49 protein-coding genes and 1 pseudogene (2 of these 50 running past the window's edge) are annotated in these 57671 nt (G+C 65.9%); 24 read left to right on the top strand and 26 right to left on the bottom strand.

The window, feature by feature from the left end:
• The 4 genes from BLT71_RS03585 to BLT71_RS03600 form a co-directional block, all read left to right on the top strand.
• On the top strand, nucleotides 1–199 hold the final stretch of the coding sequence (locus BLT71_RS03585) for an L-idonate 5-dehydrogenase (RefSeq protein WP_091717653.1). It extends 908 nt beyond the left edge of the window; 199 of the gene's 1107 nt are visible here — the last part of the coding sequence; its start codon lies off the left edge, out of view; the stop codon is at nucleotides 197–199.
• Nucleotides 196–828, top strand: a complete 633-nt coding sequence (locus BLT71_RS03590) for a gluconokinase (protein WP_091717655.1) — start codon at nucleotides 196–198, stop codon at nucleotides 826–828. The genes BLT71_RS03585 and BLT71_RS03590 overlap by 4 nt, the downstream gene beginning before the upstream one ends.
• Before the next feature lie 126 nt (nucleotides 829–954).
• Nucleotides 955–1653, top strand: a complete 699-nt coding sequence (locus tag BLT71_RS03595; protein ID WP_231994513.1) for a TetR/AcrR family transcriptional regulator — start codon at nucleotides 955–957, stop codon at nucleotides 1651–1653.
• Between the two features lie 146 nt (nucleotides 1654–1799).
• Nucleotides 1800–2810 (top strand): DMT family transporter, encoded by a 1011-nt coding sequence (locus tag BLT71_RS03600; RefSeq protein ID WP_091717659.1) that lies wholly within the window; start codon nucleotides 1800–1802, stop codon nucleotides 2808–2810.
• A 175-nt stretch (nucleotides 2811–2985) separates the two neighbouring features.
• Here BLT71_RS03600 and BLT71_RS03605 read toward each other — a convergent pair whose 3' ends face one another.
• The 3 genes from BLT71_RS03605 to BLT71_RS03615 all read right to left on the bottom strand — a co-directional run bounded on the left by BLT71_RS03605 (nucleotide 2986) and on the right by BLT71_RS03615 (nucleotide 5152).
• Complete coding sequence (locus BLT71_RS03605) at nucleotides 2986–3285, bottom strand: DUF3040 domain-containing protein (protein ID WP_091717661.1); 300 nt, start codon at nucleotides 3283–3285, stop codon at nucleotides 2986–2988.
• A 102-nt stretch (nucleotides 3286–3387) separates the two neighbouring features.
• Nucleotides 3388–3918 carry a DUF488 domain-containing protein gene (locus tag BLT71_RS03610; protein ID WP_172829899.1) on the bottom strand — a complete coding sequence of 177 codons (531 nt, stop codon included), beginning with the start codon at nucleotides 3916–3918 and terminating at the stop codon, nucleotides 3388–3390.
• Nucleotides 3919–4105: 187 nt separating this feature from the next.
• A complete protein-coding gene (locus BLT71_RS03615) occupies nucleotides 4106–5152 on the bottom strand; it encodes an aldo/keto reductase (RefSeq protein WP_091717665.1) in 1047 nt (348 codons plus the stop codon).
• Nucleotides 5153–5511: 359 nt separating this feature from the next.
• Here BLT71_RS03615 and malQ point away from each other — a divergent pair, with 359 nt between their 5' ends.
• On the top strand, nucleotides 5512–7704 hold the full coding sequence (gene malQ, locus BLT71_RS03620; protein ID WP_091717666.1) for a 4-alpha-glucanotransferase: 2193 nt from the start codon (nucleotides 5512–5514) through the stop codon (nucleotides 7702–7704).
• Between the two features lie 20 nt (nucleotides 7705–7724).
• Entirely contained in the window at nucleotides 7725–8633 is a 909-nt protein-coding gene (locus BLT71_RS03625) for an SDR family oxidoreductase (RefSeq protein WP_091717668.1), read from the top strand.
• A gap of 10 nt (nucleotides 8634–8643) precedes the next feature.
• Here BLT71_RS03625 and BLT71_RS03630 read toward each other — a convergent pair whose 3' ends face one another.
• Both BLT71_RS03630 and BLT71_RS03635 read right to left on the bottom strand, forming a co-directional pair.
• Nucleotides 8644–11745, bottom strand: coding sequence for an alpha-amylase family glycosyl hydrolase (locus BLT71_RS03630; protein ID WP_407681232.1), 3102 nt, complete (start codon nucleotides 11743–11745; stop codon nucleotides 8644–8646).
• 238 nt (nucleotides 11746–11983) lie between these two features.
• Nucleotides 11984–13060, bottom strand: coding sequence for a lactonase family protein (locus tag BLT71_RS03635; RefSeq protein WP_172829900.1), 1077 nt, complete (start codon nucleotides 13058–13060; stop codon nucleotides 11984–11986).
• 231 nt (nucleotides 13061–13291) lie between these two features.
• Between BLT71_RS03635 and BLT71_RS03640 the strand changes: the two genes are divergently transcribed.
• Nucleotides 13292–14152 carry a methyltransferase gene (locus tag BLT71_RS03640; RefSeq protein WP_091717672.1) on the top strand — a complete coding sequence of 287 codons (861 nt, stop codon included), beginning with the start codon at nucleotides 13292–13294 and terminating at the stop codon, nucleotides 14150–14152.
• A gap of 88 nt (nucleotides 14153–14240) precedes the next feature.
• Here BLT71_RS03640 and BLT71_RS21000 read toward each other — a convergent pair.
• Nucleotides 14241–14450, bottom strand: a pseudogene (locus BLT71_RS21000) (hypothetical protein); the annotation flags it as partial.
• 16 nt (nucleotides 14451–14466) lie between these two features.
• Here BLT71_RS21000 and BLT71_RS03645 point away from each other — a divergent pair.
• Nucleotides 14467–15867, top strand: a complete 1401-nt coding sequence (locus BLT71_RS03645) for a recombinase family protein (RefSeq protein WP_091717674.1) — start codon at nucleotides 14467–14469, stop codon at nucleotides 15865–15867.
• Between the two features lie 164 nt (nucleotides 15868–16031).
• On the opposite strand, the gene BLT71_RS03650 is transcribed toward BLT71_RS03645, so the two are convergent.
• Nucleotides 16032–16808 (bottom strand): rolling circle replication-associated protein, encoded by a 777-nt coding sequence (locus BLT71_RS03650; protein WP_091717676.1) that lies wholly within the window; start codon nucleotides 16806–16808, stop codon nucleotides 16032–16034.
• A 351-nt stretch (nucleotides 16809–17159) separates the two neighbouring features.
• Between BLT71_RS03650 and BLT71_RS20315 the strand changes: the two genes are divergently transcribed.
• Nucleotides 17160–17405 (top strand): hypothetical protein, encoded by a 246-nt coding sequence (locus BLT71_RS20315; RefSeq protein ID WP_157693419.1) that lies wholly within the window; start codon nucleotides 17160–17162, stop codon nucleotides 17403–17405.
• Nucleotides 17406–17536: 131 nt separating this feature from the next.
• Complete coding sequence (locus BLT71_RS03655; protein WP_231994514.1) at nucleotides 17537–19138, top strand: GmrSD restriction endonuclease domain-containing protein; 1602 nt, start codon at nucleotides 17537–17539, stop codon at nucleotides 19136–19138.
• Between the two features lie 18 nt (nucleotides 19139–19156).
• Here BLT71_RS03655 and BLT71_RS03660 read toward each other — a convergent pair whose 3' ends face one another.
• From BLT71_RS03660 to BLT71_RS03700, 9 genes are all read right to left on the bottom strand, one after another.
• Nucleotides 19157–20830, bottom strand: coding sequence for an HNH endonuclease signature motif containing protein (locus BLT71_RS03660; RefSeq protein ID WP_091717679.1), 1674 nt, complete (start codon nucleotides 20828–20830; stop codon nucleotides 19157–19159).
• A gap of 655 nt (nucleotides 20831–21485) precedes the next feature.
• Nucleotides 21486–21884 carry a hypothetical protein gene (locus BLT71_RS03665; protein ID WP_091717681.1) on the bottom strand — a complete coding sequence of 133 codons (399 nt, stop codon included), beginning with the start codon at nucleotides 21882–21884 and terminating at the stop codon, nucleotides 21486–21488.
• Between the two features lie 123 nt (nucleotides 21885–22007).
• Entirely contained in the window at nucleotides 22008–22274 is a 267-nt protein-coding gene (locus tag BLT71_RS03670) for a GlsB/YeaQ/YmgE family stress response membrane protein (protein WP_015935712.1), read from the bottom strand.
• 132 nt (nucleotides 22275–22406) lie between these two features.
• Nucleotides 22407–23240, bottom strand: coding sequence for an aldo/keto reductase (locus BLT71_RS03675; protein WP_091717683.1), 834 nt, complete (start codon nucleotides 23238–23240; stop codon nucleotides 22407–22409).
• A gap of 59 nt (nucleotides 23241–23299) precedes the next feature.
• Nucleotides 23300–25855, bottom strand: a complete 2556-nt coding sequence (locus tag BLT71_RS03680) for a rhamnogalacturonan lyase (protein WP_091717685.1) — start codon at nucleotides 25853–25855, stop codon at nucleotides 23300–23302.
• Nucleotides 25856–25985: 130 nt separating this feature from the next.
• Nucleotides 25986–27002 carry a LacI family DNA-binding transcriptional regulator gene (locus BLT71_RS03685; RefSeq protein ID WP_091717687.1) on the bottom strand — a complete coding sequence of 339 codons (1017 nt, stop codon included), beginning with the start codon at nucleotides 27000–27002 and terminating at the stop codon, nucleotides 25986–25988.
• A gap of 19 nt (nucleotides 27003–27021) precedes the next feature.
• Nucleotides 27022–27873 (bottom strand): carbohydrate ABC transporter permease, encoded by an 852-nt coding sequence (locus BLT71_RS03690; protein WP_407681233.1) that lies wholly within the window; start codon nucleotides 27871–27873, stop codon nucleotides 27022–27024.
• Nucleotides 27874–27875: 2 nt separating this feature from the next.
• Nucleotides 27876–28856 (bottom strand): carbohydrate ABC transporter permease, encoded by a 981-nt coding sequence (locus BLT71_RS03695; protein WP_091717689.1) that lies wholly within the window; start codon nucleotides 28854–28856, stop codon nucleotides 27876–27878.
• A gap of 71 nt (nucleotides 28857–28927) precedes the next feature.
• Entirely contained in the window at nucleotides 28928–30250 is a 1323-nt protein-coding gene (locus tag BLT71_RS03700; protein WP_091723788.1) for an ABC transporter substrate-binding protein, read from the bottom strand.
• Nucleotides 30251–30475: 225 nt separating this feature from the next.
• On the opposite strand from BLT71_RS03700, the gene BLT71_RS03705 reads away from it, so the two are divergent.
• A complete protein-coding gene (locus BLT71_RS03705; RefSeq protein ID WP_091717691.1) occupies nucleotides 30476–32527 on the top strand; it encodes a beta-galactosidase in 2052 nt (683 codons plus the stop codon).
• Nucleotides 32528–32623: 96 nt separating this feature from the next.
• Entirely contained in the window at nucleotides 32624–34315 is a 1692-nt protein-coding gene (locus tag BLT71_RS03710) for a glycoside hydrolase family 53 protein (protein WP_231994436.1), read from the top strand.
• A 110-nt stretch (nucleotides 34316–34425) separates the two neighbouring features.
• Here BLT71_RS03710 and BLT71_RS03715 read toward each other — a convergent pair whose 3' ends face one another.
• From BLT71_RS03715 to BLT71_RS03725, 3 genes are read right to left on the bottom strand one after another with little or no spacing between them, the layout of a single operon-like run.
• Entirely contained in the window at nucleotides 34426–35481 is a 1056-nt protein-coding gene (locus BLT71_RS03715; RefSeq protein WP_091717695.1) for an SDR family oxidoreductase, read from the bottom strand.
• Entirely contained in the window at nucleotides 35475–36446 is a 972-nt protein-coding gene (locus tag BLT71_RS03720) for an aldo/keto reductase (protein ID WP_091717697.1), read from the bottom strand. The genes BLT71_RS03715 and BLT71_RS03720 overlap by 7 nt, the downstream gene beginning before the upstream one ends.
• 13 nt (nucleotides 36447–36459) lie before the next feature.
• Nucleotides 36460–37281, bottom strand: coding sequence for an aldo/keto reductase (locus tag BLT71_RS03725; RefSeq protein ID WP_091717699.1), 822 nt, complete (start codon nucleotides 37279–37281; stop codon nucleotides 36460–36462).
• A gap of 194 nt (nucleotides 37282–37475) precedes the next feature.
• Between BLT71_RS03725 and BLT71_RS03730 the strand changes: the two genes are divergently transcribed.
• Nucleotides 37476–38375 (top strand): helix-turn-helix domain-containing protein, encoded by a 900-nt coding sequence (locus BLT71_RS03730; RefSeq protein ID WP_231994437.1) that lies wholly within the window; start codon nucleotides 37476–37478, stop codon nucleotides 38373–38375.
• Nucleotides 38376–38491: 116 nt separating this feature from the next.
• Entirely contained in the window at nucleotides 38492–38701 is a 210-nt protein-coding gene (locus BLT71_RS03735) for a hypothetical protein (RefSeq protein WP_091717703.1), read from the top strand.
• Between the two features lie 100 nt (nucleotides 38702–38801).
• Here BLT71_RS03735 and BLT71_RS03740 read toward each other — a convergent pair whose 3' ends face one another.
• The 6 genes from BLT71_RS03740 to BLT71_RS03765 form a co-directional block, all read right to left on the bottom strand.
• Nucleotides 38802–39011, bottom strand: a complete 210-nt coding sequence (locus tag BLT71_RS03740; RefSeq protein WP_091717704.1) for a dodecin — start codon at nucleotides 39009–39011, stop codon at nucleotides 38802–38804.
• A gap of 62 nt (nucleotides 39012–39073) precedes the next feature.
• Nucleotides 39074–40360, bottom strand: a complete 1287-nt coding sequence (locus tag BLT71_RS03745) for a pectate lyase family protein (RefSeq protein ID WP_197676729.1) — start codon at nucleotides 40358–40360, stop codon at nucleotides 39074–39076.
• 36 nt (nucleotides 40361–40396) lie between these two features.
• Entirely contained in the window at nucleotides 40397–42457 is a 2061-nt protein-coding gene (locus BLT71_RS03750) for a pectinesterase family protein (protein WP_091717706.1), read from the bottom strand.
• A 91-nt stretch (nucleotides 42458–42548) separates the two neighbouring features.
• Entirely contained in the window at nucleotides 42549–43469 is a 921-nt protein-coding gene (locus BLT71_RS03755; RefSeq protein ID WP_091717708.1) for a carbohydrate ABC transporter permease, read from the bottom strand.
• Between the two features lie 10 nt (nucleotides 43470–43479).
• The gene (locus tag BLT71_RS03760; protein ID WP_056082505.1) at nucleotides 43480–44433 is read right to left on the bottom strand and encodes a carbohydrate ABC transporter permease; all 954 of its coding nucleotides are present in this window, start codon (nucleotides 44431–44433) and stop codon (nucleotides 43480–43482) included.
• Nucleotides 44434–44464: 31 nt separating this feature from the next.
• On the bottom strand, nucleotides 44465–45769 hold the full coding sequence (locus tag BLT71_RS03765; RefSeq protein WP_091717710.1) for an ABC transporter substrate-binding protein: 1305 nt from the start codon (nucleotides 45767–45769) through the stop codon (nucleotides 44465–44467).
• A 307-nt stretch (nucleotides 45770–46076) separates the two neighbouring features.
• On the opposite strand from BLT71_RS03765, the gene BLT71_RS03770 reads away from it, so the two are divergent.
• The 3 genes from BLT71_RS03770 to BLT71_RS03780 are packed head-to-tail and all read left to right on the top strand — an operon-like array spanning nucleotide 46077 to nucleotide 49554.
• Nucleotides 46077–46949, top strand: a complete 873-nt coding sequence (locus BLT71_RS03770) for a DUF6807 domain-containing protein (protein WP_157693420.1) — start codon at nucleotides 46077–46079, stop codon at nucleotides 46947–46949.
• Nucleotides 46946–48523, top strand: coding sequence for a glycoside hydrolase family 43 protein (locus BLT71_RS03775; RefSeq protein WP_091717714.1), 1578 nt, complete (start codon nucleotides 46946–46948; stop codon nucleotides 48521–48523). Before BLT71_RS03770 ends, BLT71_RS03775 begins: the two co-directional genes overlap by 4 nt.
• Before the next feature lie 17 nt (nucleotides 48524–48540).
• A complete protein-coding gene (locus tag BLT71_RS03780) occupies nucleotides 48541–49554 on the top strand; it encodes a LacI family DNA-binding transcriptional regulator (RefSeq protein ID WP_231994439.1) in 1014 nt (337 codons plus the stop codon).
• 87 nt (nucleotides 49555–49641) lie between these two features.
• On the opposite strand, the gene BLT71_RS03785 is transcribed toward BLT71_RS03780, so the two are convergent.
• Complete coding sequence (locus BLT71_RS03785; RefSeq protein ID WP_091717717.1) at nucleotides 49642–50346, bottom strand: FadR/GntR family transcriptional regulator; 705 nt, start codon at nucleotides 50344–50346, stop codon at nucleotides 49642–49644.
• Between the two features lie 173 nt (nucleotides 50347–50519).
• Here BLT71_RS03785 and BLT71_RS03790 point away from each other — a divergent pair, with 173 nt between their 5' ends.
• From BLT71_RS03790 to BLT71_RS03820, 7 genes are all read left to right on the top strand, one after another.
• A complete protein-coding gene (locus BLT71_RS03790; protein ID WP_091717719.1) occupies nucleotides 50520–52010 on the top strand; it encodes a four-carbon acid sugar kinase family protein in 1491 nt (496 codons plus the stop codon).
• 38 nt (nucleotides 52011–52048) lie between these two features.
• Nucleotides 52049–52948 carry an NAD(P)-dependent oxidoreductase gene (locus BLT71_RS03795; protein WP_091717721.1) on the top strand — a complete coding sequence of 300 codons (900 nt, stop codon included), beginning with the start codon at nucleotides 52049–52051 and terminating at the stop codon, nucleotides 52946–52948.
• A 150-nt stretch (nucleotides 52949–53098) separates the two neighbouring features.
• Entirely contained in the window at nucleotides 53099–54565 is a 1467-nt protein-coding gene (locus BLT71_RS03800; RefSeq protein ID WP_091717723.1) for a GntP family transporter, read from the top strand.
• The gene (locus BLT71_RS03805) at nucleotides 54565–55440 is read left to right on the top strand and encodes a class II fructose-bisphosphate aldolase (protein WP_091717725.1); all 876 of its coding nucleotides are present in this window, start codon (nucleotides 54565–54567) and stop codon (nucleotides 55438–55440) included. The genes BLT71_RS03800 and BLT71_RS03805 overlap by 1 nt, the downstream gene beginning before the upstream one ends.
• Before the next feature lie 46 nt (nucleotides 55441–55486).
• Entirely contained in the window at nucleotides 55487–55891 is a 405-nt protein-coding gene (locus BLT71_RS03810; protein ID WP_091717727.1) for a DUF1304 domain-containing protein, read from the top strand.
• Between the two features lie 121 nt (nucleotides 55892–56012).
• Nucleotides 56013–57377, top strand: coding sequence for an acyltransferase family protein (locus BLT71_RS03815; protein WP_091717729.1), 1365 nt, complete (start codon nucleotides 56013–56015; stop codon nucleotides 57375–57377).
• A gap of 15 nt (nucleotides 57378–57392) precedes the next feature.
• Nucleotides 57393–57671, top strand: partial view of a GNAT family N-acetyltransferase gene (locus BLT71_RS03820; RefSeq protein WP_015935736.1) — the 5' portion only. The gene runs 51 nt beyond the window's last position; the window shows 279 of its 330 coding nt (coding positions 1–279); the start codon lies at nucleotides 57393–57395; its stop codon lies beyond the right edge, outside the window.

Genomic DNA, 57671 nt, shown 5'->3' on the forward strand with positions numbered 1-57671 from the left:
CCGCTTCAACGACGAGATCGACGAGGTCATCGCCGCGCTGGCCGACGGCAGCCTGCACATCGAGCCCGTCATCACCCACGAGTTCCCGCTGTCCGAGGCCCTGCATGCGTTCGAGGTCGCCAAGGACTCCACCAGCTCCGGCAAGGTCCTGCTGAGCTTCAACGGCGGCGGTTCCGCGCAGGCGGCAGGCGGGCAGTGACCACGCCGGTTCCGCCGCTGGTGGTGATGGGTGTGTCCGGGTGCGGCAAGTCGACAGTGGGTGCCCTGCTGGCCGGGCGCCTCGGCGTCACCTTCCTGGACGGCGATGATTACCACCCCGCCGCCAACAAGGAGAAGATGGCCGCGGGCATCCCGCTCACTGACGCCGACAGGGGGCCCTGGCTCGCCCGCATCGGCCAGTTGCTGGCCGGGCAGGATCTTGCAGGGACGGATCTGGCTGCGCACCAACCGGCAGGGCATAAGTCCGCAGGCCAGGATCCTGCAGGGGCCGTCGCCGGGACCACGGGAAGCCACGACGGCGGCACACCGGTTGCACCCATCGTCGCCTGTTCCGCGCTCAAGCGCAGCTACCGGGACCTTCTGCGGGCGGCCGCACCGGACGTCGTTTTCGTGCACCTCTCCGGCAGCGCTGCAACCATCGCCGCGCGCATGGAAGCCCGGGCCCACGAGTTCATGCCCCGCACCCTGCTCGAGTCGCAGCTGGCAACTCTTGAAGCCCTTGAACCTGATGAGGCGTATGTCGTCGGCGATATCACGCTGGACCCCGGCGCCCTCGTGGACGCTGTGGTGCTCCAGCTGCGGTCACGCGCGGGCTCGGTCGCGGCATAGCCAGCGGATCTGGTGCAACCCCTCCTTGGGTAGGTAGACTGGTCTACCTACCCAAGGAGTCGCACCATGCCCGCCGACGCATCAGCCCCCTCCGCTGCAGCCCTGCCTGCTGCTTCGTCCGCCGCGATGCTGTCCGCTGCTGCTTCCGCTTCCGCTGCGCAGCTGCCCGCCCGTCGGCCTGCCCGGCAACTGCTGCTTGAAGCCGCCGCCCGGCTGTTCTATGCCCAGGGCGTGGGCGCCACGGGGATCGACACCATCACAACCGCGGCCGGCGTCGCGAAGAAAAGCCTCTACAACAACTTCGCGTCCAAAGCCGATCTGGTGGCCGCCTACCTCGAAGCCCGCCATGAGGAATGGCTGGAACTGTACCGCGACCGGGTGGCAATTGCCGCCACCCCTGCCGAACGGGTCCTCGCCGTGTTCGACGCCTACCTGGACCACGCCAATTTCGCTTACGAGCACGGCTTCCGCGGCTGCGGCCTGCTGAATGCGGCGGCCGAACTGCCCGTCGGCCATCCCGGGCGGCTGGCGGTCCGGCAGCATAAGGAAGAGGTGGAGCACCTGCTGGCCACGCATTTGGCTGACCACCTGGCCGGTCGTTCCGCGGCCGCCGCGTTTTCTGCCCGTGCTGAACGGACTACAGGGCTCGCGGAGCACCGTCCTGAGCCCGCCGATTCCTCGGATCAGGCTGAACGGGCTGCGGTGCTCGCGCAGCACCTCTCCTTCCTCCTCGAGGGGGCGATGGCGAGGGCCGGCCTCGAAGGCAACGACGCCAGCCTCCGGGACGCCAAACGCATTGCTCAACAGATGCTGGCAGGACTGTGACAGGCAGCCACCGGCCAGACAACGGCGCAGCTGGATTCCCTGGGAAAAGCACCCCTGCAACCCGGATGCACGGCATCGGGAGCCCCACAACCGTGAGCACGGGGACAGATTCCCCAGGGACAGGCAGCCCCGCTTCAGGCGTCGCTGTGCATGCCGGGCACGGCAACGCGCCGCTCTGGGGTGCCCTGTTCGTCGTCGCGGCTTCGATCCTGTGGGGCACCACCGGGACAGCCGCCACGCTCGCCCCCGGGGTGAGCCCGTTGGCCATCGGCGCCGTGGCGATGGGGGTGGGCGGGCTGCTCCAGGCGATGTCCGCGGCCCGGGCCATCAGGCGGCAGGGGCCCGGCATCCTGCGGCGGTGGCGGCTTGTGGCAGTCGGAGCGGCCGCGGTGGCCGTATATCCCCTGGCGTTCTACAGTTCCATGCACCTGTCCGGAGTGGCCGTGGGAACTGTGGTTTCCATCGGCTCGGCGCCCGTAGCTGCGGCCCTGATCGAACGGTTTACCGACCGGAAGCCGCTGACCCGACGCTGGATCATTGGTGCGTTCCTTGGCGTGGGCGGAGCGGCGCTGCTCTCGTTCGCCGGCCACAGTCCCGGGACCGCCGCCGGTACAGACGGCGAGGCCTGGGATTCCACGGCTGGAATTTTCCTGGGCCTGCTGGCCGGCGGCACGTATGCCCTCTACTCGTGGGCGGCGCACCGGCTCATCGGCGGTGGCATCCCGTCCCGGGCGGCGATGGGCAGCATCTTCGGGCTGGGCGGGCTGTTGCTGATGCCCGTCCTGGCCGTCACGGGTGCACCGCTGCTGGACTCCTGGACCAACTTCTCGGTGGGCGCTTACATGGCGTTGGTACCGATGTTTGCCGGCTACATCCTGTTCGGCTGGGGCCTGGCGCGGGTCCGGGCCAGCACGGCCACCAGCATCTCGCTGCTGGAAACGGTAGTGGCAGCTGTCCTGGCCGTCCTGGTAGTGGGGGAGCGGCTCCCGGCACTTGGCTGGCTTGGCGCCGCCGTCGTCCTCGGCAGCCTCTTCATCCTGACGCCGCGGACCCAGCGCACCCGGCTGCCTGCCGCCCCGGCGGAAACCATGCCGTCAGCGCCGGAGGCCGCAGGGACTCAGCCTGCAAGCGTCGGCCACCAGGACATCAGCCGGTAACCCGGCCACCAGGACATCAGCCGGTAGCCCGGCCCCGGGTACGTCAGCCGGTAGCCCTGTAGCGAGAACGGCAGCCGGTTGCCCGGTCCCGGAGACGGTAGCCGGTTGACCGCCACAGGAACGTCAGCCGTAACCCGGCCACCAGGACATCAGCCGGCAGCCCTGCCGCGGAAAGTCAGCCGGTAGCCTTGCCACGCTGCGTGCCGCGCCCGGTGGCCGGACGGTTCAGCAGGAGGCAGCCACCCAGCACCAGCAGCATAGCGCCCACCACCACGGCGGCCAGCTCCTGGCTGCCAATGCCTGCGGCGACGATCGCGAAAGCGAGCAGGCACACCAGACAGCCAGGCACGAGGCCCGGCGGAATGCGGCGGGACGGGTAACCGGAGAGCAGCTCCATGGCCAGATGGGGATCGTCGGCGATCAGTCCGAGCTCCAGCTCCTTGAGCAGCCTCCGCTCCTCTTCGGACATTGGCATCGGATGCCCCTGGGTTCCATGAGACGCGGGTATCGCTTATGACGCTAAGAGCCTTCCACCATCGAGTCAAGGGTTCGCGTTGCCCACCGCCACAATCCCGGGTTACTCCGTGCCGGGGACGTCGTAAACCAGCGAGCCTGTACCGATCCGGACACCGCGGGTGGGCACGTGCGGCGTCAGCTTGGCGGGTGGCATCAGGTGTTCCACGGGCCGTCCGGCAAGCAGGACGCAGTAATCGGCGATGAGGCGGCGGTGGCAGCGCCACCACACGGTTTCGCTGCACATGATCGCAGTCTGTTCGTCCTGCGCCGCAGCCAGCAGCTCGCCGACGGCGGCCCCGAAATCAGGCGACCGCATGTAGGCGGCGTAGGCGCGGAAGGAGTCGTTGCGCAGGGCGGTGTCGGGGGAATCCGGAGGCAGCTTGCGGAATCCGCCCAGCCGCCGCTCCCAGCGGTAGCTGATCCCCGCGTCGGGCAGCCACGTGGACATCAGGTCCTTGCCGAACTGCGGGTGCTTGCGGCTGCCCGGGCCGATCCGCACGTCCACCAGGGAGGTCACGCCCGCTGATGCCAGCAGCGCGGCGAAGTCCTCCTGCGCGGCGGTGCCGTGCCCAACAGTGAATAGCGCCTTCATCCAAGCCATGATAGGCAGGCCCGCGAAGCGGGGTTAGGGCACCGGTTTGGCACGCGGCTCAGGACGCGTTCCAGGCACGCGCCTCAGCACCGGTTTAGGGCAGCGCACGACGGCGGGACCGCGGCCCGCGCGGTCGGCGCACCGTCGGCGCACCCAAGGCGAAATCGGCGCTACACCGGAAAGCCGCCTACCGTCGTCGTAATTCTGCGAACTCGATGGACGGAACGATGGCTCCCGCGTCCCGCTCCACGAAGTTGGTGCCCGGCGGCACGAGGTCGTCGATGGCGTCCAGGACCGGCTCGCTGAGCCGGACACCCGCCGCGCCGAGATAGGCCTGAAGATGTTCCTCATTGCGGGGCCCGATGATCACGCTGCTGATGGCCGGGTGGGTCAGGGCGAACCCGATGGACAGGTCCACCAGCGAAAGTTCCAGCTTGTCCGCCAGCCGGGCCAGCGCATCCGCGGCAAGGAGCTTGCGCTCGCTGGCGGGCCCCGAAATGTCATACCGGCCCGGGAGTGAGTGCACCCGGGTGGGGGCCTTGCCGGCCTCGAAGGTGAAGCTTCCGGAGAGCCATCCGCCCGCCAGCGGACCGTAGGCCAGGACACCGAGCCCGTACTGCTGGGCGATGGGCAGGACATCGCGTTCATTCCCGCGGACCAGCATGGAATACGGCACCTGGTTGCCCAGCGGAGGAATGAGGTGGTTGGTGTTGGCCAGCCACTGGGCCTCCACCAGCTGCGCCGGTGTAAAGACGGACGTGCCGTAATACAGGATCTTGCCCTGCCGGATCAGGTCGTTGAGCGTGGTGATGGTTTCCAGCACATCGGTGTTGTAGTCCGGCCGGTGCGCCTGGTAGAGGTCGATCCGGTCCGTCTGCAGCCTGCGCAGGCTGCCCTCCACGGCTTGGGTGATCCAGCGGCGGGAGTTGCCGGAATGGGCCGGGTTGGCGCTCATCTGGCCGTGGAACTTAGTGGCCAGGAAAACGTCGTCGCGCCGGCCGCGCAGGGCCCGCCCCACTACCTGCTCGGATTCGCCTTGGGAGTAGACGTCAGCCGTGTCGATGGCGGTGATGCCCGAGTCAAGGGCGGCGTGGATGATGCGGATGCTTTCGTCCGCGCCGGTGGGGGCCCCGTGCGGACCGCCGGCGCCTTCGCCGAAGTTCATGGTGCCAAGGGTGAGTTGGCTGATTGGGGTGCCCGAACGTCCGAACACCCTCAGTTCGCTGAGGCTCATCCCCGGTTCCCTCCTGTTGGCTGCGTGCCAGTTGCGTATATACCTGAATGCCTGTTGCTGTCTGCCTGGTCCCGGCGCGTCGTCGAGTGATTTATACGTGCCGCCGGTCGTCACGAGGCTACACAGATTCACTTCCACCCGGCGGAATCCCGCCTTGTTCCTTCTCTTTTCGACGCGGGAGGTAACGCAGGGAAGCGGGCGTGACGTTTTGTGGCGGGCAGGCCGGTTCCGGTCCGCAGTTTCGTCCCGCGGCAGCACTGCAATAATCTGAATCAACGGTTGTGCGCGGGGGTGCAAACGCCCGGTGCAACGTGCAGCACGTAAGTTCAGGCCCATCACACCAGACGAGGCGGACACGCATGACGGCATCAGACCAGCAACACGTAATACGGCGGAACGCGCCCGCGGAACCACCGGCCGTGGATGCCCACCTGCTGCAGCAGCTCGCGGACGCCCATGGGGTGGGCACTTCCTTCCAGGGCTGGGACGGGTTGCCGCACGCAGTTTCCCTGGAGACCCTGTCGAAGGTCCTGGGCGCTTTGGGCGTGCCGGCCCATACCGATGAACAAATCCGGGCCGGGCTGGCCGAAGCGGAACTGGCACCCTGGCGCAAAACGCTGCCTCCCGCCGTCGTAATCCAGCAAGGCGAGCCGGCCCAGGTACCGGTCCACATCCCCGACGGCGTCCCGGTGAGCCTCCGCATCAGCCTTGAAGGCGGTGCCGGGAGCGTGGACGCGGCCCAGCAGGACGTGTGGGTGCAGCCGCGGGACGTGGACGGCGTGGCCATGGGCCGGGCCACCTTCGCCCTGCCGCAGGACCTTCCGCTCGGCTGGCACACGCTGCACGCGGAGGCCGGGAGCGTCACCGCCACCGCAACCCTCGTGGTGACGCCGGCCCGGCTGGATACTGCCCGGGACCTTGAGGAGCGGCGTGGCTGGGGGCTCGCCACCCAGCTGTACTCCGTGCGTTCGAAGCGTTCCTGGGGAATCGGGGATTTCTCCGACCTTGCCGACCTCGCCGCACTCAGTGGAGCCCGCGGCGCCGATTACGTGCTCGTCAACCCCCTGCACGCCGCAGAACCGGTTCCGCCGGTGCAGCCCTCACCGTATTCGCCGTCCACCCGGCGGTTCTTCAACCCGATCTATATCCGGATCGAGGCCATTCCGGAGCTTGCCTATCTGCGCCCCCGCAAGCGCGCCGCGCTGGAGAAGCTGCGCGAGGAAGTGGCAGGGCTCAACAAGGACGCCGAACGGCTGGACCGGGACGCGGTCTACGCCGCGAAACTGCAGGCCCTGGAGCTGCTGTACCACACGCGCCGGTCGCCGTCCCGGCAGGCGGCCTTCGACGAGTTCTGCCGCATTTCCGGCAGCGGCCTGGATGACTTTGCCCTCTGGTCAGCCATCCGCGAGGACGCTACGCCGGACGACCCCATGTGGACGGACCCCGCGTTCTCGCTGGATTCGCAGGAGGCGCAGGCGCTGCGGGGAAGGCTTGAGGACCGGATTGGCTTCCATCGGTGGCTGCAGTGGATCTGCGACGAGCAGCTGGAGAGCGCGCAGCAGGCAGCGCTGCGTTCGGGGATGCGGCTGGGCGTGGTGCATGACCTCGCAGTCGGCGTGGACCACAGCAGCGCGGACGCGTGGACGCTGAAGGGCGTCCTCACCCCCGCCACCAGTGTTGGCGCGCCGCCGGACATGTACAACCAGCAGGGCCAGGACTGGGGCCAGCCGCCGTGGCATCCGGTCCGGCTGGCCGAAGCGGGTTACCAGCCGTTCCGTAACATGCTGGCCACCGTGCTTCGGCATGCCGGCGGCATCCGGGTGGACCACATCCTGGGACTGTTCCGGCTGTGGTGGATCCCCAGCGGCAACGCCCCCGGCGACGGCGCCTACGTGAAGTACGACCATGAGGCACTGATCGGCATCCTGGCCCTGGAAGCGCACCGGGCAGGGGCCGTGGTGATTGGCGAGGACCTGGGCACCTTCGAACCGTGGGTGCGGGACTACCTTGCCGCGCGCGGCATTCTGGGTACATCCATTCTTTGGTTTGAGTACGACGGCGATTCCCCCCTTGCGCCCGAAAAGTACCGTACGCAGGCGCTTTCCAGCGTCAACACCCACGATCTACCGCCCACGGCCGGTTACCTGGCCGGGGACCACGTGGCATTGCGCAGCCACTTGGGTCTGCTGGAACGGTCCGAGGCCGAAGAGCGTGCCCAGCACAACGCGTCCCTGGAAAAGATGTTCGCGCTGCTCCGCGAACGCGGCTACCTGCCCGGAGCCGGCACCGGCGGTGACGCAGAGGAGCAGACCATCGAGGCCCTGCACCTGCTGCTGAGCCAGACGCCGTCCGTGCTGCTGGGCGTGGCGCTGGTGGATGCGGTGGGGGAGCGGCGGGTGCAGAACCAGCCCGGAACCACCGAGGAGCTCTACCCCAATTGGCAGGTGCCGCTGGCCGGCCCGGACGGTAAGCCGGTATTCCTTGACGACCTCCCCGCCAACGCGCGGTTCAACTCGCTGCTAGCGGCGGTGGAGGAGGCCCTGCACGGCTAGTCAATTGTGAGGAGAACGCGATGAACGGCGAACCAGTACTGGTGGTCGGCGGTACCGGCATGCTCGGCGGCCAGGTGGTCACCGCGCTGCTGGACCGGGGTAAGGAAGTCCGCGCCCTGGTGCGGCCCGGATCGGATGCATCGCGGCTCGAAGCCCGGGGAGTGCAGATTGCCCGGGGCGACATGATGGACCCCCAATCCCTGGACCAGGCCATGGCGGGGGCGGACGCCGTGATCACCACAGCTGCCGGCTACACAAAGCACCGCAAGGGCGACAGCCCCGCAACCGACACCACGGGCAACGCGAACCTTGCGGAAGCGGCCGCCCGGGCAGGTGTCCGGCGCTTTGTCCTCACCAGCATCCTGACCTGCGACGAAACCCCGCAGGTGCCGCACTTCTGGCACAAGAAGCTCATGGAGGACAAGCTCGAAGGGCTCGGCGTACCGTTCGTTGCGCTGCGGCCGGGCGCCTTCCTGGACCAGGTCACGCGGTTCGGCGGTGACCCCGTGGCCAAGGGCAAACTGATGTGGTTCGGTTCGCCCAACGTTCCGCTGACCTTTGTGCTCACCCCTGACCTTGCCGGTTACCTGGCAGATGCCGTAGATGCTCCGGGGGTCGACGGGGAACGGATCGACATCGGCTGGGACCGGCCGGTCCGCATGAAGGACGTGGCGGACATGATGGGCCGGCTCAGCGGATCGAGGGTAGGGGTCCGCTCTGTGCCCTTGAGGGTGTTGAAGACTGCGGGAGTGGTGCTGGGGCGGGTGAACCCGACGGTGCCGGATATGGCGTCCATGATGGGCTGGTTCCAGACCGGCCGCTACGTCGCAAACACCACCCGGCAGCGGGCCGTCTTCGGGCCGCCGCCCACGGCCGAGGATGCCATCCGGCGGCTGCTCGGCATCCTCGGCCATCCGGCCGACAGGTAGGTCAGCCCCGCTATCCGGCGGTGATCACGTGGGTGAAGTGGTCGTACCGGAAGGTGACCGGGCCGCCGTCGTGCTCCAACGCGATGTTGGCGCCGGGGGAAGCTCCGCCGGCCCCGTAGCTCACGTTCCAGGACCGGTCCAGGGCGGCTTTGAACTCGTAGCTGCCGGCCGGGAGGTCCGGAAAGGTCAGTTTCCAGATGAGGCTGGCAGGGTCCAGGGTGAGCTGAGCCTGGTCGCACGCGGGATCCCAGTCCGCTGTGCAGCCGAGTTCACTGTCCATGCTGCCTGCGGCGGCAACGGCCCCGGGCTGCTGCGCGGCATAGGTGGCGCTCAGCAGGTGTGTGCTGCTGTCGTAGCGGAAGGTGACCGGGCCGCCCGGGTGGTCCAGGAGGATGTTCTGTCCTGCAGGTTGGCCGTCGGCACCGTAGTTCGCATCCCAGTTGCCGTTGAGGGCCGCCTTGTACTCGTAGGTGCCGGCCGGCAGGTTTGCGGTCAACCGCCAGATCCGGTCCGCCGGGTCCAGGACCAGCTGCGCCTGGGCGCAGGCAGGGTCCCAGTCCGCCGCGCAGCCCATCGCCTTGTTCATTGATCCGGCCACCGCCACCGAATCCGGCTGCGGCGCCTCACCCACAGTGACCGTCCGGGTCCCGCTGGCAACGCTGAACCCGGGCCTGGACAGGAGAGCGCGGTACTGCACCGTGGTGCCGTCGGCCAAGGCGGAGATGTCATCGGTGGCCGAGTACACGGGGGAGGAATCGTCAGTTCCCACGGCCGTCCACTCTCCGCCGCTGATGCTCCGCTGGAAGGACACCACGTTGCTGGACTTTTCGGGATCGGCTGTGGCGCTGAGCTCGACTGCACCCTGGACGTTGCTGCCCTCTGCGGGCTGCTGCAGTGTCAGGACCGGGGCGGGAACGCTTGCATTGCGTGCCTGGCTGGTGGAGGTATGCCCGCCGTTATCGAGCACTGTGGCGCGGTACTCCACGGAGGTCCCGGCGTCCAAGGCGGCGACGTCGTGGAACACCTGGTATGGCGCGGCGTCGTCCGTGCCGATCGGGGTCCAGTTTCCGCCCGCCTGCTTCGCCTCGAAGGTGACCTCGTAGAACGAAGTACCGCCGACGTCGGCCGTCACCTGAAGCCGCCCGTTGTCGCCGGCGGCCGGCGCCGGTTGTTGAAGGACGACGGCGGGAGCGGACTTGGAGTGCGGGATGCGGCCGGAGGACTGGTAGACCACTGTTGAAAGCGGCGGCACGGTGACCGTCAGGGTGCCGGCGTCGGAGGTCTTGGCCTTGGCTGGTGCGTCGCCGTAGATGCGGGTGTAGTTTCGCTTGGCGATGTAGGTGGGAACTTCGGCGGTCTGGGGCTGCCCGCTGTTGTTCAGTGCCACCACGTATTCGCGCTGGTCCTTGGCATCGGTACGGGAGAAAGCGTAGATGCCGGGGCCGTCGGAGGCGTAGCGGCCTTGCTGGGCGCCGTTCCGCAAGGTCGGATGTTCCTTGGTGAGGGCGGCCAGTTCGCTGATTCCGGTGTAGAGCGGATGGGCGGTGTTGAAGTTGTCCGTGGCGTGGGTGGCGTCCGTGCCCAGCAGATCGTCGTCCAGGTATTCCGGCACTTGGCTGGCGAACAGCGTTTGCCGGGCGTCCTGGTCTCCACCCGGCCCCGTGAAGCCCTGCTCGTCCCCGTAGTAGACCACGGGGTTGCCGCGGGAGAAGTACATGAGTTCGTGGGCAAGCCGGTCGCGGGCCACCTTCTCGGCGTCCGTCGCTCGGGGATTGTCGGCAGCGATGAAGCTGCCGATGCGGCCCATGTCATGGTTGCCCAGGAACGTGGGGAGTTGGTAGGCGTTTGAGTCAGCGTCGGTGTACCAGTCATCGCCTGCGAAGAAATCCTGCAGCGTGCTGGCGTCCTGGCCTTTGGACGCGAAGTTCCGCGCTGCGTCCTGAAACGGAAAGTCGAGGACGGCCTGCATCCGGTTCCTCGTAGTGAACTGCGAGGTGAAGCTCTTGGAGGTGTCGAAGACCTCGCCGAACATGAAGAACTCGTCCTTGCCCTGTTCCTTGGCGTAATTGAGCACGTCCGGACCGAAGTCCTGCCAGAACTCGTCGTTAACGTGCTTCATAGTGTCGATCCGGAAACCGTCAACCCCGAAGTCGCGGATCCAGTTCTTGTAGATGTCCTTCATGCCGGTGACCACCGTGGGGTGTTCCGTGAACAGGTCGTCCAGGCCGAAGAAGTCCCCGTAGAACGAGTCCTCTCCGGTGAAGGTGGTGTCACCCCTGTTGTGATACAGCGTGGGATCGTTGAGCCACGCCGGGACCTTGAGGTCCTCTTCGCCGGGTTCCAAGACCGGTTTGTAAGGGAATGAGGTGGCTGCATCCAGTTTCGGGAAGGCGTCCGTCCCCGCGTAGTCGCGGTCATCGAAGGTCTGCCCGTCGGCAGTTTTGTAGGGGACGGCGTCCTTGGGGACGTAGCCTTTCCGTTCATTCTTGTCGCCGTAGCCGATGACGTCCGCCGTGTGGTTGGTGATGATGTCGAAGTAGACCTTCATTCCGCGGGCGTGGGCTTCGTCGATGAGTGCCTTGAGTTCGGCGTTGGTGCCCAAATGGGGATCGATTTGGGTAAAGTCGGTGACCCAGTAGCCGTGGTAGCCGGCCGATTTGTCCTCTGGCTGTACCGCCTTGTTCTTGAAGCTTGGCGTGAGCCAGATGGACGTGGTGCCGAGGCCCTGGATGTAGTCGATCTTGTTTCGGAGCCCGGCCAGGTCGCCGCCGTTGTAAAAGCCCTTCTTGGTGGGGTCGAAGCCGGACACCATGGGGTCGGAGCCCAGGCCTCCCTGGTCATTGGCGGTGCTGCCGTTGCTGAACCTGTCTGCCATGACGAAGTAGAAGTTCTCGTCGGTCACAGGGGCGCGGAGCGAGTGTTGGGCCGCCGACGCCGGGTCCTTCGGGGCAGGGGCGGCCTGTGCCGGGAGCGACGCAGCAGAGATGGCGACGGTTGCCGCGAGGAGTCCCACGGAGGCCCGCCGGGCGGCAGCGCTGGTACGAGTGCGGGAACGGGATGACGTTGGTGACGTGGCGCGTGGGGGCGCGCCGGTGGGGGTGCGGAGTATCAAGGGTGAGACCTTCCTGGTAGCGGCGCTGCTTTACAGGCTTGCTGTCGGCAAGGGTTGGTGCGGCAAGGGCGCCGCCGGGTCCGAAGGAAAGCATGCTTCCTGTGAACCACATCACAACCGTAGGCGCTGGCGCAGGATTACTCCAGTGTTGAGGAAACTGCCCGTCGGAGGCAGCCGGAAGGCCCTCTCACGCGGATTTGAGCCGCTTCATGCCGGGACCTCGCAACGCGCGGCCGTGTCAGCCGTTTGGCACCAGGGCGGTAGGCGAAGGAGTTTCGACGTTATGGACCACCGGTCCGGGAAGGCCTGTCCCTGGGTCCAGGGCGAAGGTGGCCACGTTGTCAGAGCGCTCGTGGGCGACGTGCAGCCAGGGCCCCCGGACCAGGTGGTGCCGGGGCCAGTCCCCGCCGCTGTCCAGGTCCTGCACGGGCAGCAGTTCACTGCCGTTGCTGCCCACCTCAAGCACGCTGATCCGGTTGGATCCGCGGACGCCTGCGTAGGCAAAGGTGCCTTCGGGGCCGAGGCAGATTTCGGCGGCCGAGTCGCCGTCCTTGGCACCTCCCAGTGTTGCGGGACCGCGGAACACCAGCTCGAAGATGCCGGCGTCCGGCCGGACAACAAAGACCTCGATGGAGTATTCGGAGACGACGAACACGTTACCGCCGGAGTGCAGTGTCAGATGCCGGGGGCCGCTGCCGAAGGGCAGGACAACCTCATGGTCGGCCACCAACCCGGTCCCGGGTTTGTAGGTCCAGATTCGGAGTGTGTCGTGGCCCAGGTCTGTGGTCATGACCCGCCCGTCGTGCAGCATAAGGCTGGTGTGCGCCCTGCTCTGCCGGCGCTCATCGGGGGAGTGGGCCGCATGCGGATCAACCGACGGCGAGGCCGGAAACCGCTCCGTGATCCCGCCGTCGGCATCCAGTTCATAGAGCAGGACCTGGCCGTCTCCCCAGCAGGTTGCGGTGACGAAGCGGCCCTGCGGGTCTACGGCAACGTGGCAGGTGGCCTCGCCTGCCGGCCAGGGTGTGCCCATCGGTTCCAGCCTGTGGTTATCAACGTGCCGGTAGGCCTGGACCATCCTGCGCTGCTCGGCCACGGCGTACACCACGGGAAGGGTCGGGTGGACGGCAACGAACGACGGCGACTGGGCCGCCACTGCCGTGCCGAGCCATTCCAGGCTCCCGTCCGCGTTGGCTCGGAGGGCGCCGATGCCCTCTGCGCGTCCGCCGCCGTCCGGGGTGTAGGCGCCAGTCCAGATGATGGCGGTGTGAGGAACTTGGCCCTCTGTGGCAGGTGTCCCGGAGGCAGGTGTCATGGCTCCATCCTGCCAATAAACACTGCCACTGCCGCGGCGGCGTGGCGTCAATTACGATGAAATTTCCAGCCAGGCAGATGGAGGGTGATCCGGTGGGTGATCTTGTTGTCTCGGGTTCACTCCCTCGCCGGCCGGTCTCCCAGCGCCGGGCAACCACTAGCGCCCGCACTCATTCCGAAGGGGAGCACGTTGCATCCTGTCCCGTCCTCCGGAACTCCGAAACAGTTGGGCATGCGTGTGGTTGAAGTAGCCGACGCTCTGCGGGCCGCCGGCTGCGTGTTTGCCGAGGAGGAAGCCCAGCTTCTCCTTGAGCAGGCGGCCAGCCCCGCCGAGCTGGCAGACTGCGTGCGGCGCCGGGTGGCAGGTGTTCCGCTGGAGTACATCCTGGGCTGGGCAGAGTTCGATGGCCACCGCATGGCGGTCCGGCCCGGTGTTTTCGTTCCCCGGCGCCGGACCGAGCTGTTGGTTCGGCTTGCCGCTGAGCTGATATCAGCAGAGGACGGTATGTCACGCGGCGCCGTTTCAGGTGCCTCCCCGTCCGGCAGCGCCACGGCGGTCCAAGGCCCACGGGGAAATGCTTTCTTCGATGGTGTGGTGGTGGACTTATGTTGCGGTTCCGGAGCCGTTGTGGCGGCCCTTGCGCGACGATTCCCACGAGCAGAACTGCACGCCGCGGATATTGATCCCGTGGCTGTGGAGTGTGCGCGGAGCAATCTCGAGGCCATGGGTGGCCAGGTCCACATCGGTGATCTGTTCGATGCGCTCCCTCACAGGCTTAGAGGCAGGGTCGACATCCTCGCCGTCAACGCACCATACGTTCCCACCGATGCCATCAAAACCATGCCGCCCGAGGCGCGCGTTCACGAACCGCTCATTTCCCTCGATGGCGGACCTGACGGGCTCGACTTCCACCGCCGTGTGGCGGCGGGCGCCAAGGACTGGCTCGCGCCGCACGGCTGCGTGCTCATTGAAACCAGCGGGCAACAGGCCGACGGCACAGCCGCGCTCGTGGCCGCCACAGGACTTTCTGTGACCACCGTTCATTCAGAGGAACTCGATGGCACGGTCGTGGTGGGGAGCGTCCACAAGTAGGGGCGCCCCCGGCGGTGCGGGTGCAACCACGCGCCTGTAGCTGTCCTGTCAACGTGTTGGGGGCAACCCCAAATGTGTTGGGCGTGGGTCATGGCCAGGGGGTGTTGGCTGCGGTGGGCGCTGGTTGTGGTGGTTGGGGTGGTGGTTTGAAGTAGTGGTTTTGTTGGGGTGTTTGGGTGGGGTCGATGTGGGGTGGGGGGATGAAGGTTGGGGTGCCGTTGGTGGTGGTGATGGTCCAGTTTTCTTTGTGGATGAGGTGGTGGTGATGGGTGCAGAGGAGTGTGCCGTTACTGACGCTTTGTTAGTCTGACCCCATGCAAAAGCCCGGCTCGGCCGCGATCTACGCCCGCATCTCCTCCGACCAGTCAGGGGAGGCCCTCGGCGTGACACGTCAGTTGGAGGATTGCCGGAAGCTCGCCGCCGATCACGGCTGGACCGTGGGCGAAGAATACGTCGACAACGACATCAGCGCTTTCAAAGGAAAGCCGCGGCCGCAGTACCAGCGGATGCTCGATGACCTCGCCGGAGGCTACCGGGACGCCGTCATCGTCTACAACATGGACAGGCTGACCCGACAGCCGATGGAGCTGGAGCAGTTCACCAGGCTTTGTGAACAAGCCGGGGTGACACAGGTCAAATCCGTGACAGCGGACATTGATCTCGGCAACGATGACGGCCTCTTCATGGCCCGCATCCTGGCAGCGATTGCCTCCAAAGAATCCGGCCGGAAGTCCCAGCGACTCCAGCGCAAGGCGCGTCAGACCGCAGAACAAGGACTACCGAACGGCGGACACCACCGGCCCTTCGGATATGAGCAGGACCGCATGACGGTCAACGAGGCCGAGGCGGAAATTCTTCGGCAGGCCGTGGCCCGGTTCCTCGCCGGGGAATCCTCGCGTTCCATCTGTGTATGGCTGAACGAGGAAGGCGTACAGACCACTGCTGGTGGTCAGTGGCAGACGATGACGCTGAACGCGATACTCAAATCCGGGCGCATCGCAGGACTTAGGGAACACAAGGGAATCGTCGTTGCGGACGCCCAGTGGCCCGCCATCATCACACGTGAACAGCGACAGCAGATTCTTGGCCACTTCGAAACCAAAAGGCGCACGAACACCCGCGCCCCGCGCCGCTACGTCCTCTCCGGGCTCCTACGCTGCGGCAAATGCGGAAACAAACTGTTCTCCGCCATTCGCGTCGACACCCGCCGCTACGTCTGCCTGTCTGGGCCCGACCACGGCGGTTGCGGTGGCATCGCGATCGTCGCCGCCCCACTGGAAGAGTTCCTTGCCGCAGGCGTTCTTATGCGCTTGGACACCATCGAGTTGTCCGAAACGCTGAAAGGCCGCCGCGCAGCCGACGACCGACAAAGCACCCTGCTTGAGTCGCTGGAAGATGACCGTAACCAGATGAAGGAGCTTTCTGAACTATGGGCAGCGAAAGACATCTCGAGCGCGGAGTGGAAGGCCGCGCGCGGCCCCATCGAAGCCAGAATCAAAGCCACCGAACGGCAACTGGCGCAGGCCTCAAACTCCACAGCACTTGATGGGCTGATCGGCACCGGCAGCCAGCTCAAGGAACAATGGGAAACGCTGAACCTTGACCGGCAGGCCGCGATCATCAAGGCCGTCTTGGACTATGCGACCATCATGCCCGGAACGCCTGGGGCACGGTCACTGGACCCGGCCCGGATTCAGCCCGTGTGGCAGCTATGACGCCGCGGCGGTACTCCGGCCGCTGCCGCGTCCGTCCGTTCCCTGCGCGGCACCCATAAGCACGCCAACCCGGGCAAGAACACCGGGATCAGTCACGCGAACCGGAACACCCTGGGCAGCGCACGTGGCCTCCACCCACTCAGCAAGCACCCGCTGGTCGACCATCACGCACCCCACTGCGCCCAGATAGCAGGGGCACCCGCCCAGTCCTCCACTGAGGCCGACGACCATTGCGTCACCGGAGGGCCATTCAAGTAGTCGGAGGCCTGCGCAAGGACATCTCCGGGGGAGTCGCCGCTGAGGGCAAGTCTGACCGGTTGGAAGCCCTGCGCCACGTCGTAACGGTGCAGCCCGAACACCCGCGACTCCGGATCAGTGAATGTCTTGGTCACGTATTTGGACAGATACCCGGCTGCCTTGCGTGCTTCGGACAAAGCCCCGGAACCGACCGGCAAATCACCCAGCAGCTTGATATGGACATGCCCGCGGCCCCACACTTCTCTGATCAGGCGCTGCCGGACGTATTGGCCGACAGCGAAGTGGGCATGCAGGCCGTGATCCGTCTTGTGCCACTCTGGAACCCAGGCGTATGGCAGTGGATAACCGCCGAGACCTGACCGGAGGTCCCGGAAAAATGCGCCAAGATGGGAGCGCAGCTCCTGCGGATCACGGCAGGGCTTTGCGTACGTGAGGGTGCCAAGACGGTTGAGCCGGTTTGCTGCACAATAGCGGCGAAGTTTTGACCGTGCCCGCCTCCCGGCCTCCGCAGCTGCACGCTCTGGATCGGCAGCAGAGCCTTTTGCCACGAAGGCGCGGTTCGGTTTGTACGACGACCGGAACCCACCGCCGCCCTCGCCGGCATCCGGATACAGAGAGAAGAACCAGCCGGCATCCGCGGCGATGAGCCGACCAAGGGAAGCGCTGACAGGTGACGTAGACATAGGACCCCAAGAGAACGAAACCGACAAGGAATCGCCAAGGTCCACTGACAAAAATGGTTGATGATTGACAGGGGCCTTAGCATCCGGTCTCGCTCCGGTGGGCCCAACTCTGTCATTTAACCGTGAGCATTCTCTTGGACGCGGGCCTACCACGCTGCTCGGCCCCCCAGGAAGGCCACCTGCTAAGTATCTATTCCGGCCCTGAGTTGGTTCTGCCGGTCCTGCAATGCGCCCATCTTGCCACACGAATTACACGGCTGTCACTAGCTGCCGCGGGACGTTCGTCCTCGGACGCGGAGCGTCCTGCGGGCGCTGCGTCCCTTGCCACCGTCTGCCCGCTACTCTGAGCGCATGAATACGAGCCACGAGCGCAGCGGCGAACACGGACCCGACATCTTGATTGTCGACACCCCGGGCGGCACGCGACCTCACCTTGCGCTGCTCGATGACCCCTACATCTCGTTCTGCGGCGTAGAGACTTCCGGACCATCGCGAACATGGTTCGCACTTACAGGATGCAAGCGCTGCGCAGCGGCAGCACGTAAAAAGGGCATCGCCGCCGTAACCGACGTCGACGGCGACATGTGCCTGATGTAGTCCCCGAGTTATGTTGCTATTTCAAGTAAAGACCGCCGCTGCCGCGGCGGCTTCCCAGACGGCTGCGCCGCCTGCCGTATTCTCGTGAGTAGATATCAGCCTATGGAGGAATTGTGGCCGAACTTAAGAGCATGCCCATCAGAACGCTTCTCGCCCAGGTGCATAGCGGACAGATCCGAATCCCCGCATTTCAGCGAGCGTTCGTGTGGGATTCCGAGAGAATTGCTCACTTCATGGATTCCATTTACAAGGGATACCCATATGGCTCGCTTCTGTTTTGGACAACCCAGCAGCAGTTGGACGCCGACCGCCAAATCGGCCCTTACTCCTTGCCTGAGCCTGAAGGCAAGCACCCAGTGACATATGTCTTGGATGGTCAACAGCGAGTTACATCGCTCTTTATGACTTTTCAGACAGAGCTCACCAGGCCGGCCGGGAACGAGTATCCGGATGTGTATTTTGACCTCACAGCCGAATCTAGCGCTCAGCAGTCGCAGTTCCTCGCCTTGGCCGAAAGCGAGGTCGACCCCAATGCCCACTTCCCGCTGAGGGCACTGTTCGACTCGGCAGAGTATCGTCGTGCGACTGACCCATTCAGTGCGGACGCGGACAAGCTAAATCTCCTAGATGACCTGCACAGTCGCTTCAAGGAAGCGATGATTCCCGTTCAGGCGATCGAGACCGAAGACCGGGCTACGGTCGCAATCGTGTTCGAACGAATTAACCGGCTCGGCGTGGAACTGAGTCCGCTTGAGCTGCTGTCAGCTTGGACGTGGAGCGAAGACTTCGACCTTCGGCAGAAATTCTTGGATTTGGAAGACGAATTGGAACTCTTTGCCTTCGGCGACGCGGTCACCGGCGGAGACCTGGTGTTGCGGGCCTGTGCCGCCGTACTCAAGGGCGACCCCACCGTCGAGGCCCTGATGAGTGCCGACGGCGACGAAATACGGGATGCATACGAGCGAGTGGTGAATGGCATCAAGGGGGCCGTCGAATTCCTCAGCAAACAACTCAACGTTGAAACGGTGAAGACGCTCCCTTACCCGCTGATGCTTGTTCCCCTAGCTGTGTTCTTTGCTGTCAATTCCGGCCAGCTTCCCCGACACACCAATGCCCAAACAAAGGAACTGAAGAAGTGGTTCTGGAGAGCTTGCTTCTCGGAGCGTTACAGCGGCCAAACTATTCGCGCGGCTAAAGCAGACATCATAGAAATGGCGGCGCTGAGGGAAGGGTCCGCAACCGAGATCGCTAAATTCTCGGTTGCCGTATCCGAAGATTTCTTCCTTACCAGCAATTTCCGAATGAACTCAGCGCGAACAGCGACGTTCGTCAACATGCTCGCGAGCAAAGGGCCTCGCAGCTTCCTTTCCGGCAACAAAGTAGACCTCAAGGCAGTTCTTCAGGCTTACAACAAGAGCGAATTTCACCATATCTTCCCCAAGGCGCACCTCGAAGAGCTAGGGGTCGACCCCTACGAGATCAACAGCTTCGCCAACTTCTGCTTCCTCTCGCGAGACGACAACAACAAGATTCGCCGCAAGGCTCCCGACGTTTACAGGCAGCTCATGCCTGACGACGAGGACAGCCTGGAGGAAATCCTGACGTCGGCGTTCCTGGAAGACGAGGACTTCGCATCGGATTTCGAGACATTTCGCAAGGCTCGAGCGTCAAGGCTGGCAACCTACGCCCGCACGCTATGCGGAATAGCCGAACCTAAAGGAGATGCCTCGTAACCGGCTGAAGGGGTCAGATTAGCAACTTGTGCCGTTGGTGGTGTTGGTGTGGCCTCCGTGTGACCAGTAGGTGATGTGGTGGGCTTCGCACCAGGGGGCGGGGATGGTGCAGTTGGGGAAGGTGCAGCCTTGGTCGCGGGCGGTGAGGGCTACGCGTTGGGTTGGGGTGAAGAGTCTGGTTTTGCGTCCGAGGTCGAGGATTTCGCTGGTGGTGCCCAGGAGTGCGGGGATGATGTCGGCGTCGCAGGCGATTTTGCGGAGGGTGGTGGCGGCGACGGGGCCGGTGAAGGCGAAGGTTCCGGCGGCCGGTGTGTGGGGTGTTGTGGGTGTGGGGGTGGGGAAGAGGTCGTGGTGGTTGATGGTGGCGATGATTTGGGGTCTGTTGCCGCCGGTGGTGGGGAGGTGGTTGGTGGTGAGGGCGGTTTTGACGGCGGTGATGATGCCGTCGAGTTGTTGTTGGGGGCGGGTGCGGCGTTCCAGGTCCGGGGCGGGGGATGCCTGATTGCCTGAGCGGGCGCCTTCTTGAAGCACGGTGTTGTCGCCATTGCCCCCGTCGTCGGCGTCTGTGGCTGCCCGGTTGGTGGTGGTGTTGGGGGTGGTGGTGCGGGGGTTGGTGGCGATGTTCATGGCGGTGAGGAGGTGTTCGTATTGGTCGGTGGTGGCGAAGATTTCGACGTGGTGGAGGCCGTGGCGGGGTTTGCGGATGAAGGCGCCTTGGGTGTGGCGGAGTGCTTCTTCGGTGGGTTCGGTGCCGTCGGCGTCGATGGTTTCGGTGAGGCGTTGGGCCAGGCGGGTGAGGAAGTCGGGGTCTGCGGTGGTGGCGGCGTGGGTGAGGTGGTGTTCGATGCCGTGCAGGATTTCGGGGGTGGTGTGGTGTTGTAGCCGGTCGAGGGTGGCGGTGATGATGGTGGCCGCCTGGGAGGACACGGCGGGTGCGGTGATGGTGTGTGGTGGTGTGGCTGGGGTGGCGGGCTGGCCGGTGCTGGCGTCGGATGGTGCGAGGGTGGTGGCGAGGTGTTCGTGTGGTGGCGGTGTGGGTGTGCCGGTGAGGGTGGTGCCGGGCAGGGTTTGCTGGGCGAGGGTGAGGCGGCGGCGGGCTTCGCGGATGGGGATGCGGAGCCTGAGCCGGAGGAACTCGGCGGTGTTCCGGCAGCCGTCATCGGCCGGGGACCTCACCACCGTGGGTGCCCCGGCGGGTGTGGGCCAGTTGGTGTCGGTTTCGTTGAGGGTTTCGGTGCCGTTGGCGTCCCAGGAACTGACCCCGGCGGTAGTGCGGCGTGCGGTCCGGTGGGTGGCAGCCCGGGTGGCGGCGTCGGTGATCGCGTGGGTGCGGGTGTGGTCCACGGCCCCGGCAGCGATGAGTTGGAGATACTCCACGCAGCGGGAGAGCTCTTCGACGTCGGCGGCGAACGTGGCCGCGCTGGTGTAGCCGGTTGTGGGCAGGGCTTCGCGGGCTGTGACAGCCGCGGCGGCCACCCGTGCGGTCAGGGCAGACACATCCAAAGGCAGGTCCAGTGGCTGCTCTGATGCGTGGTCTGGTGCGGGGGAGCCGGGGACGGGCCGAAGGTGGCCTGCCGTGCGGAGGTTCGGCCCGTCGTCGGGCGTGGCGGAAGGGCGGCTGCTGGAGCGGCCCAGAGGCAGCAAGCCCGAAGAGTCCCCGCTCTCCGACACCTGCTCCCCAATGGCTTCCATGACCCCACTCTGCCAAAGGGCACTGACAATCAGGACCCCCACAAACCCCTATGTGGAAAACCTGACCCCAACCGGCCCCTGACCAGGTCACGCGACCCGGTCACGTCACCCGCAGTCGGAGCGGACGCGCAGCTGTACCTCGAGGAAATTTGCCATTTTCTTGATGGTTTCCAGCGGTTTCGGCGTTCGCCCGGGACTAGGGTTGCCGTAGTGGTTCATGCAGACGGGCCTTCGTCAACAATGGGCCGGGAGTGGCAAATGGCTGGCAGGGAACGCGGCAAGACGGTCCGGGAGGACCCTGAGGATTCGGGTAATGACGCTGCCGTAAACGCGGATTCCGTTGCCCCTGAGCATGCGGAAGACGTGGATAGCCTCCAGCCAGCACGACGTGTACCGGGGATCAACGGTTACGACCCCAACCAATGGCCCGACGCCAGGTCTTAGGTTTTGGCAGCGCATGGATGCTCGGTTCGATTCCCTGCACCGGCAGCACGGAATAGGCAGGAGCCAGCGGGCAGAGCTTAAACACGCTGCCGGCCGGCGCGTCCCCCAAGGATCGCGACGGCCGGCAAGGCGAATCAGTTGTAGCACACGGAAGGCAGGAGCCCCTTGTCAATCGGGGGTTCACCCCAAGGCGGCTGTCTCCGCGGAGCGGTTAGCTCTTGGAGTTGCCCTCGCTGGTGGTGCCGAGGTTCGTGGTTTCGGGATGCGTGCTGTGGGCTGGAATGTGGTCTCCGCCGAGCCCGCCCGCCGAACCGGCGGAAGGTGAAGTATCGGCGCTGGATGGCGCTGACTTCCCGGAGGAGTCATCGCGGTGTATAGCCGAACCCAACACAGTTCCGGCGCGCCGGGCTGCTTCTGTGAGCTGGTCGGCTACATCCGGGGCTTTCTCCTTGATGGCCTCGGTAGCAACTGCCACTTTGTCCTGAACGGGCTTGCTGTCCCAGACTCCGGCGGCGCGGGCCTTCAGCTTGTCGTATGCAGCGCGTCCTGACCGTGATCCAAGGACGTAACCGACGGCAACTCCAACACCCAAAAGAAGCTTGTTTTTCATGGTGAACTCCTGCTCCGAAAGAAGGTTTCCAGGTCCGGCCCGGCTGCAACGCCGTGACCGGAAATGTGAAAACCGGCCTGGGGATGTACTCCCCAGGCCGGCTTCCTGGCTGTGGGCGCTGCGTTAGCGGCGCGCACCGCGCTTAGTGACCATGCCGTAGATCGCAAGGACGATCAGCGATCCGAGGATCGCCAGCAGCCAGGTCTGCAGCGAGAAGAACTCCTGCAGTCCGCCGCCGAACAGCGCGCCGCCGATCCATCCGCCAAGGAGGGCACCTACGACGCCCAGCACCATGGTGATGATCCAGCCGCCGCCCTGGCGTCCCGGAAGGATCGCCTTTGCAATCGCACCGGCAATAAGTCCGAGAATCAGAAATGCAATGAAACCCATTTTTTCGCTCCTCTTCCTAAGTAAGGACGCCCCCGGATTCCGGAGGCAATTCATCCTCTGCCCTAATAGTAATCATGCTTACTATCGATTTGCCAACCCCGGAGAGGAGGAAAGAGGCTGCTCAGGGCCGCCTCAGTGTCCGGTTACGTCCGAATCGTTTCCGGCGCCGGGGCCCTCGTCGAGGGCAGCCAATTCCGCGAGATCCTGCGGATCCAGGACGAAATCGAAGACATCCAGGTTCTCACGCATCCGGTCCGGATTGGCAGTCTTCGGAATCGTTACCAATCCGTTTTGAACGTGCCAGCGCAGCACCACCTGGCCCGGCGTCTTGCCGTGCTTTTCGGCCAGCCGGCCCACGACCGGTGCGCCCAGGATGCCGGCCCCGGAACCACCCAAAGGGCTGTAGGACTCGGTGGCAATGCCATGTTTTGCATGGAATTCCCTTGCGGCCACCCGGGTCACGGCAGGGGTCAGCTGGACCTGGTTGACGGCGGGAACAATATCCGTTTCAGCCATCAACCGCTCGAGGTGCTCGGGCTTGAAGTTGGACACGCCGATGGAGCGCACCTTTCCCTCTGCCTGAAGGCGCTCGAACGTTTTCCATGTGGAGATGAACTGATCCCGGCCGGGCAAGGGCCAGTGGATCAGCAGCAGGTCCACATAGTCGAGGCCAAGGCGCTGCAGCGACCCCTTCAGCCCCTCCACAGCCTTGTCATTCCCTTGGAACTCGCCATCCAGTTTGGTGGTGATGAAGAGGTCGCCGCGATCAGCGCCGCTGGCCTTGATGCCGTTGCCCACGCCGCGTTCGTTGCCGTACTTCACTGCCGTATCGATGTGCCGGTAGCCGGCTTCTACGGCATGGACGACGGCGGCCGCCGCCTGGTCGTCGTCCAGCGGCCACGTGCCAAGACCGATCTGGGGAATCGAGTATCCGTCGTTGAGTGCGATAACCGGTGCAAGTGTCATATCAACAGTCTGCCGTTAATCCGGCGGTCCTTTCCCTGGGGACATCATGCGGCGAAGCCCTATTTCTCGAAAGCGCGGAGGACGTTGCCTGCGTTATGGTTCAGCACCGCCCTGGCTGTGTCGGATACCTTGTCCGGGTTCTTCTGCTGGGCCAGGAATTTTACGAAACGCTGGATGGCCTGCCCTGCCTTGGCGGCGTCGCGGTCCTCCACGGCCTTCTGCGCTTGCTGGGTAGCCGCGGTGAGCTGGCTGGCCACCGGGCCCGCGATCTCGCCCGATTCCACGAGGTCCTCCACCGCATTCTGCAGTGCCTTCACGCTGCCCGGAAGCCACGCGGCGCGCAGCGGGACGTTGCCGAACTTCATGTCCGAGGCGAGGTAGAAGTCCGTATAGGACGGCTGGTTGTACGTGGTGTTCTGGCGGGCCACCTCGGCACGGTACTGGGGATCGTGCATCAGGGTGTAGAGCTTGTGGCCCGTCACCTCGGTGCTTAGGTAGATCCGCAATGCGGAGCTGTCGGCGGTGCGGACCACCAGTTCTTCGCGCCAGTCGCCCAGGATGTCCGCCACCAGGCTGGGGGTGCCCTTGGTGCCGTTGTTGGTGCGCGTGCCGTCCGCGGTCAGCAGGCGGCCCCGCGTCCAGTCGTCGATGGTGGGAGTCTGGTCGCCGGATCCGTTGACGATCTGGGTTGTCATGTTTGCGGCCCACCTGATGCTCATGTTGGTGCCTGGGCTTGTGCTGGAAAGCTTGCGGCCGTCGGCGGACTGCATGCCGATCGCCCAGTTCTCCAGGCCGGGGACGGAGGGATCGACGTCGCCGATCATGCCGCGTCCCGTGTCCTTGCCGGAGTAGGCACCGAACAGCACCTCACCCGTCGCGGCGTCGCGCATGGCGTAACCGTACGGCGCGTAAGTAGCGCCCTCGTGGACGGTGAAGATCTCCTTGCCGGGGCGGTTGGGGTCGATGTCCGCCACGTGCATGGCATCGCCGTGGCCCAGGCGTGCCTCCTCGCCCGGCGTGGCACTGCCAGCCGGCAGGGTGTCGAATGAGCTGTACAGAAGCGACCCGTCGTCGTCGAGCGTTGCCGAACCGTAGACGATCTCCTGCTTGCCGTCGCCGTCAACGTCGGCGGCGCTCAGGGAGTGGAAGCCCTGGGTGGTGAGCTTGCCGTAGGTCGGGTCCGTGCCGTCCCGGCCGTGCGGGGAGTCGTTGAACGGGTTGGTCATGGGGGTCCAGCCCGAGTCCACGTTCCATACGGGGGAGAGGTTGGCGCCGTCCCAGGTGTAGGTGGCCAGGGTGGTGCGGGTGTAGTAGCCGCGGGCGAACACCGCAGCGGGCTTCTTGCCGTCCAGGTAGGCGACGCCGGCGAGGAACCGGTCCACGCGGTTGCCCGGTTCGATGCGGGCCATGGCGTAGTCGCCCCACATCATGCCGTCGTCGGTCCGGCCCGGCTGGTAGGCGACGGTCTTCAGTTCCTTACCCGTGGCACCTTCGAAGACGGTCAGGTATTCCGGGCCGGACACGATGAATCCTTCGAACGCGCGAAGGTTGTTCCGGGCGCTGCGCGAGGGGGCGTAGACGTCCATGAAGTAGTCGGTCAGCGCCTCGGCATCGGCCTGGGACAGCGGGTACTTGTACTTCGGCGCGATGCCGAAGGCTTCTTCGAGGGTGGCCGGCCAGTTCCCGGCCTTGACCTCGGGGTGCTCCGTCCAGCCCTGGAAGGCCTTCACCATGTGCTGGTAGTAGTCCGCCGCGCTCATCCGGTAGTCGTCGCTGTTCGAGTACCCGGCATTGATATCGGACCGGAGCATGGTGATGAACGATTCCGCGGCCACGCTGCCGTCCGCGTTGTAGTTGGTGGTCTTGGTGCCCGGCGCGGTCTTCATCATCAGCTCGGCCCGGCCGTCGCCGTCGAAATCGTTGACCAGCATCTGGGTGTAGTGGGCACCGGAGCGGATGTTGACGCCCAGGTCGATCCGGTGGAGGAGCGTGCCGTCGGCCTTGTAGGTGTCCACATACGTATTGCCGGTGTAGCCCACCTGCGAGACGTCCTTGGAGTTGTTGGGGTCCCACTTGACGATGAACTCGTACTGGCCATCGCCGTCCACATCGCCCACGGAGGTGTCGTTGGCCGAGTAGGTGTAGGCCTGGCCGGTGGGCGTGGTGCCGTCGGCCGGCTTCTTCAGCGGGATGTCCTTGAAGTTGCCGCCCCAGGAGGTTGCGGTGGCGCTTTCGTCCAGTTCGACGCCGCCGACGACGGCCCTCACCTGGTACTTCGACGCGGCGGTCCCGGCGGGGTCCTGGTAGTTGGTGCTGTCCGTGACCGTCGCCAGCTTCTGCCCGTCCCGGTACACGTTGAAGTCAGTGCCCGTGAGGCCCGTCGCGGAGGACCCGGTGGCCTCGTTGCCGAGCAGGCGCCAGCTGAGGAACACCCCTTCGGACGTCCCCGCAGCCACCAGGCCGCGGTCCAGGTAGTCGAGCTGGATTCCCGGATTGCCGGGCTTGGAGGGGGAAGGCCCGACGGCGGCAGCAGGGGCTGCGAGGCAGCCAACGGTGAGTGCCAGCCCGAGAGTGGCGACCGACAGGAGGCGTGCGGGAGCCTTGGAGGGATTCATCAGTGAATCCTTTCAATTTTGAAATGGGAAAACGCTTCCCCAGCAATCTAGACGGCGGGGTGGGCCAAAACAAGCCTTGTCTTTGGAACCCGCCGCAGGGTATTTAGAACGTTGTAGAAATCAGGGGCCGTCAGGCCGACTCCCGTACCACCAGTTCGGTGGGAATGGTGATGGCGGCATGGTTTTTCCCGGCGATGACGTCCAGCAGCAACCGCACCATTTCCTCGCTGATCCGGTCGAACGGCTGCCGCACCGTGGTCAGGGCCGGCGTGGCGGCGGACGCGGCCGAAATGTCGTCGAACCCGGCTACCGCAACGTCCTCTGGAACCCGCCGGCCGGCGTCGTGCAATACCTCCAGGGCGCCGAGCGCCATGAGGTCGTTGGCGGCGAAGACGGCGTCCACGTCGGGGACCCGGGCGAGGAGCTCGCGCATGGCCCTGGCGCCGCTCTCGCGGCTGTAATCACCCGGCGCCACCAGCGCCTCGTCGAAGGCCTCGCCCTGGTGTGCCCGGTAGGCTTCCAGCCGCCGGATGCCGCCGGAGGTGTCCTGCGGGCCGGTGATGGTGGCGATCCGCTTCCGGCCGCCGTTGTCCAGGAACTCCAGCAACTCCAGGGCGCCCTGGTAGTCGTCGGCTGCAACGTAGCCCATCTTTTTTTCGAAGCCCAGCGGAACGCCACAGGCGATGGCAGGCACGCCGGCGGCGATGATGTCGGCGATGACGCCCTTCCTGCTGCCGTGCGAGGAGACCAGCAGGACCCCGTCCACATGGCCGGCGGTGAGGAAATCGGTGGCCCGGCGCTGCTCGTCGTCCGTGCCGGCCATGATCAGCACCAGGGGAATGTCGTGCTCGGCCAGGGCGTCGGCGGCGCCGCGCATCAGGACGGCGAAGTTGGGGTCGGCGAACAGGCGGTCGTGCGTTTCGGTGAGCAGGAAGGCCACCGAGTTGGCCTTGTTCGTGGCCAGGTTCCGGGCGTGGGGGTTGACGCGGTACCCGGTCTTTTTGATGGCGGCGTTGACGGCGGCCAACGCGGGCGGGCTGACCCAGTGCCCGCCATTGAGCACCCGCGAAACTGTCCCTCGCGAGACGCCTGCCTCCCTGGCCACATCGTCAATCTTGGGCCGGGGCCGGCCTTGCGGTTGCATCATGATCCGAGCCTATCCAGCCCTAGGCCTTTACGGCGCCGGCGGCGAGGTCAACGCGCCAGTAACGCTGCAGGAACAGGAACATGATGACCAGCGGCACGATGGACAGCAGGGCTCCGGCCAGCACCAGCGTGTACAGCGCCGGGGCGGTGGCGCCCTGGTTGAGCAGTCCGTTCAGGCCCACCGTCAACGGGAACAGCTTGTCATCGCCCAGCATGATGTACGGCAGCATGAAGTTGTTCCAGATGGCCACGAACTGGAACAGGAAGATGGTCACCAGGCCGGGGAGCATCATGGGCAACGCAATGCGGTTGAAGATGTACATGTCCTTGGCGCCCTCCGTCCGGGCAGCCTCGATCACGTCTCCGGGAACCGACGCCGCGGCATAGATGCGGGCCAGGTAGATCCCATAGGGGCTGATGATCTGCGGCAGGAGAACGGACCAGTACGTGTTGGTCAGGCCCAGCTGGGCCAGCATCAGGTACTGCGGGATGGCCAGGATGACGCCCGGAACCAGCACGCCCATGAGGAGGACCTTGAACACGCCGTTCTTGCCGGGAAAGTCGTACTTGGCCAGGACGTAGCCGGAGAGGGCGGACACCCAGGTGGAGAGCAGGGCTCCCACGCCGGCGTAGAGGGCGGTGTTGAGCATCCATCGCCAGAACACGCCGTCCCGGTAGGCGGTCAGCTCCACGATGTTGTCCCACAAGTGGATGCTGGGCGCAAAAGTAAAGGTTGAGAAGAGCTCGTCGCTGCTCTTGCTGGCCGCGGCCACCACCCAGATGACCGGGAACAGGCAGTACAGCGCCCCGAGGATCAGGATGCCGGTGGAAAGGAAGCTCGGCTTCTCGCGGATCTCAGTGGGAGTGGACACGGTCAGTTCTCCTGTCCGAAGGCCCGCTTCTGCACAATGCGCAGGAAGAGGAAGGAAATGGCGAAGGTGGCGAGGGCGATGATGATGCTGGTGGCGGCCGCGGAGTAAATGTCATTGCGGGTGAAGGCGTCCCGGTAGACGAGCATCAGCGGGGACCAGCTCGTGGAGAGGCTGTTTGCCAGCGGGCGGAGCGTGGTGGGTTCGGCGAAGACCTGCAGGGTGGCGATCATGGAAAACAGGGCCGTCATGACCACTGAGGGGGCAATGATGGGGATCTTGATGCGGAGTGCGGTCTGGATCTCCGAGGCGCCGTCCAGTTTGGCGGCCTCATAGATTTCCTGGGGCACGGCCTTGAGTGAGGTGTACATGACGATCATGTTGAAGCCCACGCCTCCCCACAGGGCGATGTTGGCGATGGCAAAGGTGATCAGGTCCGGGTTCAGCAGCGAAGGCAACGCGATTCCCAGCCTGTCCGCCACGAAGTGGAAGGGGCTGACGCCGGGCAGGTACAGGAAGCCCCAGAGAAGCGAGCTGATGACGGCCGGCACGGCATAGGGCAGGAAGATGGCGGTGCGGGAAAAGTTGCCGGCACGGGTGCGCCGCGAGTCCAGGAGGAGGGCGAAGAGCAGGGCGAAGCCGAGCATCAGCGGGATCAGGATGGCGCCGTAGGTGAGGACACGGAGGACGCTGGCGGTGAACTCGGGGTCGGTCAGGGAGCGGATGTAGTTGTCGAACCCGGCAAACACTGTGCTTTGTGCGCCCTTGCCGAGCCCCAGCCCGCTGACCTTCTTCTGTTGGAAGCTCAACACCAGGGTGTAGGCGATCGGTGCCGCCATGAACACCAGGAACAGGACAATGCCAGGCGCCAGCATCGCGTACGGGGTCAGGGCGCGCTGCCTGAAGCTCCGGGCCTTTCGGGGAGTCCCGGGCCCGGCAGTTGCGGTCTTCTCCGCCGTGGTTGGCGCGGTCGCTGTCGCTGCCATGTTGCACTTCCTTGGGTGGGTGGTGGGGAACGAACCGGGAGGGCGCCGCGGCACCCTCCCGGCAGGCGGGACTACTTGACTGTGAAGCCGGTCTTCTTCAGGTCGTCAACGGTGACCTGCTGCATGCCGGCCACGGCGTCCAGGAACGCACTCTTGGTTTTGGCCTGGGCAGCTTTGGCGAACTGATCGTTGTAAGCGTTGTAGGCAACGTTGACGTTGGGGCCGTAGCTGAACGATGTGACGCTCTGCGCAGCTTTGCCCACCACATCGTAGAAGTCGGGCTGGTTGCTGAAGAACTCCGGTGCCTTGGTCAGTGCCGTCTTGGCGCCTTCGGTGTCGGCCGGGTAGATGCCGGCCACGTCCACCAGGGCCTTGACGGCCTCAGGATCGGTATTCAGCCACGAAGCGAACTTGGAAGCCGCGGCGACGTTCTTGGACTGCGATGTCACTGCGGTGGAGGAGCCACCCCAGTTGCCGGTGGCGGGCTTGGCGGAATCCCACTGCGGCATGGGGGCAACTTTCCACTTGCCGGCAGTTGCGCCGGCGTTGCCGGAGAGCACGCCGGGGGCCCAGGCAGCGCTGAGCCAGCCCACCTGCTTGCCGTTATTCAGTGCGGCGTTCCATTCGGGGGTGTACATGGGCTTGTTGTCGATGGTGCCCTGCTCCACCAGGCCTCCCCAGTAGCCGGCCACCTTTTCTGTGGGGTCCTCGGCGATCTTGACGCTCCACGCGTCACCGTCGATGGCCCACCATGACGCGCCGGCCTGCTGGGCCATGCCCGTGAACCAGCCGGCGTCGTTGGAGGAGAAAGTGCCCAGGTAAGCCTCGGGGTCAGCGTCGTGAACGGTCTTGGCCGCCGCGGCGTATTCCTCCCAGGTGGTGGGGACGGCGAGGCCCAGGCGCTCGAAAATGTCCGCACGGTAGTAGAACGCCATGGGGCCGGTGTCCTGCGGAACGGCGTAGAGGGCGTCGCCACCGAGGGTGACGGAATTCCAGACGGCCTCGGGGAACGTGTCCTTGGTGTCGTTGGCTTCGGTTCCGGAGAGGTCTGCCAGCGCGTCCGCCGCCACGAGGGTGGGGATCTTCTGGTACTCCGCCTGGATCAGGTCCGGCGCGCCGGAACCGGCGTTGACGGCCGTCAGCAGTTTGGTGATGGCGGGATCGCCGCCGTCCTGCTTGTTGACCGTGACGTGGATGTTGGGGTTCTTCTCGTTCCAGATTTCCACCACCTTGTCCAGGTTGGGGGCCCAGGCCCAGTAGGTCAGTTCCACCTTCTGGTTGGGATCGGTGTTCTGTTCCACGGCGTTGGTGCCCGAACCTGTGGAACATCCTGCGGTAAGCAGGGCCGCTGCGGCCATCATTGCCACTGCGCCTGCACGAAATGAGCTGCGCATTCCGTCCTCCTTGTCGAAAAAGCTGGCTGTGTAAGAGCTGGTGGGACCCCGGTGCGGGATCCGTTGTGCTGCGGCGGAGGCGGACACACTGCGTCAACCAAGTCCTGTGAGCGGTTCCAGTAATTCACACAGTTGTGATCTATGTCAACAGAATATTGCCTGTATCACTTCAACTAGGAGCTGTGATACTACTGGGAGCGCACACAGTTCTAAGGAGATCACCCGATGACAGACGTCCTGCAGGCCCCAGCACCCGGACTCGCGCCGGCGCCGTGGGTCCAGCGCCCGGCGGGCCTTTGCTACGGCGGGGACTACAACCCGGAGCAGTGGCCCCGCGAGGTGTGGGTTGAGGACATCGCCCTGATGCGCGAGGCCGGCATCAACCTGGTCAGCGTCGGGATCTTCTCCTGGGTCCTGCTGGAACCGCGGGAAGGGGAGTACGACTTCGAGTGGCTGGACCACCTTGTTGGCCTGCTCACCGATGCCGGCATCAGCATCGACCTGGGCACCCCCACCGCAGCCCCGCCGGCATGGTTCTGGAAGAAGTACCCCCAGGCCCATCCCGTGACGCGGGACGGAGTCACCCTGGGCCATGGTTCCCGCGGAATGGCCGCGCCCAGCTCGCCGGACTACCGCCGGGCTGCGGCGAACATCACCGAACAGCTGGCGCGGCGCTATGGTTCCCACCCCGGCGTCGTCCTCTGGCACGTCCACAACGAGTACGGCGCCCCCGTCAGCGAGTCCTACGACGGCGCCTCCGTGGCGGCGTTCCGGACCTGGCTGCAGGCCCGCTACGGCAGCCTCGACGCCCTAAACGCGGCCTGGGGCACCCTCTTCTGGGGCCAGAAGTACAACGCCTGGGACGAGATCGACGCCCCGCGGATCTCCGCGAGCGTCAGCAACCAGGGCCAGCGGCTGGACTTCGCCCGGTTCACCTCCAACGCCATGCTGGAGTGCTTCATCGCAGAACGCGACGTCATCCGCCGCTACGCCCCCCACATCCCGGTGACCACCAACTTCATGGCCACCAACTGCTTGTCCCCGGACTATTGGGCCTGGAGCCGGGAGGTGGACATCGTGGCCAATGACCACTACCTCGTGGCGCAGCGGACGGACAACCACATCCTCCTGTCCATGGATGCCGACCTCACCCGCTCGCTGGCCGGGAACAAGCCGTGGATGCTCATGGAGCACTCCACCAGCGCCGTGAACTGGCAGGGCCGTAATATCGCCAAGCGTCCGGGGGAGCTGGCCCGCAACAGCCTGGCCCACGTGGCCCGCGGCGCCGATGCCGTGATGTTCTTCCAGTTCCGCGCCTCCCGCTTCGGGGCGGAAAAGTTCCACTCGGCCATGCTTCCGCACGCCGGAACGGGAACCCGGATCTGGCGGGAAGTCCTGGACCTGGGCGACGACCTGAAGAAGCTCACGGCCGTGAAGGGCTCCACCGTCAGCGCCAAGGTGGCCATCCTGTGGGACGTTGAATCCTTCTGGGCCCAGGACCTGGAGTGGCGGCCCAGCAACGAGCTGACCCACCGCGAGCGGATCGAGGCCTACTACTCGGTGCTGTGGAACCGTGGCGTCGCCGTGGACTTCGCCCACCCGGAATCGGATCTTTCCGGCTACGACCTGGTGCTGGCCCCTGCCCTGTACCTCGTGGGCGAACCTGCGGCGGCCAACCTGCGCAACTATGTGCGGGGCGGCGGGCACCTGGTGGTGTCCTACTTCTCGGGCATCGTGGACGCCACGGACACCGTTCCCCCGGGGGCTTCGCCCGGTCCGCTGCGTGACCTGCTGGGGTTGGAAATCCACGAGTTCCTGCCCCTGCGCGAACACCAGGCAGTCCAGCTCAGCTCCGGCCGGGGGACCGGCACCATCTGGTCCGAGGAAATCCACCCCACCACCGCGGACGTGGTGGCCCGTTACCAGGACGGTCCGGCCGCACCGGGACCGGCCATCACCCGCAACGCTTTCGGCAGCGGCACGGCCTGGTACGTCTCCACAGACCTGGACGACGCCGGCCTGGCCGCCATCCTGGCGGAAGCACTGGCCCACGCAGGGCTGTCCACGGGAGACGGGCACCCGTCAGGCCTGGAGGTGTCCGTGCGCAGCAACGGCGCCGACCACTTCACGTTCCTGATCAACCACACCGAGGCTGACGCGTCATTCGCAGTCTCGGGACTGGACATGGTCTCCGGTGAAAGGGTGGACGGCGTCGCCGCCATTCCGGCCGGAACCGTGCGGGTCATCCGCAACCCGGAAGGTTCCAGCCAGCCCTAAAGACCGCCGGCCGGGGCCGCCCAGGCCCCGGCCGGTTTCCACGCCTGGGTTCCACACCAAAGGCTGCAAGGTTCAACGTCAAGGAGGACGCCCCCAGTGATAAATCCCCGCACGACGCACACTCCCAGCAATCGACAGTCTGGCCGCATACGACTTTCCGGCCGGACGTTGCCCTCCGGCCGGACCCTGGCCGCCGTCACCGCGCTGGCCCTGGCAGGAACGTTGCTGGCTGCCGGTCCAGCCGCTGCGGCCCCGGGCAAGCCATCTAGCGTTGGACCGGCGTCCGTAGCCAATCCGGGCTTCGAAGCGGGAACCGCGGGCTGGTCCGTTTCCGGCCCGGACGGCGCGGCCACGGTGGAGTCCGGGGGAGCCGACTCGGCGCACCGGCTCACCCACTACCTGGCCTCGGACAACACGGTGACCACATCGCAGACCGTCACGGGCCTGAAGAAGGGGTGGTGGACCCTCCGCGCCTCGATCAAGTCCGGCGGCCCGGTGGATTCCTCGCGCCTGGTCCTCTCCGGATGCGGCAGCGACGGTTCCACGGTCCTGCCCTCCACGGAAACCGATGACCAGTGGCTGACCCTCGCCGTCAGCGCCAATGTGGCCGGCAAATGCACCCTCTCCCTTACAACCACTGGGGCCGGGGCCTGGGCCAGCATGGACAACGTGACTTTCGCCGAAGGCCGCGTGGAGCGCACCTTCCGCGGCGCCGACCTCTCCGGCGTTCCCAAGAACGAGGACCACGGCGCCGTGTACGCCACGGCGGACGGCACCCGGGTGGACCCGGTGGAGGCTTTTGCCGATGCCGGCGCCAACCTGGTCCGCCTGAAGGTCTGGGTCAATCCGGCCGATGGCTACAACACCCGGCAGCAGGTGGTGGAGATGGCCAAACGCGCCCAGGCCCAAGGCATGAAGGTGCTGGTGGACTTCCACTACTCCGACCGCTGGACCGATCCCGGGGCCCAGGGCGTTCCCGCAGCCTGGAAGGGCATGTCCGCGGCAGCCATGGCCGACGCCGTGTACGCACACACCAAGGACGTCATGGCTGCACTGAAGGCCGCCGGCATCACGCCGTACGCCGCGCAGGTGGGCAACGAAATCAACCCCGGCATGCTCTGGCCGCTGGGCCAGACCTGGGACGTTGATCCTGCGGACGGTGTGGACGGCGCCCAGTGGGACAACCTTGCCACCTTCCTCAAAGCCGGAACCCGTGCCGTCAAGGACGTCAGCCCGGACACCAGGACGGTGCTCCACCTGACCAACATCAACAACGGCATCGGCGGGCTGACCTGGTGGTTCGATGAAGTCACCAAGCGCGGCGTGCCCATGGACGTCATCGGCCTGTCCTATTACGGGTACTGGCACGGCACCCTGGCGGACCTGCAGAACGCCGTGACCACCCTGTCCCAGCGGTACGGCAAGGACGTGCTGGTGGTGGAGACCTCGTACCCGTTCACCCTCGAGGACAACCCCAACGCCCCGTGGGAAAACGTGATCGCCAACGGGTCCCAGCTCGTCAAGGGCTACCCGGCAACACCGGCGGGCCAGGCCGCCAATTTCCGGGCGGTCCAGGACGTGGTGGCATCCGCTCCAGGCGGACGCGGCATCGGCGCCGTCTACTGGGAGCCCGCCTGGACGTCGGTTCCCGGCAACGGCTGGGATCCGGCCGACCCCGCGTCAGGCAATGCCTGGGAAAACCAGGCAGTCTTCGATTTTGCCGGCCGCGCGCTGCCGGCGCTGGATGCGTTCGCCGCGGACGACGCCGGCACCTGGCACCGGAAGTAGGCCTCCGCGCCACGGGGCGCGGCAGGAAAAGGACGCCGACGGCGGGAGCCCACCTCCCGCCGTCGGCGTCCTGCCAATTCCTGCGTGTTCCTCTTGGTCCCTGCGTGGCGCTAGGGCGCGCCGCCCACGGCCCATTTTGTGAGGGTGTCGCTGAGGTCCATGTAGGACTGGTCCACCTGCTGCAGCTCCGGGTTGGCGTCGTACCACTGGACGATTTCCCGGGCACCATCGGCGAACGGGATGGTGGCGGTGTACTCCGGCACCAGGGACTTGATCTTGGTGTTGTCGAACACCACCGAGTGCGACCTGTCGCCCAGCAGGTTGGGCCCGAGTTCCGGGCTGTGGGCCGCTATGGTTTCCGAGGCCACGTGCACCAGTTCCGGCTCAGCCACCCCGGCAGCCCGGGCGAACAGCCGGTAGATCTGGTTCCACGGCAGGTACTCGTCAGAGGTGATCGTGTAGCTTTCACCCACCGCCTGCGGCCTGCCGAGCAGACCCACGAAGGCCTTGGCAAAGTCCTTGCTGTGGGTCAGCGTCCACAGCGAAGTCCCGTCGCCGTGGACCATAACGGGGAGGCCGGCGCGCATCCGGTGGATGTCCGTCCAGCCGCCCACCATGGCGATTTTGGTCCGGTCATAGGTGTGGGAGGGGCGCACCACAGTGAGCGGGAAATCCTCGTCCCGGTAGGCGCGGAACAGCAGCTCCTCACAGGCGATCTTGTCCCGTGAGTACTGCCAGGACGGGTTCTTCAGCGGCGTTGATTCCAGGATGGGCAACCGGGTGGGTGGCTTCTGGTACGCCGACGCGGAACTGATGAACACGTACTGTCCGGTCCGGCCGCGGAACAGCTCGAGCCCGGCCTGGGCCTGGTCCGGGGTGTACGAGATAAAGTCCGCAACGGCGTCGAACTCCCGGCCGCCCAGCACCTTCCTAACCGACGCCGGGTGCCGGACGTCCGCGTGCAGGACCTCCGCTCCGTCCGGGACCGGGCGGTTGGACCGGCCCCGGTTCAGGATGGTGAGCCGGTGGCCCAGCGCGACGGCGTGTTCAGCCGCCGCCGCGCTGATGACACCGGTACCGCCGATGAAGAGGATGCTCCGCGGCGCTACCGTCCGTTCGGGTGTCCCGGCAACTGGTCTCCCGGCAACTGGCGGCGGGGTTACCACGCGTAGTCTTCCGGAGCGGTCTTGTGCCCCGGGAAGATGTGGTCCAGCCGCTTGAGCGCGTCCTCGTCGAGGGTGACGTCCAGGGCACGGATGGCGGCGTCCAGCTGTTCCTGCGTCCTGGGCCCCACGATCGGAGCCGTGACGGCGGGCTGGTGCAGGAGCCAGGCCAGCGCGACGTCCCCGGGTTCGTGCCCCAGGTCATCGGCAAGGTCCTCGTACTGGCGGATCTGGTCCTCGTGCTTCTTCAGGGTTTCCAGGGCCCGTCCCTCGCTGCGCCGGACGCCGTCGCGCTCCTTCTTCAGTACCCCGCCCAGGAGCCCGCCCTGCAGCGGCGACCAGGGGATAAGCCCCAGGCCGTACTGCTGCGCCGCCGGGATGACCTCAAGCTCCAGTTCACGGCGGAACAGGTTGTAGATGGACTGCTCGCTGACGAGGCCCGTGTAATTGCGCCGGTGCGCTGCCTCCTGGGCCTGGGCGATGTGCCAGCCGGCAAAGTTGCTGCTGCCCGAGTACAGGATCTTGCCCTGCTGGACTGCCACCTCGATGGCCTGCCAGATCTCGTCCCACGGGGTGTTTCTGTCGATGTGGTGGAACTGGTAGACGTCGATGTAGTCCGTCTGCAGCCGCTTGAGGCTGGCATCCAGGGCGCGCCGGATGTTCAGCGCGGAGAGCTTGGATTCGTTGGGACGGTCCGTCATGGTCCCGTAGAGCTTGGTGGCCAGCACCGTGTGTTCCCGGCGCTCGCCGCCCTTGGCGAACCAGCGTCCGATGATCTCTTCGGTCCAGCCGCGGTGGCCGGCGCCGCCATACACGTTGGCGGTGTCGAAGAAGTTGATGCCGTTCTCCCGCGCGGAGTCCATGATGCTGTGCGCATCGGCCTCCTCGGTCTGGGGGCCGAAGTTCATGGTGCCAAGGCAAAGGCGGGAGACCTGCAGGCCTGAGCGGCCAAGGTGGGTGTACTGCATTGGAGAGACCTTTCTACATCTGGGTAAAGGACGCGACGGCGGGATCCGAGCCAATGCGGGCGCCCGACTCCAGGGCGGTGATGCTGGCCAGTTCGTCGTCGGAAAGCGTGAGGGAGGACGCGGCAAAGTTCTCGCGCATGCGCTCGGGGTTCACGGTTTTGGGGATCACGATGTTGCCTGAGGCGAGGTGCCAGGCGAGCACCACCTGCGCCGTGGTGGCTCCATGGGCGTCTGCAATGGCCGTGACGGCGTTGCCGTTCAGGTCCCCGCCCTGCCCCAGCGGGCTGTAGGCCTCCACCTCGATGCCCAGGCTCCGGCACTTGGCTGCGAGGTCCGCCTGCTGGTAGCTGGGGTGCAGTTCGATCTGGTTCACGGCGGGGACGATTTCGGACGATTCCAGCAGGGTGTCCAGGTGGTCTGAGAGGAAGTTGGAGACGCCGATGGCCCGGATCTGCTTGTTGTCGTAGAGCCGTTCCAGTTCCTTCCAGGCCTGGACGAACACTCCCTGCGACGGGACGGGCCAGTGGATGAGGTAGAGGTCGACGAAGTCGACTCCCAGCGCCTTGCGGCTGTTCTGGAATGCCTCCTGGGCCTTGCCCTGCTCGCCGTTCCGGAGCTTGGTTGTGACGAAGATGTCCTCGCGCGGGAGGCCCGTCGCCGCGATGGCGGCGCCAACACCTGCCTCGTTTCGGTACCCGGCAGCCGTATCGATGTGCCGGTAACCTGCCTCGAATGCGTCCTCAACGATCCGCTGGGTATCTTCCGGCGGGACCTGGAAAACGCCGAGGCCAAGCTGGGGGATGGTGACGCCGTTGTTCAGTGTCAGCTCTGACATGGTGCTCCTTGAATGATGCTGGGATCGGTGCCGTTGGCTCGACGGGGGAGAAAGCGGTTTCCGCTGGCTCAGTACTGAGCCTATGCACTTTTGCCCGCCACGTCAGCAGGTAACCGTGATCCTGTTTTTCCTAGGACTGGCAGTCCTACCTTCGGTGTAGGAGGAGTGCCGGACGGGCGGGCAGAATGGTCAGCATGGGTCAAAGTGCCGAGTTCGGAAAATTCCTCAAAGCCATGCGCTCGCGCCTGACACCCGAGGACGCCGGCGCCGGGCCCACCACGGGTGCCCGCCGAGTGCCGGGGCTGCGGCGCGAGGAAGTAGCCCGCCTGGCGGGAGTCAGCACGGACTACTATGTCCGGCTCGAACAGGGCCGCAACATCCATCCTTCCCGGAACGTCCTTGACGCAGTGTCGCGGGCATTGCGGCTGGACAGCAGCGAGCATGCGCACATGATGGACCTGCTGGAGAACTGCGCCGCCAACCCGCGGACGCCCGGCCCGGCAGCCCAGGGGGTGCGGCCGGGGCTGCGGCAACTGCTCGAGGCTGTGGGCGATGTGCCCGCGCTGCTGCTGGGCCGCCGCAACGACGTCCTCGCCGGCAACAGGATGGCGTACCTGCTGTTCACCGATTTCCCCTCGCTGCCCGCGGCCGAGCGGAACCTCACCCGCTGGCTCATTCTTGATCCGGCGGCCCGGGAACTGTTCCGCGACTGGAAGACGTTGGCGGCCGAGGCTGCCGGTGCGCTGCGGCTCGATGTGGGCCGCCACCCGAACGATCCACAGGCCAACCAGCTGGTGGGGGAGCTCGCGGTGAACAGCGAACAGTTCCGGCAGTGGTGGGCCGGGCACCGGGTGGCCAGCCGGTCCGCGGGGATCGTGCGCCTGCATCACCCCACCGTGGGAGACCTCGAACTGAACTTTGAAAGCCTCGCCCTCCCCGACGACCCCGACCAGGTGCTGAGGGTTTATTCAGCGAAACCGGGCTCGCCGTCGTCGGACGCGTTGGCCCTGCTGGGCAGCCTGGGCGCGGGCGAGGCGCCGTCCGAACGGGAGCGGGCAGCCGAGGTTCCGCCGACCGACGTCGCAGAGCCCTAAAAGCCTTGTGCGTTTGGCCACACAGAAACGCCTTGTTTGGCCAGAGATCCATTTTGGCGGCCCGCGGGGTTTCGTAGGCTTGGGGAACACACTTCTTCCCAAGGATGGTCTCAACGATGAAACGCATCGCGCTGCTGAAAGAACGCCAGGCCGCTCCCGCCGGCACCGCCTCGACGTCCACCGGCTCGCACTGCCCGGTATCCGGACTGTGGAGCCCGGACCACGACCCACACACCGTGCTGTCCTTCTTCGAGGGCCACGTTTTTCCCGCGTTCGACGGCGTTCCCACAGTATGGCGGCGCCGGTCGCTGGGACAGTCCTACTAAAGCGAAGCCCACGCAGTACCGGCACAAGGGCTGTGCCGCATGAAGAAGGCCGTGACCCCCGGGGTCACGGCCTTCTTCATCTGCTTAAGGGCTGGTCCAACTATTCTTCGAGGCGGAAACCGATCTTGATGGTCACCTGCCAGTCCGCCACCTTGCCGTCTTCGAGGTGGCCCCGGACTTCCTTGACCTCGAACCAGTCAAGGTTGCGGAGGGTCTGGGAAGCCTTGGCGATCCCGTTTCGAACGGCGTCGTCCACACCTTCCGTGGAGGTACCGACAATTTCAGAAATGCTGTACGTGTGATTGGACAACTTCGCTCCTCGTGATCATCGTTGCTCCCGGTTGCGGGCCGTTCCTGAAGACTAGTAGGACTTTAAGAGCCTTGGCCAGACCCTGCTTCACGCCCCACCCTTTCCCGGGCTGCCGGAGCCGGTTCGATTCGCAGGTGCGGTCCGGTGGTGCCGCTGACTGCAGGGGACAGCGCAGAATCCGGGTTGGCAGCGTTATAGGCGTCCAGGACGTTGATCTTCCGGCCGTTGACCCAGGTGCCTGCCTCGTCGATTCCCGTGCCGCCAAAACTCCGGATGATCTGTGCGGCCGGGATACCGTCCGCGAGTTCGAAGGTGTTGTTACGGGCGATGATGCTGGACTCCACGCCCGCACCCCACGAGTACTGGTACTGTGCCGGATCCGTCACGCGGTACACGTTGTTGTACACGTGTGCCTGCCCGAACCGGACCCGGGGCGCACGCTGCCCAACGTCCACGAATTCGTTGTGGTGGAGGGTGACCCGCAGCTTGCCGCGGTCCGCCGTGGCACCGTCTCCGTTGCCCCACAGCATGGATTTGTCGTGGCCCGAGAGCCGGCTCCAGGAAATGGTGACCAGGTCTGCCTGCCGGACAACGTCGAGGAGGCCGTCGTGGCGCAGGAACCGCTCACCGAAATACCGGGGCTGGATGGCATCGGCTGTTTCGCCGTCGTCCAGCGTCAGGTGGTCCAGCCACACATGGGTGGAGCCGGAGACCACCAGGTTGTCCCACTCGGTTTTCCAGGTGTCCCCGTTCCAGCCCGGGAAGCAGTCGTAGGCGTCGGAGAGATGGAGGTTGCGGACAATCACGTTATCCACATTGTCGATGTTCAACGTGAAGCCCGTGAGCTGGACGTCACCTACGCCCACGATGGTGGTGTTGGCGCCGATATTGACCCGGACCCGCTCGCGCTGCTTCGCACTTGAGGCTTTGCGGGCGTCTTCGAGGGGCCCCGCGGCCGGCCCCGTCCAGTGAGCCGGGTCGAAAGCCGCGAGGTAGGCCTCAAGTGAGTAGCCGCCGGTTGCGTAGTCCCCGCACGTGATGGCGGCGCCATCCGGGCCGGTGTTTGCGTTGAAGCCCTGCTTCACGTACACGATCTTGGGCTCGTTTCCCGCCACCGCGGCGGCGAGTTCATCCCTCGTTGAAACTTCGTGGACGTTGGCGGGCGCCGCACTGGACCCGCCGGTGGTGCCGCCGTCAGCGGAGGCCCAGCCATCGCCCGCGGCGAGGACTTGCCGGCCCAGGTCCGGGGTGCTTTGCGAACGCTCGGCGCCGGATGGTGCCGCTGACGGAAGTGGCCCGGCGAGGGCAACAGCGGTGGCCAGTACAACGGATCCAGCCAGGGACATCATCTGTGGTTCTCCTCGAAATGGTGGCGGCCGGCCATGTCAACCATGTCCTGCCGGGTTCCAGTCGCCGAGGAACGCGTCCACGGTGAATTTGGCGGCATCCGCTTCGGACAGCTGCGCGTGGAACTCGTTCACGTAGGCACCGGGGCCGGTGTTTCTGTACTCAGCGAACCGGCCCTCGGTCCACGCGTGGCCGCTCATGTCCGCCCAACCTTGGACTGCGATGTGGTTGCCCAGGACTGAGTCCCGGATGACCGCCATGGGGTGGGCGTCCGGATCGCTGCTGGCAAACCAGGGACGGCCCAGGCTGACGGTGCCCGGAGCGGCATCGGAGGTGAGCGTGCTGTTGACGATCAGGAAGCCGTACGGGTTGGAGTTCTTGGTGCTCGGGGCCACGATGTAGCCGTTGTTCGTGTCGTTTCCCCGGTCCAGGGAATGGATGGTGCAGCCGTCAAAGACGGCGGTGCCGCGGCCGTAGAGGAAGTCCACGTCGCCTTCGATGTAGCAGTTCTTCAGGTAGGTCCTGGCGGTGGCGTCCCGGCCTGTGGTGTCGGCGAGGTAGGTGTCCTGGTTGCCCAGGAAGCGGGTGCCGTCAAACACCACTTTGTCTGCGACGCTGCGGACGGCCAGCGCCTGGCTTCCACCGTTGGCTGCTTCGTCGTAGGCGTTTTCCACTGTCAGGTTCCGGACGGTGGTGCCCGGGGCTGCCACGGTCAGCGTGGCGCTGCCCACGGCTCCCCAGGTTCCGCCGAAGAACTTGGCACTGTTCGCCGGCAGGTCGTAGGTGATGACGACGTCGGCCGGGTTGGCTGTTGCGCCCTGGATGGTGAGGTTGGGGCGGTCCGCCCAGACGTTCACCACTTCGCGGTAGGTGCCGGGTTTGACTGTGATGGTCCGCGGCTGGGTGCTGCCGGCAGGGATGGATCCAATGGCCGCCTGCAGGCTGCCGAAGTCTCCCGTCCCGTCCAGAGCCACGGTGATGTTTGTGGTCTTGTTCGGTGCATTGTTTTCGCGGGGGCCGGCGCCGGCGCTGACGATGCCCGGCACTGCCGCGGCGCTGTCCAGGGTGTAGGAGTAGTACGCGGCGGGGTCGAATGCGGCTCCCACGTTGTCCTTGCGGCCCCGGGTGGAGTCGAAGATGTTGTCGCGGTTGACCACCTGGGTGGCGGGGTCCTTGGCCACAATCGGGTCCTGGACGGCGGTGAAGTAGTTTCCTTCCAGCACCACCTTGGCGTTGTTGCGGCCCATCATGCCGTACTGGCCCACGTCCTGGAGGTAGTTGTTGTAGACATGCGCGGCGGCAGTGTTGTCCAGGCTGAAGTTCCGCTGGGTGGTGTTGCGGATCCAGTTGTGGTGGATGGTCATCTTGGTGACGGCGTTGGCGGTCCAGCCCACGCCCAGGGCTTTGTTGTTGTCCGCGAACACGTTCCAGGAATAGGTCAGGTAGTCCGAGTCCTTGCGGGTATCGATCAGGCCGTCGCCCATCCGCTCGAACTTCATATGGTCCACCCAGACGTGGTGGCTGGTATCGAGCTGGATGCCGTCACGGTCGTTGTCCGGCCGCTTGCCGTCCCAGTCACCCGGGATGTACGAATCCCGGACCGTGAAGTTCCGGAAGATCACGTTGGAGACGTTGATCAGCTTGAAGCCGGCGTTGACCACCTCGGCCCCTGCCCCCGTGCCGATGAAGCTCTTGTTGGCCGCCACCGGAATCTTGACGTACTGATCAGCAGTGAGCGAGCCGCTGATGAAGATCACCAGTGGCTCTGCAGCGGAGGCATACTCCTGGAGCTGGGCGATGGTGGAAGCCGTGACAATCCGTCCCGCCTGCCCGCCGGTGGTGCCCGCCAGCCCGTTCCCGGGAAGCGATGCGAAGCCGTCGGGCGTCTGCTTCCACAGCGGCCCGTTCCCCTCGGACAGCGAAAAGGGGGCAAGAACCGCGGGTGCCAGGACTGAAGCTGCCTGGACTGCTGGTGCCTGAACCGGCGAGGTCGCGGCACCTGATGCCTGCAGCGGCGGTGCCGCCGTCGCCGGGGCGCTCGCCAGGCTGGACAGAAGGACGACGGCGGTTGCCGCACCTAAGAACCGACGCAAACTCATGCAAAACTCCTTTGTTCCGGAACCCGGGCAGCCTCCAGCCCGGGCTCCGTGCACTGTGTTGTTGAGTGGGTGATGCGTGGAGAGACGTTGGCTACTTCAGGCCTGTGGTGGCGATGCCGTTGATGAGGTACTTCTGGCCGGCAATGAAGAAGCCGATGATGGGTGCGATGGACACCACGGACATGGCGAACATGGGTCCCCACATGCTCTGGCCCTCAGAGTCCATGAAGGCCCGGAGTGCCAGCGGGACGGTGTAGAGGTCCTGGTTCTGGATGTAGAGCAGGGGGCCGAAGAACTCGTTCCACGTTGAAATGAACGTGAAGATGGCTGTGGTGGCCATGGCGGGAACGCAGAGCGGCAGGATGACCCGCAGGAACGTGCGGAACGGTCCGCAGCCATCGATCTGCGCGGCGTCGTCCAGTTCCTTGGGCAGCGCCTTCATGAACTGCACCATCAGGAAAATGAAGAAAGCGTTGGTGGCCATGAAGTTGGGCACGATCAGCGGCAGGTAGGTGTCCAGCCAGCCGAGCTGCGAAAAGATGATGTACTGCGGCACCAGGAGCACGTGCCCCGGGAGCATCAGCGTGCCCAGCATCAGGGCGAAAAACAGCTTCCGGCCCGTGAACTCCATCCGGGCAAAGGCGTACGCCGCCAAGGCACAGGAGAAGATGTTGCCGATGATGGAGAAGACCACCACGATCATCGAGTTGATCAGGTAGACGTGGAAGGGCTGGTTGAGCGCGGTCCAGCCCTCGGCGTAGTTGTTGAAATCCCAGTTGTCCGGCCACAGCCCCAGCTGCCGGAAAATGTCGTTGCTGGGCTTGAAGGAGCTGGAGATCAGCCACAGCAGCGGGTACATCATCACCAGCCCCACCAGGCAAAGGATCAGATGCCGGGAAAACCGGGTGCCCCGCGTCCCGGTGAGGGCGTCTTCCGGATCCGCCTGCTTGGGCTGCTTCGCAGGTTTCCCGGGTTTGGTGGCTGATGTGCGGGGTGATTCGAGGAGTGCCATGGGGGTTGCCTTAATTGTCGTAGAAGACCCAGAACTTGGATGCGATGAAGTTGATGGCGGTGAAGATCGCAATGATCATCAGCAGCAGCCAGGCCATCGCCGAGGCGTACCCCATCTCGAATTCGGTGAAGCCCTTTTGGTACAGGTAGAGGTTGTAGAACAGCGTCGAATCAGCCGGACCGCCGGTGCCGCCGCTCATGACGTAGCCCTGGGTGAAGGTCTGGAAGGACCCGATGAGCTGCATGATGAGGTTGAAGAAGATGATCGGGCTGATCAGCGGGATGGTGATGTTGCGGAACTGCCGCCACCGGGACGCCCCGTCGATGGAAGCCGCTTCGTAATACATGGTGGGGACCTGCCGCAGTCCTGCCAGGAAGATCACCATGGGGGAGCCGAAGGTCCAGACGTTCAGGACGATCAGGGTGCTCAGGGAGAAATCCGGATCCGTCACCCAGGCCGGGCCGGCGATCCCGAACAGTCCCAGGAAGCTGTTGACGATTCCTTCGTTGCCGAAGATGTAGCGCCATAGCATCACGATGGCCACGCTGCCGCCCAACAGGGAGGGCAGGTAGTACACGGACCTGTAGATGGCCAGGCCCTGCAGCCCCCGGTTGAGCACCAGGGCGATCAGCAGTGCGACGGCCAGCGAAATGGGCACCGAAACGAACGTGTAAATGAAGGTGACCTTTAGGGACTGCCACAGCCGGGGGTCCTCGGTCATCGCCTGGAAGTTCGCCAGCCCCACGAAGTTGGGTTCGGTGAACAGGTTGTAGTCAGTGAATGCCAGGTACAGGGAGGCGAAGAACGGGATGATGGTGAAGAGCATGCCCAGGAACCAGGGCAGCAGGAACAGGTAGCCCGAACGCTGGTTCCTCCGCCGCGCGGTGCCCCGCTTCCGGCGGCCCGGAGGTCCTGCCGCAAGCGAGGCCGCCGCGCCGGGGGCTTGTTTGGTCAGCACCGACATGCGTCAGGCTCCTTTCTGCTGTGGGCGGGTGCTACTTGTTGATGGCTGCATTGCTCTTCTCAAGGAATGTCTTGGCGGCGTCAGCCGGGGTGATCCTGCCGAACTCCACCTCGGTGGCCAGCTGCTTGAGGGTGTCAGCCACCACGCTGGCGCCCTTGGGGTAGACGTAGGCCGGGGGAAGGTCGTCTTCCTGGATGGCGGCCACCATCTCCACGAATTTTGTGTCATCGGTACCGAGCTTTGGCTTGATGGCCTCGGCAACCTTGGGATTAATGGGCACACCACGTTGGGTCAGTGTTTCTGCAGCCCCGTCGGCGTCGTTGATGAGGAAGTTTACGAACTTGGCCGCTTCCTTGGGGTGCTTGGACTTTGCGGCGACGGACCAGAGCATGCTGGGATCGGCGGAGTAACCGCGCCGTTTCTCCGTAGTCTCGCCGGGCATCCTCAACAGAACGACGTTGCCGCCGGCGGCCTCGTTGTAAGCCTTGAAATTGTTGATGGGAATGATCTGGGAGGCCACAGTGCCCTTCGCCAGGTAGGACTGCGCAGGAGAACCACCGATCTGCTCAAAGAATCCCGCGGGCGGGTAGCCCCCCGCGTTGCGCAGGTCAACGCTGTACTGGAACCACTCGCGGATGGTGTCTTCGCTGACGCCGAGCTTGTTGTCCTCGGTATAGAAGTCCTCGCCGCGCTGCCGGGCGAACAGGATGGGGCCGGTCTCGGTCGAGACGTCGTAGCCTGCGCCGTAAACCTTTCCGCCGGTCTTCTGGCTCACCTCGGTGGCAAACTTTGCGTAGTCTTCCCAGCTCCAGGTCTTGTCGTCGGGGATGGTGACGCCGGCCTGGTCCGTGATGGTCTTGTTCACCACCATGCCAATCAGGTTGACGCCGGTGGCCAGCCCGTACAGTTTGCCGTCCACTTCCCCGCGGCTCTGGATGGTCTGGGGAATGTCCCCAAGTTCGATTTCCGGCAGGGACTTGAGATCGGCCAAGGTGCCGCGCTGGGCATACTCAAGCAGGGTTCTGTTGGCCATATTGAGAACGTCCGGCGGGTTGCCGCCGGCAAACCGGGTGGCCAGCTTGTCCGCGTAGGGACCGCTGTCCTGGTATTCGCTCTTGATGGTGATGCCGGGATTCTTCTCCTCAAAGACCTTGATGGCCGCATCCGTCATCTTGGCCCGGTTGGCGTCGCCCCAGTAGACGAAGTTGAGTTCAACGTTGCCGCCTGCTGCCGGGGAACCACCTCCAGCGCAGCCGCTCAGGCCCAGGCCCGCTGCCGTGACTGCCGCTCCCAGGAAGATCCTGCGGGAGAACCCGGTGGTTGCTGTCTTCTTCATTGAATGACGCCTTTCTGTGGCTGCCCCGGTAGGAGCGTTAGCCTGCTGAATTATCCAGAAACTTTCTGCTGCCTCTGCCATCGACCTTCGCTGCCAACGAGTCAAAAGCAAACCCTGGGCAGGGTTACGAAAGAAGTGAGTAAACGATTTCTAGCAAGCAGCGGCTGTGACTGTCAACACCTTTTCTAAAACTGATGCACATCTGAAAACAGAAAGTTTCTGTAACTCTTGCCGAATCTTTTCTGCATGCCTATGCTGTTCTCCATCGCCATGGATGCGATGCATTTCCCACCGGAAGGAGGCGCCGTTGCCCATCCCAGCCCTTGAGCCCGCCCGGCTCATTGCCCTGGTTCCCGGCTCGGGCGTTGCGCCGGCCAGTGCACCGAGGCCGTACTTCCACCCGGTGCGCTCCCTGTCCGGAACCGTATTGACGGACGTCGCACCGGCTGACCACATCCACCACCTGGGATTGTCCGTGGCCTTTTCGGACCTGAACGGCACCAACTTCTGGGGCGGGTCCACCTACACGCAGGACCTCGGACCCGTGGTCCTGCCCAACCACGGCAGCCAGGCCCTGGACAGCTGGACCGAAGAGGAAGGCCGTGCCTCCGGTACCGTGCTGTGGACTTCCCGGCACGGAACCCTCCTGGCAGAGGAACGCCGCACGGTGGAGGTTTCCGCGCACCCCGCCCCGGGAACCTGGAGCCTGTCCCTGACCTCGGTGATGGTCCCGGCAGCCGGCGTCCCCGCCCTGGAGGTGTCGTCGTCGGCCGTCAAAGGCCGCAGCGGCGCCGGATACGGCGGCATCTTCTGGCGCTTCCCCGCGGACTGCTCCGGAACCCGCGTCTTCTCCGCTGCCGGTGCGGGCGCGGATCCGGCGCACGGATCCCGCTCGCCCTGGCTTGCCATCAGCACCGTCACCGGCGGCGCGCCCGTCACGGTGGTGCTTGCCCAGGACGCTCCCGCCCGCCCCTGGTTCATCCGCTCCGAGGGCTACCTGGGCGTGGGTCCCGCCGTCGCCTGGTCCGAAAAAGCGGTGGCCGACGCCGCCCGCCCGCTGGTCCAGTCGCTGCACGCCGTCATCCACGACGGCGCGGTGGCATCACCGGACCAGGCGCTCCACCTGCTTGAACACCATCCCGCCGTACGCACGCCCAGCCATCCCGACAGGACACCATGACCTCGCGCAACGCCGTCCCCGTGTACGCCAATCCCATCCTCAACGCCGACTGGCCGGACCCCGATGCCGTCCAGGTCCGCGGCACCTATTACATGGTCGCGTCCAGCTTCAACCGCGTTCCCGGGTTGCCCATCCTCAAGTCCCGAAACCTCGTGGACTGGGAGCACGCCGGCCACGCCCTGCTGCAGCTGCCGCAGGGCAGCCACTTCTCCCTGGTCCGCCATGGTGGCGGGGTCTGGGCGCCCGCGCTGCGGTACCACGACGGACGGTTCTGGATTTTCTACCCCGATCCGGACCACGGCATCTTCGTGCTGAGCGCCGAGAAGGCTGAGGGCCCCTGGACCGCGCCGCACCTGCTGTATGCAGGGCGCGGACTCATCGATCCCTGCCCGCTGTGGGATGACGATGGCCAGGCCTATCTGGTGCACGGGTGGGCGAAAAGCCGGATCGGGATCAAGAACCGGCTCACCGTGCACCGCATGAGCCCGGACGCCGGAAAGTTGCTGGACCACGGCACCACGGTCATCGACGGCGAGGACCTCCCCGGCTACACCACACTGGAGGGGCCCAAGTTCTACAAGCGGGACGGCTGGTACTGGATCTTCGCCCCCGCTGGCGGCGTGGCTACCGGTTGGCAGGCGGTCTTCCGTTCCAGGTCCCCGTTCGGTCCGTACGAGGAGCGCCGCGTCCTGGAGCAGGGGAACAGTCCGGTGAACGGGCCGCACCAGGGTGCCTGGGTGACCTCGCCGCGGGGGGAGGACTGGTTCCTGCACTTCCAGGACCGCGGGCCCTACGGGCGGGTGGTCCACCTCCAGCCCATGGGCTGGGACGAGGACGGCTGGCCCTGGATGGGGGAGAAGGCGTCCGACGGCGGCCCGGGAACCCCCGTGGCCAGCCACCCCTACCCGCGGGGTACTTCGCCGCAGGACGTGGCGCCGCCGGCCAGTGACGACTTCGCCTCACCGTGGCTGGGCCCGCAGTGGCACTGGCAAGCCAACCCCCGGCACTCCTGGTCTTTCCAGCCGGGCGGGGGCCGGCTGATCCTCCGGCCGCAGGCCAACGATCCCGTCAACCTCCGGGAATTGCCCAATGTCCTGGCGCAGATCCTTCCCGGCACGCCGTCCACTTTCACCACGTCGCTGGAACTGCAGGACGTCCCGGTGGGGACCCGCGCCGGCGTGGTGGTGCTGGGGCAGGAATACGCCTGGCTGGGCATCATCCGGACCGCCGATGGATTCGTCCTGGGTAGCGGGACCGGGGGAGAGGGGCCGTCGGAGCAGGCGCCCGGCCGCAGCATTCCCCTACCGGCTTCCCGCTTGGAGCTGCAGATCCGCACCGACGGCACGCCCCGGTCCACCTTTGCCTGGCGCCTGGGTCCCGGGGAGCCGTGGGAGGTCCAGGGCTGGAACTTCGGTGTTGTGCAGGGGAAATGGATCGGCGCGGAACTGGGGATTTTTGCCACGTCGCCGCTGGGATCGCAGGAGGGCGGCAGTGTTATCGTGGGACCCGTGCGCGTGGACACGGCGCCCGTTCGCCGGGCTACTGCCCCGCAGCTCGCCGCCGCAACCACATGACCCCAAGGACTGCCCCGTTGACCGCCACCCCGCGTCCCAAGATTGCAGACGTTGCGGCCGCCGCAGGGGTATCCGTGCCCACCGTCTCCAAGGTCCTCAACGGCCGCACCCATGTTTCGGACGCCACCCGCGCCAAAGTGCAGCAGGCCCTGGACGAGCTGGACTACTCCAAGCGGAACGCCGCCGCGGCCCAGCCCGGCATGCTGCAACTGGTGGTCAACAACTTCGATTCGCCCTGGGTCCTGGCCACCATGGAAGGCGTGGAGGCCGCCGCGGACCGGTTGGGATATGCGGTGGCGTACGTCCGGGCCGAGCATGTCAGTGCAGACCGCTGGCGCAAGCTGCGTGAACCCTCGGCGAACCGCCTGGACGGGGTCATGCTGCTGGCGCCGCGCAGCGGCTCACGCCTGGTCACCCTGGTGCGGTCGCTGAAGATCCCGGCCGTCGCCATCGACCCCGAGGGGACCGAAGGCCTGGATATCCCCAGCGTCAGCCCGGCGTCGTTCTCCGGGGCGCTCGCCGCCGTCGGGCATCTCCTGTCCCAGGGGCATCGCCGGATCGGAATCATCACCGGACGCAAGCACAGCCCGGGGCACGGCCGGGCGCGGTACGCGGCATACGCGGCCGCCCTGCACGAGGCCGGCCTGCCGGTCCTGCCGGAGCTTGTCCGGGACGGTGACTTCAGTATCGAGTCAGGCATGCGCCTCGGCGCCGACCTCCTCGATCTGCCAGAGCGGCCCACGGCCATCTTCACTGGCAGTGACCTGCAGGCCCTGGGTGTGATGAATGCGGCGGCGCAGCGCTGGCTGCAGGTACCCGGGGACCTCAGCATCGTGGGGTTTGACGACATCGCCCAGGCCGCGCTGACTTCGCCGCCGCTCACCACCGTCAGGCAGCCCCTGGCCCAGCTGGCCACCATGGCCGTGGGAATGCTCATCGAGCAGCAGGACGGCCATGGGGCGGTGCCTGCAGCTTTGGAGGTGGCCACCGAACTGGTGGTCCGCGGAACAACGGCCCCGCCGGCAAGCTAGTCGCCGGGGAAATGCAGTCCGGCCCGGCAAGCCGCTCCCGCCCGGCCATCCAGCCCCGACCGGCCGTTGCAATCCCTAAGTGGCCGGCTATTTGGCCGGGAGCACCAGGTTCTTCAGGTCGTCCAGCGTCTGCTGCATGTGGGCATCCATGGCCAGCCGGGAGCGGGTGGCGTCGCCTGACTGCAGGGCCTCCGCGATGTTCTGGTGGTGGCCGATGGCGTGCTCCTGGATGGCCGGAACGGCAGATGTTTCGGCGCGGCGCTTTTCCAAGACACGGTGCAGCGGCTCAAAGAGCACGGAGACGAACACGTTGCCGGACGCGCGCAGGATGACGTCGTGGAAGGCGAGGTCGGCTTCGACGAAGGACGTAACGTCGTTGATGGCGTGGGCGGCCTTCATCGCCGCAATGTAGGCGAACAGGGATTCGGTGTCCACCTCGGAGATCCGGCCCGCAGCCAGCTCGCAGGCTCCGGTTTCCAGCATGCGGCGGAGTTCGATGAGCTGTACCGAAGCCTCGGCTTCGTTCTTGCCCTCCGACGCCGCGCGGAGCACGGCCTCAAGTGACGTCCACCGGTTCAGCGGGTTCACGAAGGTGCCCCGGCCACGCTCAACGCTGAGGATCTGCTGCGCCTGGAGCGTCTTCATTGCCTCACGGACCGTCATCCGGCTTACCTCATGCCGGGCACTGAGTTCGTGCTCGCCGGGGACCGTTGATCCCGGCGGAAATTCGCCGTCGATGATGCGGTCCAGCAGTTCGTCGGCCACAACGCCAACCAACGACTTCCTTGCCATGGTTCCCCCGATTCCTGCCGTGGGCGTCTACCCGGCGGATATGTCTGACAAGTCTACTTGCGCGTCTTTTATGTCGTGTGCCACACTAGCATTCAAATGCAAGATGTCAGACATCTTACAGATTCATTTACACCTTGATCCGGCCCCCGGATCGCAACACAACGGAGTGCACTGTGACGCTTGAAGCAGACGTCCTGGCCGCCTATCCCGCGGACTTCCCCATCCCCGCAGCCCTGGTTGCCAGCACCCTGGCCGCTTCCAACGCGGAGACTCCCCGCGTCCTGGTAGTGCTCGACGACGACCCCACCGGAACGCAGTCCGTGGCAGACCTGCCCGTGCTCACCCAGTGGGACGTCGAGGATTTCGCCTGGGCCTTCAGCCAGTCCAAGCCGGCGGTCTACGTCCTGACCAACACCCGCAGCCTGGACCCGGCCGAAGCCGCCGCCCGTAACGAGGAAGTGGTCCGCAACGCCCTCACCGCCGCCGGTTCCAGCGCCGATTCAGGCCTGCGGCTCGCATTCGTCAGCCGCAGCGACTCCACCCTCCGCGGCCACTACCCGCTGGAGCCGGACGTCATCGCCGCCACGGTCAGCGAGGTAAGCGGTGAAGCCACCGACGGCGTCGTGCTGGTTCCCGCGTTCCCCGACGCCGGCCGCCTCACCATCGGCGGCGTCCACTACATGCGCGGCACGGGTGAAACCGCCGGCACCCTGGTCCCGGTCTCGGAGACCGAGTTCGCCAAGGACGCCAGCTTCGGCTTCAGCACATCCGTCATGGCGGCGTATGTGGAGGAAAAGTCCAGGGGCCGGTTCACCGCTGACTCCGTCATCGTCCTGGACCTGAACACCATCCGCGCCGGCTCCGCCGCCCAGGACCCCGCCATCTCCGCCAAGGCCATCGCCGACGCCATCGAGGGCGCCACCAACTCCACCCCGATCGTGGCGGACATCGTCACCGAGAACGACTTCCGCGCACTGGCACTCGGCCTGGAAGAAGCCGAGCGCCGCGGCAAGAAACTCCTCTACCGCGTCGGCCCGCCGTTCGTCCGCGGCCGCATCGGCCAGGAAGTCCGCACGGCCCTGACTGCCGAGGAAGCTTACGAAGGCAACACGCCCTCCACCGCCGGCGGCCTGATCGTGGTGGGCTCGCACGTGGGCGTCACCACCCGCCAGTTGAACGTCCTCACGGCCGAACACAGCTCCGCAAGCATCATCGAGATCGACGTCGAGAAGCTTCTTGCAGCCGAAACCGAAGCCGTGGCCCACCTGGACCAGACCGTGGACGCCGTGGTCGAGGCCCTCCGCGGCGGCGACGTCATCGTGCACACCAGCCGGCTCCTGATCAAGACCGACGACGCCGCCGAAAGCCTGCGGATCGCACGCACCGTGTCCGCCGCCGTCGTCGCCGTGGTCAACCGCACCCTGAAGACCTTCCCGCCGCGGTTCGTCATCGCCAAGGGCGGCATCACCTCCTCGGACGTCGCAGCCCACGGCCTGGAAATCCGCCACGGCATTGTCCGCGGACCCATGCTGCCGGGCATCGTCTCCCTCTGGGAACCAGTGGACGGGCCCGCCAAGGGCATCCCCTACATCGTCTTCGCCGGCAACGTGGGCGACGACGACTCCCTGGCCCAGGTCACCCGAAAACTCAGCAACACCTTCTAATCCCCACCAGCGCCGCAAAAATTCAACGGAGAAACACCATGACCAGCAATTACACCGTTACCGTCCTGGGCCTTGGCGCCATGGGCCTGCCCATGGCCACCCGCCTCGCCTCGCAGCTGACCGTGCACGGCTTCGACATCGCCGAACCCCGCCTGAAGCTCGCTGAGGAAGCCGGCATCGCCACGTTCGGCACCGCCCGCGAGGCAGCCAAGGGTGCCGACGCGGTGCTCCTCGCCGTCCGCAACGGCGAACAGCTCAACGACGTCCTCTTCGGCGAAAACGGCGTGGCCTCCGTCCTGGAGCCCGGCGCCGTCGTCATCCTCGGCAGCACCGTGGGTACCGAAGCCATCCCCGCCACCGTCGAAAAGCTGGCGGCCTACGGCGTCGAGCTCGTTGACGCGCCGCTCTCCGGTGGACCCAAGCGTGCCGGCGAAGGCGACCTGCTGATCGTCGTCGGTGCTTCCCCCGAAGCCCGCGAAAAGGCGGCTCCCGCGCTCGAACTGCTGGCCTCCACCCTCACTGTGGTGGGCGACAAGCCCGGCGACGGCCAGGCCCTGAAGACCGTCAACCAGCTCCTCTGCGGCGTCCACATCGCGGCCGCCGCCGAGGCCCTGGCCCTGGCGGACGCGCTCGGCCTGGACCAGGCCAAGACCCTCGCCGCCCTCGAAGCCGGCGCGGCAGGTTCCTTCATGCTCTCCAACCGCGGCCCGCGCATCCTTGAGGCCTACAACGAGGAAGGCGCCGAGGTCCTCTCCCGCCTGGACATCTTCGTCAAGGACATGGGCATCGTGGGCAAGGCCACCCGCGCCGCCGGCCTGGCAGCCCCGGTTGCCGCCGCAGCGGAACAGCTCTACCTGCTGGGCCAGGCCCAGGGCCTCGCCGCCGCCGATGACTCCGCAGTCATCAAGGTGGTAGCCCCCGCCAAGCGCACCAACTAAGTACCAACCGGCAGCACCCTCCCCAAAACGTACGACGGCGGCGGTCCCCCCTCCGCCGCCGTCGTACCTCTCGCGTTACTCCCCTTAGAAACAACCGGCGCCTTATTGCCCGTCTTCTGGAAGACTGGCACGTCAAAGGAGACACCCATCGTGAACCACCTCATTAGCCCGCTGATGGTGCGGGCGGCCGACGCCCCGGCCATCAAACCCGCAGTTGAGCTCGGCACCCCGCTGCTGCTGATCATCGCAGCGCTTGGCATCGCCCTGCTGCTGGTGATGATCATCCGCTTCAAGATCCAGGCCTTCGTGGCCCTGCTGACCGTCAGCATCCTGGTGGCCGTGGCCTCCCAGATCCCGCTCAAGGATGTGTTCACCGTTGTGGCCAACGGCGTGGGCAGCACCATGGGCAAGGTGGCTCTGCTGATCGCCCTCGGCGCCGTGCTGGGCCGGATGATTGAGGTCTCCGGCGGCGTGCAGTCGCTGGCCGCACACTTCACCGAGAAGCTCGGTGCCAAGCGCGTCGCAGTGGCCCTCACCGCCGTCGGCTTCCTCGTGGCCATCCCCGTGTTCTTCGAGGTGGGCGTCATCGTCCTGGTGCCGATCGTCTACGCCTTCGCCAAGATCGCCAAAGTCCACCCGGTCAAGTTCGGCCTGCCGATGGCCGGCATCATGCTCTCCATCCACGTTGCCGTCCCGCCGCACCCCGGCATCGTTGCCGGCGCAGGCGTCTTTGGCGCGGACATCGGACTGATCACGCTGATCTCGCTGGCCATCTGCATTCCCCTCGGCTTCCTGTCCTACTGGGTTGCCAGCATCATGAACCGCAAGGAATACGAACTCCTGCCTTCGGTCAAGGCCCAGGTTGAGGAGTTCGGCTCCGACTCGCTGGTCAAGGTGGGCCACGACGGCCCCGGCGCGTCCGCCATCGCTCCGCCCCGTCCCGGCCTGATCATCTTCCTCATCGCCGCCCCCATCGTGCAGATCCTCCTCGGCACCCTGGGCACGCTCACCATCCCCAAGGACAACTCCTGGTACGGCCTGGCTGCCTTCATCGGCAACCCGTTCTTCGCCCTCCTGGTGGCCGTGGCGCTCTCCTTCTTCCTGCTGGCCGTCCGCCGCAACTGGTCGCTGAAGGAAACCGGTGAGATCTTCGAAGGCGCACTGCCTCCCATCGCGTCCATCCTGATGGTGGTTGCCGCCGGCGGCGTGTTCGGTGAAGTGCTCCGGACCTCCGGCATCGGTGCAGCGCTGTCCCAGACCCTGGACCACCTCGGCCTGCCCGTCATTGCACTCGGCTTCGTGATCTCGCTGGCACTGCGTGCCGCCCAGGGTTCGGCCACCGTGGCTATCGTGACCACCACCGGCCTGCTGACCTCCGCCGTCATGGAGGGCGGTTACAGCCCGGCACAGATCGCCGTCATCGTGATCGCCATCGGCTTCGGCGCACTGGGCCTGTCCCACGTCACTGATGCCGGCTTCTGGACCGTGGTGCGCTACTACGGCCTCACCGTCTCCGACGGCCTCAAGACCTGGACCGTGCTCACCACGGTCCTGGGCCTGGCCGGCTTCGCCCTGACCTTCGTGGCCTGGATCCTGGTGGGAGGCCTGGGCGTCTGATGCGCACCCGACTCGACCACCTGGTCACCTCCGCGCTGCAGCAGGGCTCCGCTGTTCCCGCCTTCACCTGCTACGACTTCACCACCGCCCTGGCTGTGGTGGGCGCGGCCGAGGAATCCGGCCGCGGCGTCATCCTGCTGGTGGCCCCCAAGACGGCCGCCACCCCCAACGGGCTCCGGCTCATCGCGGCCCTCCGGGGACTGGCGGATGCGGCCTCCGTGCCGGTCGCGGTGCAGCTTGACCACGCCACGGACCTGGCAGTGATGGCCGACGCAGTTGCGGCGGGGGCGGATTCGGTGCTCGCCGACGGTTCCTCCTTGCCTTACGAGGAGAACATCGCCCTGGTGGTGGCCGCCCGGGAAATGCTGGCAGCCAACGGGCACCCCGATGTGGTGCTGGAAGCCGAGCTCGGCGGCCTGGCGGGCGACGAGGACCGCGCGTTCTCGGCCGACGAGCCTGAAGACCAGTCCGGCTTTGCCGTGGCCGGGCTGACGGACTCCGCACAGGTGGAGGACTTCGTGACCCGTACCGGTGCCCAGCTCCTCGCCGTCGCCGTGGGCAATGTCCATGGCAAATACAAGGGCGAGCCGTTGCTGCGCTGGGACGTGCTGCAGGACATCGCCGTGCGGACCCACCTTCCGCTGGTCCTGCACGGCGCGTCCGGTATTCCGGCCGAAGAGCTGGTGAAGGCCGCGGCCATGAATGTTGGCAAGGTCAACTTCAACACGGAGCTGCGCACCGGGGTGCTGGCCACCCTGCAGGAGCAACTCCCGGTTCACCGCGCCGACGGTGAAAACCTGCAGTCGCTCCTGGGCCACTGGAACCGGTCCGCCGGAGAGTTCGCCGGCGCCACGCTGGCCACGCTGAGCCGCTAGGTCCCAGACGCGAAGAAACACAGGGGAGGGAGGCTAGGATCGAGCCATGATCCTGGCCTCCCTCCTTTTCGCGTTCCTTGCTGCCGCGCTGCACGTCTTCATCTTCACGATGGAATCCGTGACCTGGACCAAACCGGCAACGTGGAAGCGTTTCAGCATCGAGTCCCAGGAAAACGCGGAGATCACCAAGTCACTGGCCTACAACCAGGGCTTCTATAACCTGTTCCTGGCCGTTGGAGCCCTCATTGGCATAGGCCTGGTGGCTGTCGGCGCCGACGGCTCGGCGCAGGACGTTGCCGGCTGGACCCTCATCTTCGCCAGCTGCGGCTCAATGCTGCTGGCGGCGCTGGTCCTGGCCCTGTCCGGGCGCAAGTACCTCCGGGCGGCCGCAACCCAGGGCGCCACGCCGCTGCTCGCCGTCGTCCTCGGCGTACTGGCTGTGGCTCTCTAGCTGCTTGCCACTCCAATTGCGCGGCACTTTTACACCTGCCGCGCCGCTCAATCCTTCTCCGCCCCTGCTGGCGGGCGCACAATAGTGCTGTGAACAGGGCCGGAACGCTCCGGGGTGCACGGTGGGTACCGCCGGCGGCCTGAACGGAAGCCTCCGGGCGGGGACGGCGGGCGCGGCGGGCCGTGATCCGGTGATCGACCTTGTCCGGTTCGCCTGCCTGGCCCTGGTGGTGGTGGGCCATTGCATGATGGTCAGCCCCGTGCTGCACGCCGACGGGACGGTGACCACGCAAAACACCCTCGCTGAGCAGCACTGGTTCGAACCCGTCATCTGGATCTTCATGGTGATGCCGCTGTTCTTCGTGACCGGCGGGATGACAGGCCTGGAGTCCTGGCGGCGGCTGTCGGCAAACGGTGGCACGGCTGCCCTGTTCATCCGGGCACGCCTGCTGCGGCTGGTCAGGCCCGCCACGGCCCTGCTGGCCGTGATGTTCCTGGGGCTCGGCGCGGCCCAACTGCTCGGTGTGCATCCCCAGGTCATCGAGCTGATGGCAGCCGGGGCAGGAATGCCGCTGTGGTTCCTGGCCGCATACCTCGCCGCGCAGCTGAACATTCCCCTGCTTGCCGCGTTCCACGCCCGTGCCCCCTGGCGGACCTTCCTCCTGCTCACTGCGCTGGTGGTGGCCGTCGATTGCCTGCGCGGCACCCTGCCACTCCTGGCCAACATCAACCTGCTCTTCCTGTGGTGCGCCGTCCAGCAGCTGGGCTTCCTCGTCGCCGACGGCAAACTGGCAGGGCTCTCACGCTCCGGTCTGGCAGCGGTGGCCTTGGCAGCGAATGTCCTCCTGGGCGCCGTGACGGGCCTGGGGCTCTACCCCGGGAACATGCTGGTGAACCTCAACCCGCCCAACCTGGCCCTCCTGCTGCTGGGCGTGTCCCAGGCGGCCCTGATGGAGGCGGCGCGGCCGGTCCTGGCAGGGGTGGCGTCGTGGCCGTGGCTCAGCAGGGTGCTGCAGATCGCGGGTTCCCGGTCCCTCACGGTGTACCTCTGGCACCTGCCCCTGCTGGCGGCCATGTCCGGCCTGCTGCTGCTTGCGCCCGTCCCGAAACCGGAGTCGGGAACGCCCGGGTGGTGGTGGGCGCGCGCCGTGGTCCTGCCGGCACTGCTGCTCCTGCTGCTGCCCGTCATCGCCGCCTTCGGGCGCCTCGAGGACACCCCGACGGCGGCTCCGGGCTCCGGCACCAAGCCCGCCGCGGTGGGCGCCGCCGTCGTGGTGGTCTTCCTTCCGGTGGCGGATGCAGCGCTGGGCGGCCTCACCCTCGCCCTGCTGGGAACCGGGGCTGCCTTCTTTGCCCTCACCCAGCTGATCCTCGGTGCGGTGCCCTGGCGGAGTCCTGTCCCTGGGCGCAAAACGGCCGCCGCTGGTACGCGCGGGCGTGCCGGGCGCAGGAGGGGGCGGAAGGGCATTGCCACGGGGGTGAAGTAGTGCCAGTGTCGAACCATGACCGAGAACACGTTGTCCACCGAGGATAGGTTCGCCCCCGATGTCACGCTGCGGCGCAACGACGCGGAGCACCGGTATGAACTGCTGGTGGGCGGCAGGCTCGCCGTGCAGTCCTTCTTCCGGGACCTGCCGGGCCACATCGACTTCACCCACACCGAGACAGGCCAGGACTTCGAAGGCCGGGGCCTCGGTAAGGTGCTGGCGCATTTCGCCCTGGACGACGTTGTGGCGACCGGCAAACGCGTCATCCCGCACTGCCCCTTCATCTCCAGCTAC

Source organism: Pseudarthrobacter equi (assembly GCF_900105535.1).
Classification (GTDB): domain Bacteria; phylum Actinomycetota; class Actinomycetes; order Actinomycetales; family Micrococcaceae; genus Arthrobacter; species Arthrobacter equi.

Coding starts and splice junctions, on each gene's coding strand:
- BLT71_RS03595 (WP_231994513.1), top strand. CDS start 955: ATGCTGTCCGCTGCTGCTTCCGCTTCCGCTGCGCAGCTGCCCGCCCGT.
- BLT71_RS03605 (WP_091717661.1), bottom strand. CDS start 3,285: ATGCCAATGTCCGAAGAGGAGCGGAGGCTGCTCAAGGAGCTGGAGCTC.
- BLT71_RS03610 (WP_172829899.1), bottom strand. CDS start 3,918: ATGAAGGCGCTATTCACTGTTGGGCACGGCACCGCCGCGCAGGAGGAC.
- BLT71_RS03615 (WP_091717665.1), bottom strand. CDS start 5,152: ATGAGCCTCAGCGAACTGAGGGTGTTCGGACGTTCGGGCACCCCAATC.
- malQ (WP_091717666.1), top strand. CDS start 5,512: ATGACGGCATCAGACCAGCAACACGTAATACGGCGGAACGCGCCCGCG.
- BLT71_RS03625 (WP_091717668.1), top strand. CDS start 7,725: ATGAACGGCGAACCAGTACTGGTGGTCGGCGGTACCGGCATGCTCGGC.
- BLT71_RS03635 (WP_172829900.1), bottom strand. CDS start 13,060: ATGACACCTGCCTCCGGGACACCTGCCACAGAGGGCCAAGTTCCTCAC.
- BLT71_RS03640 (WP_091717672.1), top strand. CDS start 13,292: ATGCGTGTGGTTGAAGTAGCCGACGCTCTGCGGGCCGCCGGCTGCGTG.
- BLT71_RS03645 (WP_091717674.1), top strand. CDS start 14,467: ATGCAAAAGCCCGGCTCGGCCGCGATCTACGCCCGCATCTCCTCCGAC.
- BLT71_RS03650 (WP_091717676.1), bottom strand. CDS start 16,808: ATGTCTACGTCACCTGTCAGCGCTTCCCTTGGTCGGCTCATCGCCGCG.
- BLT71_RS20315 (WP_157693419.1), top strand. CDS start 17,160: ATGAATACGAGCCACGAGCGCAGCGGCGAACACGGACCCGACATCTTG.
- BLT71_RS03655 (WP_231994514.1), top strand. CDS start 17,537: ATGCCCATCAGAACGCTTCTCGCCCAGGTGCATAGCGGACAGATCCGA.
- BLT71_RS03660 (WP_091717679.1), bottom strand. CDS start 20,830: ATGGAAGCCATTGGGGAGCAGGTGTCGGAGAGCGGGGACTCTTCGGGC.
- BLT71_RS03665 (WP_091717681.1), bottom strand. CDS start 21,884: ATGAAAAACAAGCTTCTTTTGGGTGTTGGAGTTGCCGTCGGTTACGTC.
- BLT71_RS03670 (WP_015935712.1), bottom strand. CDS start 22,274: ATGGGTTTCATTGCATTTCTGATTCTCGGACTTATTGCCGGTGCGATT.
- BLT71_RS03675 (WP_091717683.1), bottom strand. CDS start 23,240: ATGACACTTGCACCGGTTATCGCACTCAACGACGGATACTCGATTCCC.
- BLT71_RS03680 (WP_091717685.1), bottom strand. CDS start 25,855: ATGAATCCCTCCAAGGCTCCCGCACGCCTCCTGTCGGTCGCCACTCTC.
- BLT71_RS03685 (WP_091717687.1), bottom strand. CDS start 27,002: ATGATGCAACCGCAAGGCCGGCCCCGGCCCAAGATTGACGATGTGGCC.
- BLT71_RS03695 (WP_091717689.1), bottom strand. CDS start 28,856: ATGGCAGCGACAGCGACCGCGCCAACCACGGCGGAGAAGACCGCAACT.
- BLT71_RS03700 (WP_091723788.1), bottom strand. CDS start 30,250: ATGCGCAGCTCATTTCGTGCAGGCGCAGTGGCAATGATGGCCGCAGCG.
- BLT71_RS03705 (WP_091717691.1), top strand. CDS start 30,476: ATGACAGACGTCCTGCAGGCCCCAGCACCCGGACTCGCGCCGGCGCCG.
- BLT71_RS03720 (WP_091717697.1), bottom strand. CDS start 36,446: ATGCAGTACACCCACCTTGGCCGCTCAGGCCTGCAGGTCTCCCGCCTT.
- BLT71_RS03725 (WP_091717699.1), bottom strand. CDS start 37,281: ATGTCAGAGCTGACACTGAACAACGGCGTCACCATCCCCCAGCTTGGC.
- BLT71_RS03730 (WP_231994437.1), top strand. CDS start 37,476: ATGGGTCAAAGTGCCGAGTTCGGAAAATTCCTCAAAGCCATGCGCTCG.
- BLT71_RS03735 (WP_091717703.1), top strand. CDS start 38,492: ATGAAACGCATCGCGCTGCTGAAAGAACGCCAGGCCGCTCCCGCCGGC.
- BLT71_RS03745 (WP_197676729.1), bottom strand. CDS start 40,360: ATGATGTCCCTGGCTGGATCCGTTGTACTGGCCACCGCTGTTGCCCTC.
- BLT71_RS03750 (WP_091717706.1), bottom strand. CDS start 42,457: ATGAGTTTGCGTCGGTTCTTAGGTGCGGCAACCGCCGTCGTCCTTCTG.
- BLT71_RS03755 (WP_091717708.1), bottom strand. CDS start 43,469: ATGGCACTCCTCGAATCACCCCGCACATCAGCCACCAAACCCGGGAAA.
- BLT71_RS03760 (WP_056082505.1), bottom strand. CDS start 44,433: ATGTCGGTGCTGACCAAACAAGCCCCCGGCGCGGCGGCCTCGCTTGCG.
- BLT71_RS03765 (WP_091717710.1), bottom strand. CDS start 45,769: ATGAAGAAGACAGCAACCACCGGGTTCTCCCGCAGGATCTTCCTGGGA.
- BLT71_RS03775 (WP_091717714.1), top strand. CDS start 46,946: ATGACCTCGCGCAACGCCGTCCCCGTGTACGCCAATCCCATCCTCAAC.
- BLT71_RS03785 (WP_091717717.1), bottom strand. CDS start 50,346: ATGGCAAGGAAGTCGTTGGTTGGCGTTGTGGCCGACGAACTGCTGGAC.
- BLT71_RS03795 (WP_091717721.1), top strand. CDS start 52,049: ATGACCAGCAATTACACCGTTACCGTCCTGGGCCTTGGCGCCATGGGC.
- BLT71_RS03805 (WP_091717725.1), top strand. CDS start 54,565: ATGCGCACCCGACTCGACCACCTGGTCACCTCCGCGCTGCAGCAGGGC.
- BLT71_RS03810 (WP_091717727.1), top strand. CDS start 55,487: ATGATCCTGGCCTCCCTCCTTTTCGCGTTCCTTGCTGCCGCGCTGCAC.